This window comes from Burkholderia sp. BDU5 (genome assembly GCF_001522845.1).
GTDB lineage: Bacteria > Pseudomonadota > Gammaproteobacteria > Burkholderiales > Burkholderiaceae > Burkholderia > Burkholderia mayonis.
The window spans coordinates 1-55,839 of the sequence record NZ_LOWC01000045.1; the positions used below are offsets into that span (position 1 = coordinate 1).

Below are 55,839 nucleotides of genomic sequence, written 5' to 3' on the forward strand. Positions count from 1 at the left end.
GACAAGCTTTCAGGCAACTATTTCGCCTTCGCCTCGCTTGCCTGTGCCTTTGGGCCGCTGGTGAGAATGTGAACAGACCCTAGTCTTTCCCGCCTCGAGCGAGTTGCTGCCGTGTCCAGGCCGCCTCGGCACGACCCTGCATAACCGCGCGCAAGGCGGCCGGGGGCGGCCCGGCCGTCATCCATTGGTCCATGGCATCCGGTTTGTCACGCGGCCAGATCTTCGGCACATGGGTGGCTTCGTCGATCTGCTGTACTTCCGACGTGTACTCGATTACGAAGCCCGAAGGAGACACAAAGTACGCAAACGTGTTGTCGCCTGGCCCGTGACGGCCCGGCCCCCACGCAGGTGTCTGGCCCTGCGCTCTCATGCGTCCAATACCGCGCATGAAGCTGTCGAGGCTCGGCATTCCGAAGGCGACGTGATTGAGGCTTGGATACGGCCCCTTGTTGAAGGCAATCGAATGATGGTCAGACGTGCAACGCAGGAACACCATCATTTCGCCCGAATAGTCGCTCGTGCGAAAACCCAGCACGTCGCAATAGAAGCGCTCCATCCTGGCAAGATCGGGCGAATTGAGCACGACATGACTGATCTTGCTCGGCTGGGCCACACGGTCTTCCGTCTCCGGATGACACGCAACATCGGAAGAGAATCGCAGACGGCGCCCCTCAGGATCGATCGCATCGAATCCATAGCCGCCGCCGGGTGTCGCAAGTCGTGCGGGAGGCGTGCCAACCACAACGCCATCGGCCTGCAATTGCTCGTAGAAGCGGTCGACGGCCATCGCGTCCACCAGCGCGAAATGGAGATAGTCGATGCCGTGGTAAGCAGCATCGCGCAGCGCATATATCCACTGCTCGCCCAGTGTTCCGCGAAAATAGACAGTTTCCGGTTGCGCCGCCGGTACTTTGGCAAGCCCCCACTGATCACGAAAAAACGGTGCGGAAATCGTTGCGCTGGGCGCACAAACGGCAATACCACGCAGACTCTGGACAGCAACACGTTCGATCATTTCGACGCTCCGTTCGACACACACGACACGACAGCTTCCGGCCGCTCGCGTTGCGTCACGCAAAAGAAATCGCCCAGCAACACGCTCCGGGTTGCAGGGAACTCTGCGCAGCGCATACTTCCCACTCTCGGTGCACTCGTCCGGTATTCAACGACAACGGAACGGTCCCGCTCATGCCTGCCTCACGCTGCACGGAAGTCGACACTTTCCAGTGCTCCGCTGCCGATGGTCATCATGAACTGCGCGTTCTCACAACCGTCGTTACGGAAATAATGCGGCCGTCCGGCCGGATTGAAGATCAGATCATGCACACCCAATCTCTGCTCGACGACTTGGCTCCCCAGCTCCCAGCCCACCGTCACCACACCGTCGATGACGAGATAAGCATCCTCGACATTCCGCTCATCAAATTGAATGCCTTCCCCGGGAGCAAGATGGACGAGATCCATGCGATAGGTGCCGGCCGGCGCGCCGCCCTCGCCCACATGTACTTTCTTTGAAAAGCCTGGCATGCGAATCACCGGCTGCTGGCTATGGCGCACCAGATGCCTGGATAGTTCACGGTGACGCGGATCGTCGCTCTCCGGATCAAAATCGTAGGTCTTTCCGAGTGCGGCGCCGAAGCGGGCAGCAAGTTCGGGATCGCCATCGCGCGGATGTATCGCAAATGCCGTCGGCAACGGCTTGCCGCTGCCGACGCTGATCGAAGCGAGCACCGGCTCGAAACCTTCGTTCTTGAAGCCGTGAACACGGTTACGCAGATTTAGACACAGGTCCTTTCGGCCAAGCCGCGCCTCTATCGCCTCGTCGCCCCAGAGCCATACGGCCGTGAGCACACCGCCCAAAACGAGAAACGACTCTTCGACTTCGTGCGAATGGCTTGACGCATATTTGCCGACCGGTTGGCTCACGAGGCTCACCGTGAAATGCTTTGCTTTGAGCGTATCTGGGTCGTCGGACTTCGGCGACCCGCCCGCGCCAACATAGCGCATCTGCGCACGAGCCAGCTGCGGATACCCCTCATTGAATGTACACGCGCCCCAGTCGAACGTCTTGTGATGGTGCTTCCCAATGAAGGACCGCATCTCTGCTTGCGCGTTCTGGAATTCCATGTTCGTCTCGTCCCGTTCGCTGTGGTGTCGTGAGGGATGGGGTGGCCTGTCTGAGCAACCCTGGGCAGTTCGCTGCCCACACCGCGCTGTGTTGCGAAAAATTCTATGGACGGTCATTTTTGAAAACAATGGAAAATCACTTAACCTACGGTCAAGTCATCTTCGATACGCCGAACGTCACCTCGATCATGCAACTCGCCTCAATTAGTGCCAGACACATGGAAATTTTTGCAGCCATGATGACGAGCAACGGCATGGCAGAGGCAGCCGCGCGCCTTGCCATATCGATGGCGGCGGTGAGCAAGGCAATAGCGGTCATCGAGCGAGAAGCGGGTGTAAAACTTTTCGCGAAGGTGGGGGGGCGACTGCAGCCGACGGCGGAAGCTGAACGTGTGTTCCCTGCGATTCAACGCGCGCTGAACCAGTTAGAATACGCTCGCAACGAGCTTCGCCGCCCTTCCATTCAGAGTCCGCAGCGTATCGTGATCGCTTCGGGGGGAGCGGCCCTGGCGCATCTGGTCCCTGAAGCGTTGCAACGCACGCTCCGCGAATTCCCCGATATTCAGGCAGAGGTCAATTCCAACCGCACTGCCACCATCCTCAGCATGGTGGCGAATCACGAGATCGACGTGGGCGTGACGACGCCACCCGTACGCGACGTCGACGCGCGAATCCTGCAGCTGTGCGAGACCCGGGACATCTCAAAGGTCGCACTTGTGGCAGTGGTGCACAAAGATCATGAGTTGGCCACCCGCCGATTGATACGCCCTGCCGATCTCAATGGCGTACCTCTCGTCACGCTCAGTGCTCAGTCCCCCACCACGCAACTCGTTGAAGCAACGTTCCATCAGGCTCACGTACCAATGCGGATCGCTGTGGCGGCCGGAAACAGCTTGACGGCCTGCTGCCTTGCCGAGCAGGGCCTCGGCGTCGCGCTGATTAACCCGGAAACGCTTTCGGAGCAGATCTTTCCCTCCCTGCGTACCGTGCCGTTTCGTCCGCGGATCACGCTTCGAACGTGCGTTTACTTGCCAAAATTTCAGGCAGAAACTCCACTGCTGACACGATTCGTTGCGCACCTCTTGCAAGTAGCTGCACGAAATAGATGACGCACCTCCGCTATTAGGGCGTGTTCACACTATCCAAGTCCATCGACAATAAGCGCGAAGCTGATGAAAGCGAGGAACTGAGCTTCCCCTGAAATTTCGCCTTCGCCTCGCTTGCCCGCGCCTTTGGGCCGCTGGTGAGAATGTGAACAGACCCTAGCAGATGGTCGGCCACTCGAGAAGGGATCGCTTGTTGCCGCTCGGGAGATCATCGTCAGGGCTGGCGATAGGCGTCAGATGCCGACTTTTGGGACCACAAACATGAGCATCACGGATGAGCACATTTATGTGGACTATAGTGCGCATAAATTCCAACATCAAAGGAACGAGCATACGGCAACCGACACCATCCCGCGCCGGGCTACCAACATCAGCCTGCCCGAGGACGTCTACAAGGACGCGAAGGAACTCGGGATCAACTTTTCGCAGACGTGCGAGCGGGCAATCCGGCAGGCAGTACAGGTGGAGAAGGATCGTCAGTGGGCGATCAAATATACGGACTTTATCCAGGCTTACAACGACATGGTCGAGCGCGACGGCCTGCCGCTTGCTCAGTACCGGACGTTCTGATGGCCCGTTTCGACGTATTCTCCAACCCCGGTGGACACCCTGGTGCGCCATATGTCGTCGAGGTCCAAGGAAATCATCTGTCCGGACTGGCAACTCGCGTGGTCATCCCGCTACGCCGGTTGGACCGGATCGCCACGGTGCCGCTTCCGCCTGATCTGATCCCCGTGGTCATCATTGAGGGTATTGAGTGCATGCTCGATACCCCAACGCTCGCCGCAATTCCACGCAGCGCGCTGACCCAGCCGGTTAGCTCGCCCGTACATCGACAGGATGAAATCATTTCGGCGCTCGACCGATTGTTTGGCGAACGGTGAGGTGTCAGAATTCGCGTCAATCTACGTCTTGCTGAAGACATCGCGTCACGACGATATTTCTGACGGTATACGCAAGCACCTCTGAATCGTACGCTTTGCGGGACAAGCATCTCCGGCTGAACTCAACATGATGCGCGCTATGTCGAGCGGATGATGAAGGCGCCGAAGTAAGCGTGAACCGGCGCGGCGCGCGGCGTTCCGCCGGGCGCGCCCGGGGCGCGATGCGTGCGCGCGATCGGACGATCGACGCACCCATCGCGCCCTTTTCGCATCTGCGCCGCCCGCCGGATATCGCGCGCCGACGCCCGCCGAACGTCCGCTGCGCGGTGCTCCGGCCGCATCGTCGCGCGCGCCGCCATCGGCCGTTCGGCCGACGCGGCCGGCTGTCGCGCCGCGTTCGGCTAAAACCCGACGCGCGTGGCGTAAAATATGCGCTTTCCCTTCCCCGATCCTTTTATGACGCTCGCCTCCACGCCCGACATCATTGCCGAGCTCAAAGCCGGCCGGATGGTGATCCTGGTCGACGAAGAAGACCGCGAAAACGAGGGCGACCTCGTGCTCGCCGCCGAGTTCGTCACGCCGGAAGCGATCAACTTCATGGCTCGCTACGGCCGCGGGCTGATTTGCCTCACGCTCACGCAGGAGCGCTGCAAGCAGCTCCACCTGCCACTGATGACGTATCGCAACGGCACCCAGTACGGCACCGCGTTCACGGTCAGCATCGAGGCGGCCGAAGGCGTGACGACGGGCATCTCGGCCGCGGACCGCGCGCGCACGATCGCGACCGCGGTCGCGCACGACGCGCGCGCCGAGCACATCGTGCAGCCGGGCCACGTGTTCCCGATCATGGCGCAGCCGGGCGGCGTGCTCGTGCGCGCGGGCCACACCGAGGCGGGCTGCGACCTGACGGCGCTCGCGGGTCTCACGCCCGCCGCCGTGATCTGCGAGATCATCAAGGACGACGGCACGATGGCGCGCCTGCCGGACCTGATCGAATTCGGCAAGGAGCACGGCCTGAAGATCGGCACGATCGCCGACCTGATCCACTATCGCAGCCGCACCGAATCGATCGTCGAGCGCGTCGCCGAGCGCACGATGCAGACGGCGCACGGCCCGTTCAAAGCCGTGCTGTACCGCGATCATCCGACGGGCTCGCCGCACATCGCGCTCGTGCGCGGCACGCCCGCGCCGCACGAAGAAACGCCTGTGCGCGTGCACGAGCCGCTGTCGGTGCTCGACCTGCTCGAGACCGGCATTTCGACCCACTCGTGGACGCTCGACGCCGCGATGAAGGAAATCGCCGCGCGCGAGCTCGGCGTGATCGTGCTCCTGAACTGCGGCGACACGAACGAGCATCTCGTCGACGTGTTCCTCGCGTTCGACGAAAAAGAGAAGGCGGCCGCGCTCAAGCGCCGGCCGGTCGATTTCAAGACGTTCGGCATCGGCGCGCAGATCCTGCGCGACGTCGGCGTCGGCAAGATGCAGGTGCTGTCGAATCCGCGCAAGCTCGGCAGCATGTCCGGCTACGGCCTCGAAGTCACCGGCTTCGCGCCGATGCCGGGCGGCGCGACGTCGACGCCCGACGCCGCATAACGGTCTCGTGTCGTAGTGTCGTAATGTTGTCAGCCTGTGCTGCAGCCCCTATCACCGCTCATCCACACCACGGAAAGAACATGGAAATCGGACAATATCAACCGAACCTCGAAGGCGATGGCCTGCGTATCGGCATCGTTCAATCGCGCTTCAACGAGCCCGTCTGCAACGGCCTCGCGGACGCGTGCGTCGAAGAGCTGGAGCGCCTGGGCGTCGCTGGCGAAGACGTGCTGCTCGTGACCGTCCCGGGCGCGCTCGAAATCCCGCTCGCGCTGCAAAAGCTCGCGGAAAGCAATCAGTTCGACGCGCTGATCGCGCTCGGCGCGGTGATCCGCGGCGAGACCTATCACTTCGAGCTCGTGTCGAACGAGAGCGGCGCGGGCATCACACGCATCGCGCTCGACTTCAACACGCCGATCGCGAACGCCGTACTCACGACCGAAACCGACGAGCAGGCGATCGCCCGGATGACCGAGAAGGGTCGTGATGCCGCACGCGTCGCCGTCGAGATGGCGAACCTCACGATGACGCTCGATCAATTGAGCGACGACGAAGAGGACGAAGACGAAGACGAGGACGACGCAGACGAAGAGGAGCGCGCATGAAGAAGAGCGCCCGCCGACAATCGCGTGAGCTGGCGACGCAGGGCCTGTATCAATGGCTGCTGTCGAACGCGGCGCCGGGCGAGATCGACGCGCAATTGCGCGGCGCGCTGGGTTACGACAAGGCCGACAAGACGCTGCTCGACACGGTCCTGCACGGCGTGATCCGCGAGCACGCGGCGCTTGCCGAAGCGATCTCGCCGAGTCTCGACCGTCCGATCGACCAGTTGTCGCCCGTCGAGCGCGCGGTGCTGCTGATCGCGACGTACGAGCTCACGCATCAGATCGACACGCCGTATCGCGTGATCATCAACGAAGCCGTCGAGCTCGCGAAGACGTTCGGCGGCTCGGACGGCTACAAGTACGTGAACGGCGTGCTCGACAAGCTTTCCGTCAAGCTGCGCCCGGCCGAAACGCAGGCGCGACGCGACGCGTAACCCCTTCGCGGGCGCGCGGCGCGCGCCCGCTTTCCGCTTTCTCCAACGTTTTGATTCGACGATGAACACCGCTGCCGATTCGCTCCTGAGGCTCGCGTCGCGCGTCGACGCGATCGAGCCGTTCTACGTGATGGAGATCGTCAAGGAAGCCGCCGTGCTCGAGCGCGCCGGCCGCGACATCATCCACATGAGCATCGGCGAGCCGGACTTCACCGCGCCGGAACCCGTCATCGAGGCGGCGGCCGCGGCGCTGCGGCGCGGCGTCACGCAATACACGAGCGCGCTCGGCATCGCGCCGCTGCGCGAGGCGATCGCCGCGCACTATGCGCGCGCGTACGGTCTCCCGATCGCGCCGGAGCGGATCATCGTGACGGCGGGGGCGTCGGCCGCGCTGTTGCTCGCGTGTCTCGCGCTCGTCGGCCGTGACGACGAAGTGCTGATGCCCGATCCTTCGTATCCGTGCAACCGCCACTTCGTCGCGACAGCCGAAGGTCGCGCGGTGCTCGTGCCGAGCGGCCCCGAAGCCCGCTTCCAACTGACCGCGAACGACGTGAAAGCGCGCTGGAGCGAGCGCACGCGCAGCGTGTTGCTCGCGTCGCCGTCGAACCCGACGGGCACGTCGCTCGAGCCCGCCGAGCTCGGCCGGATCATCGATGCCGTGCGTGCGCGCGGCGGCTTCACGATCGTCGACGAAATCTACCAGGGCCTGAGCTACGACGGCGCGCCCGTCTCGGCGCTGTCGTTCGGCGACGACGTCGTCACCGTCAACAGCTTCTCGAAGTACTTCAACATGACGGGCTGGCGGCTCGGCTGGCTCGTCGTGCCGCCGGCGCTCGTCGGCACGTTCGAGAAGCTCGCGCAAAACTTGTTCATCTGCCCGTCGGCGCTCGCGCAGCACGCGGCGCTCGCATGCTTCGAACCGGACACGCTCGCGATCTACGAGGCGCGCCGCGCGGAATTCAAGCGCCGCCGCGATTTCATCGTGCCGGCGATCGAATCGCTCGGTTTCGAGGTGCCGGTAATGCCGGACGGCGCGTTCTATGTATACGCGCAATGCGGCGGCGTCGCGCATCCTGCGGCAGGTGACAGCGCCGCGCTCGTGAACGCGATGCTGCACGATGCGGGCGTCGTGCTCGTGCCGGGGATGGATTTCGGCGTTCATGCGCCGCACGACTATATCCGGCTGTCCTACGCGACCGCGTACTCGCGGCTCGAAGAAGCGGTCGAGCGTCTCGGCAAGCTGTTCGGGCGGTAGGGCGGCAGGAGGCTCGGCACGGGCGCGGCCCTGCATGCACGTACCGACACCTGTCGTTGCTGCCGATCACGACGGTCGCGCGTGGCAAGTTTCGCGCGCGTCGCCATCCTGCTCCTCGCCTCTTTCGCCTTCCACTTTCTGTTTCGCGCTTTTCGCCACGCCGCTCGCCTTGAACCTGAGCTTGGCGATTTGCGCTTCGGACTTCAGCCTAGGTCTTGGGCCGGGCCTGTCGCAACCGCAACGATTTGCAACAAATCGGCGGGGCCATCACACGCGATCGCCCCGCCTGCAGTTAGTTGCGCCCGAGACACGTCGCCGCTCCGGCCCGCCAAAACGAAAAAGGCCGAGTCCCGTCTAACACCGGACTCGGCCCTTTCGATGATTCCCTGTCTTCCACAATCTTCGCGCGATCGGCGCGGCGCGCCGCTCCGGCGCATGCAATCGCCACCCGTCAGGTGCCGAGCTCCGAAGCCGCGGTATCGTGCTTCGCCGCCGTGTCGACGCTCGCATCGTCCTGCTGCGGCGCCTTCGGCGCGGCGGCAGCCTTGATCGTCAGCGGGCGCGTGCCGTCGAGCGTCGCATGCACGCGCTTTTGCGTCGCGCCCGACGTCGACACCGTCGTGACCGTCACTGCACCCTGCGCGGGCTGCTGCGACGCATAGATCGACACCTTGCGACCGCGCGCGACATCGCGCAGCCGGTCGCGCTCGCCGATCACCTTCGTGCCGTAACCGCCGTCGTCGGGCGTCGTCGCGCCGACGTACAGACGCAGCCCGCCCGAGAGCGAGCCGCCGCGCGCGATGCAGTCCTTCAGCACGAGCGCGCCCACCTGGATGTTGACGAGCGGCTGCAGCGCCGCATCGGTGCCGCCAAAATATTCGAACTTGTCCGAATGAACCTTCGACATCACCTGCATCAGGCCCTGCGCGCCGACGCCGCTTTCGGCGTAGGGATTGAAGCCGGATTCGATCGCCATCACGGCGAGGATCAGCAGCGGATCGAGCCCGACGTCGCGGCCCGTCTGGAACGCCGTCTTCACGAGCTGGCCGACGGGCTCCTGCGCAACGCGGTAGCGGCGCGCGAGGTAAGTGGCGACGAGCGCCTGTTCGCGGTTCGACGCGAGCACGCGGTCGTCGCGCGCGTCGGCGGCGACCCGCTGCGTCGGGATGAGTTTTGCGAGCGACACGGGCGACGGGCCGTTGCGCACAGCGTCGAGCGCCGCGCCGACGTCGGCGGGCGTGGCCGTTGCCGCAGGCGCCGCATCCGCATTGATCGATTCGCCTTCGTCGGCGTTCGCCGGGCCGAAGGTCGGCAACGGATGGCCGCTGAGGAGCCGCGCTGGACCGGCCTGAACCGCAGCCGACACGAACGGCATCATTTTTGCTGCGAGCGTGCCGCGCACGTTGGGCAGCAGCCACAGCACGAGCGCGATCGCAACCGCACAGCAACCGACCACGCTCAATAGATGGTGACTGACACGCGTCCCGCGACGCAGCGCTGCGCGAAATATCTGCGCATGCCGCTCACTGGGACGCCACGATAACCAAGCGTTCATTCAGATCCTCCACGGGCATGATTCGTGCGGCTCGCTCGGTTCTCGAGGCGAGACATGGCGCGCTGCCGCGGAATCAAGACACCGAGCGTCTTGGTCAGACCGCATCGGTATCGGAGAAACGGTATAAGTACCGTTCGGAGCCACGTCGAAACAGGGCCTGCACTTGCGGCAGGCGGACGCGCGAGGCTCCTACGCAAAAAACCAGCGTCGACTGGGCGCTGGCTAGGACAACAAACAGACCGTCAGAAGGCCGTGCAGGTATCGGCGGACGGCGACGCGTTGCGTCTATAGGACCGGGGATTGATGGTTCAACACTGGGACCTGCAACCAATGTGAGCGGATTCTAGCAGGGTTTTATAGATCGTCAACACTATAGAAATACGTTTTCATAACAAAAAGTAATGATTTGTTACGGGTCGGAATCGGAAGCCGCGCGCCGTCTGGCGTTCGGATCCGCCGCCATTTTTTTACGTTTCCGTCGCCTGGCCGTCCGGCCGGGTAAAATCGGCGCTCGTTTCCGGGCGGACGCCGTGCCCGCCCCCACCGCCGCCGCCTGTCGCGCGCGGCCTGGATATCCTTCATGAAATACAAAGACTTACGCGATTTCATCAGCAGCCTCGAACAGCTCGGCGAGTTGCGGCGCATCATGCAGCCCGTGTCGCCCGTCCTCGAAATGACCGAACTCTGCGACCGCGTGCTGCGCGCGGGCGGGCCCGCGCTCCTGTTCGACGCGCCGACCGGCTACCGGTTTCCGGTGCTCGGCAACCTGTTCGGCACGCCGCGGCGCGTCGCGCTCGGAATGGGCGTCGATGCCGACGACGACGCGGCGCTCGCGTCGCTGCGCGACATCGGCCGGCTGCTGTCCGCGCTCAAGGAGCCCGATCCGCCGAAGAGCCTGAAGGACGCAGGCAAGCTGCTGTCGCTCGCGAAGGCCGTGTGGGACATGGGCCCGAAGACGGTGCCCGCGCCGCCGTGCCAGGAAATCGTCTGGGAAGGCGCCGATGTCGATCTGCACAAGCTGCCGATCCAGACCTGCTGGCCGGGCGACGCGGGTCCGCTCATTACCTGGGGCCTGACGGTCACGCGCGGGCCAAACAAGACCCGCCAGAATCTCGGCATCTATCGGCAGCAACTGATCGGACGCAACAAACTGATCATGCGCTGGCTCGCGCATCGCGGCGGCGCGCTCGATTTCCGCGAATTCGCGCTGAAGAACCCGGGCCAGCCGTATCCGGTCGCCGTCGTGCTCGGCGCCGATCCGGCAACGACGCTCGGCGCCGTCACGCCCGTGCCCGACACGCTGTCCGAATACCAGTTCGCCGGCCTCTTGCGCGGCGCGCGCACCGAGCTCGCGAAATGCCTGACGCCCGGCGTCGACACGCTGCAGGTGCCCGCGCGCGCGGAGATCGTCCTCGAAGGCTTCATTCATCCGCAGCAAGGCACGCCGGCGCCCGCCCCCGAAGGCGCACCGCCGCGGCCGGCTGCGGGCGCCACGGCCGGCTACGAGCACGCGCTCGAAGGCCCGTACGGCGATCACACGGGCTATTACAACGAGCAGGAATGGTTTCCGGTCTTCACCGTCGAGCGGATCACGATGCGCCGCGACGCGATCTACCACTCGACCTACACCGGCAAGCCGCCCGACGAGCCGGCCGTGCTCGGCGTCGCACTGAACGAGGTGTTCGTGCCGCTCCTGCAAAAGCAGTTCCCCGAGATCACCGACTTCTATCTGCCGCCTGAGGGCTGCAGCTACCGGATGGCCATCGTCCAGATGAAGAAGAGCTACGCGGGCCACGCGAAACGCGTGATGTTCGGCGTCTGGAGCTTCCTGCGGCAGTTCATGTATACGAAGTTCATCGTCGTCGTCGACGAGGACGTGAACGTGCGCGACTGGAAGGAAGTGATCTGGGCGATCACGACGCGCGTCGATCCGGCGCGCGACACCGTGCTCGTCGAGAACACGCCGATCGACTATCTCGACTTCGCGTCGCCCGTCGCGGGCCTCGGCTCGAAGATGGGACTCGACGCGACCAACAAGTGGCCAGGCGAAACCCAGCGCGAATGGGGCCGGCCGATCGAGATGGACGCCGCCGTGAAGGCGCGTGTCGATCGTCTATGGACCGACATCGGCTTGTCGTGAGCTTCCGCTTCTCCAATCTTCGATAACGACGACGCACCATGAGCTTCGCCCCTACGTCGATGCTGTCCGACGGCTTTTTCCTGTCGCTTTCGCTTTGTCTCGACATCGGCCTCGTGAATGTCGCGATGCTGTCGCTCACACTGTCGCACGGATTCCGGCCGGGCTTCTGGCTCGGCGTCGGCTCGTGCGTCGGCGATCTCGTCTATGCGGCGCTCGCGCTCGCCGGGATGGCCGTGCTGCTGCAGTTCGAAGCGGTGCGCTGGGTCGTATGGCTCGGCGGCGGCGCGGTGCTGCTGTTCCTCACGTGGAAGATGGCGCGCGAGGCGCTCTTTCCCGAACCGGCGCGCGACGCCGTGGACGACGACACGTGCGCCGCTTTCGTGCAGCCGAGCACGTGGCGCAATTTCGCGCGCGGAATGCTGCTCGCGATGTCGTCGCCGTCGGCGATCCTGTGGTTCGCGGCGGTCGGCGGCGCGCTGATCGCGAAGGCCGGCGCGACGACGCCCGCGACGGCATCCGTGTTCTTGTCGGGATTCTTCCTCGGCGGGCTCGCGTGGACGCTCTTTCTCTGCACACTCGCGAGCCAGGGCCGCAAGCACGCGGGCGCGAGACTGATGCGCGCGTGTCACGTCGTGTCGGCGCTGCTCTTTGCGTATTTCTCGTACAGCGTGATCGTCGGCGGCTATCGCGACCTGATTCTGAACGTGGCGGCTTGACGCTGGCTCGGCTCAGACGACGCGGCCGGAGTCAGGAGCTCGAGCCGCTCGTGCAACCGCATGCGCAGCCCGACTCATCCGGCCGGCCGGTCGCCTCGATGAACCGACCGCCCCGCCGCTCGCGCGTCCGGCCTGCCGACGCGACACGCCGCAAGCCGCCCGCCCTCACTCATCCGCGCAGGAACTCGCCGTAGCGCGCGAGATCGACGTTGCCGCCGCTCAGGATCACGCCGATGCGCTTGCCCGCGACGGGCAGCACGCCATCGAGCACCGCCGCTGCGCCGAGGCAGCCGGTCGGCTCGACGACTATCTTCATCCGCTCCGCGAAAAAGCGCATCGTCTCAATCAACTGCGTGTCGCTAACCGTGACGATCCGCTTGACGAGCTTCTGGATGATCGGAAAGTTGTACTCGCCGACGTGCGTCGACGCCGCGCCGTCCGCGATCGTCCGCGGCACCGGGATATGCACGACCTCGCCGCGCGCAAGCGACTGCTGCGCGTCGTTGCCCGCTTCCGGCTCGACGCCGATCACGGCGCAGCCGGCCGCGAGCGCCGCCGCCGACAGCGCGCTGCCCGAAATCAGCCCGCCGCCGCCGAGCGGCACGACGAGCATGTCGAGTTCGCCGACTTCGTCGATCATTTCCTTCGCGGCCGTCCCCTGCCCGGCGATCACGTGCGGATGGTCGTACGGCGGCACGAGCGTCATCCCGCGCTCGTGCGCGAGCCGCGCGCCGATTTCCTCACGGCTTTCCGTGTAGCGATCGTAGGTGATGACTTCGCCGCCGTAGCCTTTCGTCGCGGCGACCTTTGCGGCGGGCGCGTCGTGCGGCATCACGATCGTCGCATGAATGCCCGCGAGGCGCGCGGCGAGCGCGATCGCCTGCGCATGGTTGCCGGACGAATACGTGAGCACGCCCGCGCGACGCTGCTCGGCGTCGAAGTGCGAGATCGCGTTGTACGCGCCGCGAAACTTGAACGCGCCCATCCGCTGGAAGTTCTCGCATTTGAAGAAGATCGTCGCGCCGGTGCGCGCGTCGGCAGTGCTGGACGTGAGGACGGGCGTGCGATGCGCGACGCCGGCGAGCCGGGCGGCCGCGTCGGTCACGTCGTCGAAGGTCGGGATGGCGAGGCCGGAAGCGGATTGAACAGGCATGGCGGCGAGCAGGAAAACGCGTTGGACAAGGGAACGACCATTGTCCCAGCTTCGCTCGATTCGCGCAGCAGCCCCGAAAAGAAAAACGGCGCGGCACGAACCATTGCCGTGCTGCGCCGCAGCATCAGGCGCGCCGCCGGCCAGGCGGCGCGTCGACGTCAGCAATCAATAACGCCAGTGCGGACGGCCGTAGTAGCCGTGATGGCGCCAGTACGGGCGTCCGTAGCCGTAGTAGCCGCCGACGACGACCGGCGGCGCGTAGTACGCGGGCGCCGGCGCGTAGACGACGGGCGGCGGAGGCGGTGCGTAATAAACGGGCGGCGGCGCGGCATAAACGGGATACGCCGGCGCGATCGGCACCCCGATGCCGACACCGATCGACACGTGCGCCCGGGCAGCGCTCGCAGCGCCCAGGCCCAGTGCGGCAACGGCGATCAACGGAATGAGCTTTTTCACTTTGGTTCTCCTGGCAGCGGGCGTCAGCGCCCGCCGCATCGACAGCGACGGCTTGTTTGCCGTATGAGACGAATGTAGCGAAATCCGGCATCGCGAGCCACGCCCATTTGTTGCAAATTGCAATAGCGCAAAGCCCCGTGGCAAGGCGGCGCGCAGGACCGGACACGGACGCGCGAACGCGGTCCGGCTGCAATTCGGCGGATTGCGAAGAATCGCGGGAGACGCCGTGCGCCGCACCACGCCGCCCGTTCGGAGACCGGTAATGAACGATTACAAATTAGAGACAGCATGTGGCCCGCGCGACACGGACGCATCTCGCCGCGCATTCCGTCCCCCAAAATCCGGCGGTCTTCCGGGGCTGGATCGAACGCTGCTGCCGCCGAATACGCGATACTGACGGTTTGCCGCAGATCCAGGATCGCATCCATGGCCTTGTCCGCCACGCCCCGCATCGGCTTCATCGGCGCGGGCCGCCTTGCCGGCTGCGTCGCCCGCCGCTTCGCGCGCGCCGGCTATGCCGTCACCGCGATCGCGAGCCGCTCGCCCGCATCGGCCGCCGCACTTGCCGCGCAGATCGACGCCGACCGAGCCGCGCGCGACGCCGCTGACCCCGCACGCTCCGACCGCGACAGCGGCAGCGCGGCGCACGGCGCGCGCTGCCCAGCGGTCGATTCGCCGCAGGCGGTCGTCGACGCCGCCGACCTGATCTTCGTCACCGTGCCCGACGACGCACTCGGCCGGATCGCCGCCGAGTTGCGCTTTGCGCCGGCGCGCGCGGGCGAGCAGGCGCTCGTGCATTGCAGCGGCGCATCGAGCGTCGATCTGCTCGCCCCCGCGCGTGCGCAAGGCGCGGCGACGGGCGGCTTCCATCCGCTCTACCTGTTCGGCGGCGGCGACGCCGATCTCGCGCGGATCGACGGCTGCTCGGTGACGATCGAGGCCGACGGCGCGCTGAAGGATCTGCTCGTCGCGCTCGCCGCCGCGCTCGGCTGCCATCCGCTGTCGATCCCGGCGGGCGGCCGGATGCTCTATCACGCGGCCGCCAACTACGCGGCGAGCTTCGCGCTTGGCAACCTCGCCGAATGCGTCGAGCTGTGGCACTCGCTCGGCTTCGCCGAGGACGACGCGCTGCGCGCGCTTCTGCCGATGCTCGCCGGCACGATCGAGACCGCGCGCGACAAGGGGCTCGCGAACGCACTCGCGGGGCCCGTGTCGCGCGGCGACGTCGGCATCGTCGAGCGACAGCTCGCGCTCCTCGAGTCGCTCGGCGGCGACCACGCGGCGCTCTACGCGCTCCATACCCGCCGCGCGGTCGCGCTCGCGCGCAAGCGCGCGTCGCCGCCCCCGTCTCTCGACGCGCTCGAGCACGCGGTCGACGCGTCGCTCGCCCGTTCGCTCGGCCTCGCACGCCCCGCCCGCGACGAGCCGTGATAAGGTGACGCCCGATGCGCGCCGCCTGCGGGCGGCGACGGCACGCTACCGACTGGACTGGATAAAGAAAAGGATTCAAACGATGTTCGGCGAGATCGCCCGTTTTCTGCTCAATACCGTTTTCACACTGTTCGGCGCAGCGCTGATCCTGCGCGTCTGGCTGCAGGCCGTGCGCGTGCCGCCCTACAATCCCGTCACGCAGGCCGTGCTGCAGGCGACCAACTGGCTCGTGCTGCCGCTGCGGCATATCGTCCCGGGCGTGCGCGGCGTCGATTGGGCGAGCGTCGTCGCGGCACTCGTCACGTCGCTCGTCTATGTCGCGCTGATGGTGACGATGGCAGGCGTCGACGCGCTGTCGATCATCCCGACGATTCTCATCGTCGCGCTGCTGACCGTCGTGAAATGGGCGCTCAACCTCGTGCTGTGGCTGACGATCCTGATGGCGCTGCTGTCGTGGCTGAACCCGCGCTCGCCCGCGATGGCGATCCTGTATCAGCTCACGGCGCCGTTCCTGAACCCGCTGCGCCGGCTGATCCCGCACCTGGGCGGCATCGACCTGTCGCCGATCCTGCTGTTCGTGATCGTCCAGGTGCTGATCATGATCGTGACGCGCGCGGCGGTGTCGCTCACGCTGTTCGGGATCTGACGCGCTATTCGTTCGGCGGCGCGGCGGCGGCCGGCGCGCCGTCGCCGAGATTGTCGATCACGCCGAAGTGCGCGGGGATCGTCGCGTAGCACGCGCGCACTTTCTCGCGCGACACGCGCGCGATGAGCCGCCGCGCCTCGTCTTCCGTGACGATGAATTCGACCTCGATCGCAAGCGAGCCCTGCAACTCGAAGAAGCGATCCTCGTGCAGCACCCGATGCTGGCCGAACCCCGCCATCGCGCGAAATGCGGAACCGCCCGAGACGCCCATCCGGTTCGCTTCCTCGAGCAGCCATTCCCAGAGCGGCTTCCAGTGCAGCCGGTGATTCTCGTGTACGTAAAAACGCAGGAAGACCCCGTCCATAGCCGCCTCCGCCCAGGCCGGATCAGACCGGCGCGAGCCACGCCCGCGCGGTCCACATGCCGAGCCCCGTCAATGTGAACGAACCCATCAAGTGTAGGGCAGCCACGGCGAGCGCCCAGCCGAACTCGCCCTGAGTCGCGTGCGTCATCACTTCGACCGAATAGGTGGAGAACGTCGTGAGCCCGCCCATGAAGCCCGTGATCACGAAGAGTCGCCATTCAGGCGGCAGCCCCGCCCTCGTGGTAAACGCGACGACCGCGATCCCGATCAGATAGCCGCCGATGAGGTTCGACGCGAGGGTGCCGAGCGGCACTTCGGGGAAGAGCGCATTGAGGCCGAGGCTCAGGAACCAGCGCAGCAGCGCGCCGAGCCCGGCGCCGACGAAGATCGCGACGATCGAATAGAACAAGGCCGCACCTCACGATTGACGAAGAGAAGATCCGTGCGACGTCCTCGCCGCGCGGCAGGCGCGGGACCCGCCCCGGACGTGCGGCGGCGCAACGTGCCGGCGCGGCGCAACGGGACGCCGGACGCGCCCGAACCGGCTGCGCACGCTCAACTTTATGCGGATTTCCGGCTGCCCGGCAATCGGCCGGCCCTACCCGTCAAACCATCCCATCGTTTCCCGATGGACAATAATTCCCATTTTCCGGCGATCGAAATGGGCTCGGTGAATTCTCTCGCCGCGCCAATCTCTTATTCATAAATTTTCCGCTAGTCCGTAGAATTCAAACAGACTACTCCATCTTATTGAATTTGATCGTGGCGAATACAGCGCCAAGCACACGCTTTTCATTGATCTTCAATTTAACTATGCCCTAGATAAGATTAAGAAGAGTCTCGGCGGCGCATTTCTGGAAGATGTTTAAACTGGTAAATTTCCCTTGCACACCGCGGCATCATCGCCGTCATCAACCGAATTCCCAAAGATATCGCTTTTGAGGCTATGACATCATACGTTACAGATGCGCAATCCGGCTGCAAGTCGATTGAATTATTATTAATTACCGACCTTCATTCGACGAGCCTGCTTCGAGACATAGGTGAATTTGCTATTGAGCTACGTGATTCGGTGCGTGGTGGAGAGGCAAACGGGGAACCCAGCACTGATTCCAACTCATCGTCCACCGACGAAGGAAGGCAGTCCAATAAAACTGGCTTTGACAAGCTCGAGGAATACTTCAAAGAATTCACCGGAGGACGGAAATCATCCAAACCCAAGCGCGCCTACGCCAAATCAAATCATGGCAAGATCGTTGAAGCTCTGCGCAAAGAATTTATCGGCGAAGACAAAATTTACAAATCCCGTGAGATCGACTTGGTAGCTGAGAAAAAGAAGCACGCATTGCTTTTTGAGGTAAAGACCCGCACTGACACTCACAGTATCTATACTGCCATTGGCCAGCTTTCGGTTCACGTTTCTCCGACGAGGCAATTTACAGGAAAGCAAGTAACTCAGATTATCGTTGTGTCTGAGCATCCGATGGAACATATTACTGATGTCACCGCGGATGAGCTTAATTTTCGCTTGGTGACTTACTCGATAGATAAGCAAGGCATGGTCCGTTTTCAGGACTTGCATCTTCTTTGAAGGCGCGAGGTGTGAGTACACCCGCCTTGAACACGAAAATCCTGACACCCCCAGTGAACCCGAGCTGCATCGCAGCTCGGACAGCAAGCCAGCGCTCGCGGTCGATCCCGCCCTCCTACTCGTTCACCATCAGCGATGCCACCGCCCCCCCATCGAGCGATGCCAGTTTCGATGCCGCCGCCCAGAATCCCCCGCTTGCCTTCCCCACCCAAACCCCAGTAGAATCGCGCATTCCGCGGGCGTCGTATAATGGCCATTACCTCAGCTTCCCAAGCTGATGACGTGGGTTCGATTCCCATCGCCCGCTCCACTTTCCCGACCGTGGATGCCATCCGCAGCCGAAGCACGCGAAGCCGCCTCGTCGAAGGCGGCTTTTTCTTATTTCGTACGCAGTACCGGGCGGCCCGTCGATCGCGACGCCGCCCTGCGCGCCGCGGCACCCGGCCCGCCACTCGCCTTTCATTGCCACGATGACTCACGACGATCCGAACGCTCCCGGCGTGCCGCACGACGACGCCAACGACGCCGCCTCCGCACCGGCGACCGACGCCACTCCGGCAGCCGGCGACGACGAATCGAACCCGCTCCATCTTCGCCGTATCCGCAGCTTCGTGACGCGCGCCGGCCGCGTGTCGACCGGCCAGCGCCGCGCGCTCGACGAATTCGGCCCGCGCTTCGTCGTCCCGTACGAGCGTGCACGGCCGGACTGGGACGCGATCTTCGGTCGCCGCGCGCCGCGCGTGCTCGAGATCGGCTTCGGGATGGGCGCATCGACGGCCGAAATCGCCGCGCTTCGCCCGGGCGACGACTTCATCGGCGTCGAGGTGCACGAGCCAGGCGTCGGCGCGCTGCTGAAGCTGATCGGCGAGCGGCAGTTGACGAACATCCGGATCATCCAGCACGACGCGGTCGAGGTGCTCGAGCACATGATCGCGCCGGACGGTCTCGACGGCGTCCACATCTTCTTCCCGGACCCGTGGCACAAGGCGCGCCACCACAAGCGCCGGCTGATCCAGCCGCCGTTCGTCGCGCAGCTCGCGACGCGGCTCAAGCCGGGCGCGTACCTGCATTGCGCAACCGACTGGCAGAACTATGCGGAACAGATGCTCGAGGTGCTCGGCGCCGATCCGACGCTCGAGAACACCGCGAAAGGCTATGCGCCCCGCCCCGACTATCGTCCGGTGACGAAGTTCGAGCGCCGCGGGTTGCGGCTCGGGCACGGCGTGTGGGATCTCGTATTCAAGAAGCGCGCGGACTGACGCGCGGCACCGACCGGCGAATCCGGTCGAACGAAGGTCTGCAGCGGCGAGCGCACCGCCGCCGCATATCGGCTGGTTCAGTGCGAGAACCGCGGCTGCGGCCTCACGTCCACTCGATCCAGCCGCTATAGCCGACGAGCAGCACGAACAGCCCGAACGCGATCCGATACCACGCGAACACGGTGAAATCGTGCGACGCGACGTAGCGCAGCAGCCAGCGCACGCACGCGAACGCGCTGACGAAGGCGGCGGCGAGGCCGATCGAGAAGAGGCCGATCGAATCGGCGTCGAATGCGCGCCAATCCTTTGCTGTCTCGTACAGCGTCGCGCCGAAGATCACCGGGATCGCGAGAAAGAACGAGAATTCGGTCGCGACGCGCCGATCGAGGCCGAACAGTATCCCGCCGATGATCGTCGAGCCGGACCGTGACATCCCCGGAATCAATGCGAAGCACTGCGCGAGGCCGACCTTCAGTGCGTCGAGCGGCGTCAGCGCATCGATCGACTGCACGCGCGCCGGCGCACCCCGCTCGCGCCGCCGCCCCTCGACCCACAGGATCACCACGCCGCCGACGACAAGCGCAACCGCGACGGGCACCGGCGCGAACAGCACCGATTTGATGGTCTTCTCGAACAGCAGCGCGAGCGAGATCGCCGGAAGCGTCGCGATCACGACGTTCATCACGAAGCGCCGCGCTTCGCGCTGGGCGGGCAGGCCGGTCACGACGTCCACGATCCTGCGGCGGTATTCCCAGCACACGGCGAGAATCGCGCCGAACTGGATCACGACGTCGAACGTCTTCGCCTGTTCGGAATGAAAACGCAGGAAGCTGCCCGCGACGATCAAATGGCCGGTGCTCGACACCGGCAGGAATTCAGTCAGCCCCTCAATGATGCCGAGCGCCAGCGCTTTGCAAATCAGTATCCAATCCATCCGTGGCCCGCTTCCGAAGTGAGTCAACCGAGGCCACGGAACCGCCGCGGCCGCTCCGGCCGCGCGCGGCGCGACGTCACTTTTCGACGATCGCCACGCGTATGCCGTTTGTAAGAATTGTGATTGTACCGGGTTCGTAATTCACGCCGGCAAATTGCAGCTGTTCCGGCTTGAACGTATAGATCGGATAATTGGTCAGCAATTGAGTCGCGAGGAGGCCCGCCGCCGCACCGATCTGCTGCGTATACGTCTGCGCGTCGCCGTCGACGTTCACGCTGTCGACGGCGGGCGCCTTCAGCACGACCGAGCGGCTCGGCGCGTCGTACGCGAGCTGGCCCGACACTGTGAACTTGCCGTTGACCGGCTCGCGCAGGAACGGGCTCTCGAAGCGCGCGTCGAGGCGCACTGCGACCCGGTTCTGGTCGGGCAGCAGTCCGACCGCCGGATTCGCGAGCGCGACGTCGACTACCTGCGCGACCGTCTTCCGATACGGGAACTTGCGAGCGACCGCGCGTTGCACGTCACCTTGCGAGAACGTGTAGTGATCAGGGATGAACGGGAACGTCGACGCGCACGCGGCAAGCGACACGGTGACGCCCGCGGCCGCACACACGGCGATCAGGAAGCGGCGCCGGCCCGGCGCGCTCGTCTGGGTCATGCTGAATCTATATGAACGCGTCCCGTTTGCAACAGTTTTCGTGTGGTCAGACTTGACAGGATGGGCTGCAGCTCTATATTCGGCCTTGTTGCAGCCGATACTGCCCGCTGCGGACCCCTATGAAATACGCTGACTCGCACCTCATTCTCCTGGCGAGCTCGAAGCTCTACACGGCATGCAGGTTTAGCGAGTCCCGGTCCTACCTGGCTTGTCATCACACTCGATTACTGCGCAACCTTTCGACGTTCACCCTGTGTTAAGCGTTGAACTTCTACCTCGCGTGAGCCGTTCAAGCCGGCTTCACGCTTACGTAGTCCTTCCGGTACGGCCTGTCATGGGCGAGCACCGCCCAGATCGTCCGTGCCATCTTGTTCTCCTGCTGGGGCGAGCGGCGCCGCAGGCCGCGTCTCGGCTTCGAGCCGTGCAAGCCAGGCGAGCGCGTCGGCGCGCGTCGCGCCGCACATCTCGTCGCTCGGCCGCAGGCCCGAGCAGCACGCGGGCCGCCCCGGGCGGCCGAAAATCGCGCAGCGCTCGCCGTCGACGAGCTGCGCGCAGCGCACGCCGGCCGGCTTGCCGTTCGGCATGCCGGGAATCGGGCTCGAGATCGACGGCGCGATGCAGCACGCGCCGCAGCCTTCGCGACACGCGTGCGCGGACGTCTTCCGCGAACTCACGACAACTTCGCCAATCATCACATCAAATACCCCAAAAGCCACGACAACCGCCGCAAACGCCGAACGGCAAGCCGGCCGGCGGCGCGCGGAATCCGTATTGTGCCATCGGCCGCTGCGACGTTATTACACAATTCAATGAAACCGCCGATTTATATACTGAACGGCGTCACAGAGCACGATTCGAGCTTCCAGCATGACGCAGCCGATCCCGTCCGAAGCGCTGTTTCGCCCTGACCTGCTTGCCAAGTACACGGCGAACGGCCCTCGTTATACGTCCTACCCCACCGCTCCGCAGTTCAGCGTAGATTTCGATCCCGCCGACTACATCCGCGCGGCCGCCGATCCGGGCGCGTCGGCGAGCGACCTGTCGCTCTATTTTCATATCCCGTTTTGCGCGACCACGTGCTTCTACTGCGGCTGCAACAAGATCGCGACCCGCAACCGCAAGCGCGCGCGCCCCTATCTCGACCAGTTGAAGCACGAGATCGCGCTGCAGGCGGCGCTCTTCGATCCCGAGCGCACCGTCACGCAACTCCACTGGGGCGGCGGCACGCCGACCTTCCTGTCGGACGCCGAAACCACCGAGCTGATGGCGGCGACTCGCGAATACTTCACGCTCGCGTCAGACCGTGCTGGCGAGTTCTCGATCGAGATCGACCCGCGCACTGCGTCGCCCGCGACGCTCGTCCATCTGCGCACGATCGGCTTCAACCGCGTGAGCCTTGGCGTGCAGGATTTCGATCTCGACGTGCAGCGCGCGATCAACCGCGTGCAGCCGCTCAAGATGACGTCCGACCTCGTCCGCGCGGCCCGCGCGACCGGCTACCACTCGATCAGCATCGACCTCATCTACGGACTGCCGCACCAGACCGTGTCGAGCTTCGCGCGCACGCTCGACGCGATCGCCGAGCTCGAGCCCGACCGGCTGTCGGTGTTCGGCTACGCGCATATGCCGCATCTGTTCAAGATGCAGCGCCAGATCGACGACACCGCGCTGCCGCCGCCCGCGACACGGATCGCGCTCCTCGGTCTCGCGATCGAGCGGCTCACCCGCGCGGGCTACGTGTACATCGGAATGGACCACTTTGCGCGGCCGGGCGACGAACTCGTGCGCGCGCAGCGCAACGGCACGCTGCAGCGCAACTTCCAGGGCTACAGCACGCGCGCGGACGCCGACCTGATCGGCATCGGCGCGTCGTCGATCGGCAAGGTCGGCGACGTCTACGCGCAAAACGCAAAGGAGCTGCCGCGCTACGGTGCGGCGCTCGCCGAGCAGCGCCTGCCGATCGTGCGAGGCGTGAAGCTGCGCGCCGACGACCGGCTGCGGCGCGACGTAATCACGCACCTGATGTGCAATCTCGTACTGCCGTTCTCGCATTTCGAGGCGGCGTACGGCATCCGCTTCGCGAACAAGTTCGCGCGCGAGCTCGACACGCTGCGCGGCTTCGAGCGCGACGGCCTGCTGTCGATCGGCCGCGATCGTCTGACGCTTCACCCGGCGGGGCGCCTGTATGTGCGCAACATCGCGATGGTGTTCGACGCATACCTGTCGGACGCGCCCGAAACTCGCTATTCGAAGACCGTCTGACCGCGCGCTCAGCCCGCGTTGTTGATACAGTGACGGTTTCATCGCACTCCGTTTCCACGCACGATGCGCACCACGCAAGCGACCCGCGCGGTCGAACGCCTGAAAACCCGCACCGGCAATGCGCAATATGCGGCGGTCGGCATGCCGGGCGGCCTCTTCTACCTCGTCGACCGTTCGAGCGGCGCGGCCGAAAAGCGCTCCAAGCCGTTGCCGCTCGAGGAGTTCGTCGCGTTCGTCGACGAGCTCGGCCCGAAGAAGCCGCGCAAGGTCAGCAAGTTTGACGCCGCACTCGAGCAGCAGATCAAGAACAGCAAGCGCTAGCCGGTTTCGCGCTGCAGTCGCTCCAAAGGCAAGACCGCGGCCCCGTTTGGTACAATTCGGGAGTTTTTCGTCCCCCGCCCGATTGCCGTCCAGGCAGCATGACACCATGAATATCGAAAAAGCACGTTTCAACATGATCGAACAGCAGATCCGTCCTTGGGATGTACTGGATCTGGACGTCCTGGGCCTGCTGTCGGTCGTCAAGCGTGAGAACTTCGTGCCGGCCGCATACCGCGACCTGGCCTTCGCCGACATCGAGCTGCCGCTGCCGAGCGGCCAGAAGATGCTGTTTCCGCGCGTCGAGGCCCGCATCCTGCAGGAACTCGCGGTGAAGAAGCACGAGAACGTGCTCGAGATCGGCGCAGGCTCCGGCTACATGGCGGCGCTCCTTGCCGCGCGCGGCCAGCGCGTGACGACGGTCGAGATCGATCCGGCGCTCGCGAAGTTCGCCGAAGAGAATCTGAAGAAGAACGGCGTGACGAACGTCGAAGTCGCGCTCGGCGACGGTTCGCGCGGCTGGCCTGCGAAGGCGCCGTACGACGTGATCTGCGTGTCGGGCGGCCTGCCCGTCGTTCCGCAAGAGCTGCTCGAGCAACTGAAGGTGGGCGGCCGCCTCGCCGCGTTCGTCGGCGGCCGGCCGGTGATGAAGGCGCAGATCATCACGCGCATCGACGAGAAGCAATACCGCGTCGCCGACGTGTTCGAAACCTACGTCGACCACCTCGTCAACGCGATCGAGCCGTCGCGCTTCAAGTTCTGAGTCGATACATGCCGATGCAAATCCTGACCGCGTCCGCCCTCGCCGAATGGCTGCGCGACCCGGCGCGCCCGGCGCCCGTCGTGCTCGATGTGCGCGAGCCCTGGGAAATCGCGACCGCGAAGATCGACGGCAGCGTGTCGATCCCCATGCAGCAGATTCCCGCGCGCAGCGAGGAGCTCGACGACGAAGCGGAGATCGTCTGCGTGTGCCACCACGGGATGCGCAGCGCGCAAGTCGCGATGTTCCTCGAATCGCGCGGCTTCACGAAGCTCTACAATCTGCAAGGCGGGATCGACGCGTGGTCGCGCGACGTCGATCCGTCGGTGCCGCGCTACTGACCGCGCATCGCGGCGGCGCGCGCAGCGCGCGCCGCTTCGCGTGATCTTCCCGCTCATTTCGCCCTCTCCGCCTACTCCGTTTCCTTCAGCGCTTCCGCAACGATCGAGAACAACTCGACGATCTGCGCCTCCTCGACGATAAGGGGCGGCGAGAACGCGAGGATGTCGCCCGTATAGCGGATCATCGCGCCTTTCTCGAAGCACTTGACGAAGACCTCGTACGCGCGCGCGCCGGGCTGGCCGTCGCGCGGCCTCAGCTCGACGCCGCCGACGAGGCCGAGATTGCGCACGTCGATCACGTGGCGCGCGTCCTTCAGCTTGTGGATCTCGCGCTCGAAGATCGGCCCGATCCGCGTGGCGCGCGTGAGGAGCCCTTCGCGCTCGTAGAGATCGATCGTCGCGACCGCCGCCGCGGCCGCGAGCGGATGCCCCGAATACGTATAGCCGTGGAACAGCTCGATGCCGGCCGGCGCGCCGTTCACGATCGCGTCGTGGATCGCGCCGCTCGCGGCCACCGCCCCCATCGGCACGGCCGCGTTGTTCGTGCCCTTCGCCATCGTCAGCAGGTCGGGCGTCACGCCGAAGAACTGCGACGCGAACGCCGCGCCGAGCCGCCCCCAGCCGGTGATCACTTCGTCGAAGATCAACAGGATGCCGTGCTTGTCGCACAACTCGCGCAGCCGTTCGAGATAGCCTTGCGGCGGAATCAGCACGCCCGTCGAGCCCGCGACCGGCTCGACGATCACCGCGGCGACCGTCGATGCGTCGTGCAGCGCGACGAGCCGCTCCAATTCGTCGGCCAGATGCGCGCCCCACGCGGGCTGCCCCTTCGAGAACGCCGCTTCCTTCAGGTTGAGCGTATGCGGCAGGTGATCGACGGACGGCAGCAGCGCGCCCGAATACGCCTTGCGGTTCGGCGCGATGCCGCCCACCGAAATGCCGCCGAAGCCGACGCCGTGGTAGCCGCGCTCGCGTCCGATGAAGCGCGTGCGCTGCCCTTCGCCGCGCGCGCGGTGATACGCGAGCGCGATCTTGAGCGCGGTATCGACCGCCTCCGATCCGGAGTTCGTGAAGAAGACGTGCTTCAGATCGCCGGGCGTATGGCGCGCGATGCGCGTCGCCGCCTCGAACGCCTTCGGGTGGCCCATCTGGAACGTCGGCGCGAAATCCATCTCCTCGGCCTGCGCCTTCACCGCCGCGACGATCTCGTCGCGCCCGTGTCCCGCGTTCACGCACCAGAGGCCCGCCGTGCCGTCGAGGATGCGGCGGCCATCGTGCGACGTGTAGTACATCCCCTTCGCCGCAACCAGGAGACGCGGCGCCTCCTTGAATTGCCGGTTCGCGGTGAACGGCATCCAGAACGCGGAAAGGTCGGGGGTCTGCGAAACGTGCTCGGCCATGGAGAACTCCTCGGAGATCGATCGAATGATGTTTGGAATACGTCGCGACGCGCGCTGACGAGCGCGTCGCTCGGCCGCCGCATCGAAGGGAAATCGCATTGAGAGTGTAAGCACGCGACTCGCGATGCACAACCATGCAGCATGCGCGTGCGCGGTGCTGCACCGCGACGGACCACGCGATGCGCGATCGCGCGCGTCGCAGGCACCGCGCCGCATCGTCGAAAGCCCCGCCGATGGGCGCGCGAACCCGAAAGGCGCAGCATCTGGCACATGCCTTGCGTATTCGGGTTCGCCGCGTGTCCGCTCCGGTGCGCGCCCACACTCCAACAGGCAAGGGGAACTCGATGAAACGTCGCAGTCTTTTGAAGTTCGGATCGATGGCAGGCGTCATGGCGCTCGCGGGGCAAAGCCCCCTCTCGCGCGCGGCGGATTCGGGCAAAGGCCCGATCAAGGTCGGCATCCTGCATTCGCTGTCGGGCACGATGGCGATCTCCGAAACTTCGCTCAAGGACACCGCGCTGATGACGATCGCCGACATCAACAAGAGCGGCGGCGTGCTCGGGCGGCAGATCCAGCCCGTCGTCGTCGACCCCGCATCGAACTGGCCGCTCTTCGCCGAGAAGGCGCGCCAGCTGCTCACGCAGGACAAGGTCGCGTGCGTGTTCGGCTGCTGGACGTCGGTGTCGCGCAAATCGGTGCTGCCCGTGTTCGAGGAGCTGAACGGCCTGCTCTACTACCCGGTGCAGTACGAAGGCGAAGAGATGTCGCGCAACGTGTTCTACACGGGCGCCGCGCCAAACCAGCAGGCGATTCCGGCCGTCGAATACATGATGAGCGCGGAAGGCGGCGGCGCGAAGCGCTTCTTCCTGCTCGGCACCGATTACGTCTATCCGCGCACGACGAACAAGATCCTGCGCGCGTTCCTGAAATCGAAGGGCGTGAAGGACTCCGATATTCAGGAAGTCTACACACCGTTCGGACACAGCGATTATCAAACGATCGTCGCGAACATCAAGACCTTTGCGCAGGGCGGCAAGACGGCGGTGATCTCGACGATCAACGGCGATTCGAACGTGCCGTTCTACAAGGAGCTCGGCAACCAGGGGCTCAAGGCGACCGACGTGCCCGTCGTCGCGTTCTCGGTCGGCGAGGAAGAGCTGCGCGGGATCGACACGAAACCGCTCGTCGGGCATCTGGCCGCGTGGAATTACTTCATGTCGGTGAAGGGGCCGGCGAACACGAAGTTCAAGGAGCAGTTCGCCGCGTGGGTGAAGTCGCAGAACCTGCCGGGCGGCGCGAAGCGCGTGACCAACGATCCGATGGAAGCGACCTTCGTCGGCATCCATATGTGGAAGCAGGCAGTCGAGAAGGCGAAGAGCACCGACGTCGACAAGGTGCGCGTCGCGATGATCGGCCAGAGCGTCGCGGCGCCGTCGGGCTTCACGCTGACGATGGACGGCAACCACCACCTGCACAAGCCGGTGATGATCGGCGAGATCCGCGGCGACGGTCAGTTCAACGTCGTCTGGAAGACGAAGACGGCGATCCGCGCGCAACCGTGGAGTCCGTTCATCGCAGGCAACCAGGGCAAGCCCGATGTGGTCGGCTCGATTCCCGAGTTCCTGCGCCGCCGTCGCGCGGCGCTCGCCTGACGCCTCCGCAAGCGCCGCGCAAACGCGCGGCGCCGCCATCGCGCGCGGCCGCGCCGCGCGTTTTCTCTCCATTCGCGAGGACATACCGATGCCCACGCCTTTGAGCCGCGCCGCCCGTGCGTTCGCGGCGCTCGCCGTCTGCGCGGCATTCGCGCTCGGCGCGCCCCGCGCGGCGTTCGCGGTCACGGCCGCCGACGTCGCCGCGCTCGCCGGCGACGATTTCGACGCGAAGACCGCCGCGATCGACCGTCTCGCCGCCGAGCGCGACACCGCCGCCGTCGCGCTCTTGAACGCGCTCGCGAACGGCGACGCGCTCGCGACCGACGCGGGACGCATCCTGATCCAGAGCGGCGACACCGCGCACGACGCGCTGACGAACGCGCCGGCGCAGGCGGGCGACGCGCAGCCCGTGATGCTCAACAACCTGCTGCGCACGAAGATCGCGAACGCGCTGTCCGGGCTCGACCTCGCGTCGTCCGATCTCGCGACGCGGCGCAACGCGATCGACGCGCTGCTGAAGCGCACCGATGCATCACTGAAGCCGATGATCGACGCGGCGCGCGCGAAGGAAACCGACCCGACGCTCAAGCGCCGCCTCGATGCGCTGTGGGCGATCGCCGCGCTGCACGACGCCGATCCGGCGAAGCGCCTCGAAGCGGTGCAGCTCGTCGCCGCGCGCAACGACCTCGACATGATCGAGCAGTTGCGTCCGCTCGTCGCGAAAAACGCCGACGGCAGCTACGCGGAGCCCGATGCGCGCGTGCGCGACGCCGCGCTGCAAGGGCTCGACGCGCTGCACGCGATCCAGCGCCGCGGCGAGATCGTGGGCACGCTGTTCGCGGGGCTGTCGCTCGGCAGCGTGCTGTTGCTCGCCGCGCTCGGCCTCGCGATCACCTACGGTCTCATCGGCGTCATCAACATGGCGCACGGCGAATTCCTGATGATCGGCGCATACGCGACCTACGTCGTGCAGACGCTCGTGCAGCGCTACGCGCCGGGCGCGTTCGACTGGTATCCGCTCGCCGCGATTCCCGCGTCGTTTCTCGCGGCGGCCGCAGTCGGCATCGTGCTCGAGCGCACGGTGCTCAAGCACTTGTACGGCCGTCCGCTCGAGACGCTGCTCGCAACCTTCGGCGTGAGTCTCATCCTGATCCAGGCGACGCGGATGATCTTCGGCGCGCAGAACGTGCAGGTCGTGAATCCTTCGTGGATGAGCGGCGGCGTGACCGTGATGCAGAACCTGATCCTGCCGTACAACCGGCTCGCGATTCTCGCGTTCGCGCTCGCCGTGGTCGGCGTCGCATGGGCGGTGCTGACGAAGACGCGCCTCGGCCTCTTCGTGCGCGCGGTCACGCAGAACCGCCGGATGGCCGCGTGCGTCGGCGTGAAAACGGCGCGCGTCGATTCGTATGCGTTCGCGTTCGGCGCGGGCATTGCAGGGCTCGGCGGCTGCGCGCTGTCGCAGATCGGCAACGTCGGCCCGGATCTCGGCCAGAGCTACATCATCGATTCGTTCATGGCGGTCGTGCTCGGCGGCGTCGGGCAGATCGCGGGCACGGTGCTCGGCGGCTTCGGCCTCGGGCTCGTCAGCAAGGCGATCGAGCCGTTCTGGGGCGCCGTGCTCGCGAAGATCGCGGTGCTCGTGATGATCGTGCTGTTCATCCAGAAACGCCCACAAGGGATGTTCGCCCTGAAGGGCCGCAGCGCGGAGGCGTGACATGACTTCGACGATCCACTCTCTTCCCGTCGCACAGGTCGCCGCCTCGGCTGCGCCGGCAACGCCCGCCGCGTCGCGCTTCGCGCTCGGCATGCCGCCGCGCCCCGCGCTGCTGTCGCGGCGCGCGTGGCTCGCGCTCGTCGCGCTGTGCATCGCGGTCGGTGTCGGCGTGCCGCTCGCCGCGCTCGTCGCCCCCGAATCGAGCGCATTTCATCTGTCATCCTATGCAATGACGCTCGCGGGCAAGCTGATGTGCTACGCGATCGCGGCGCTCGCGCTCGATCTCGTCTGGGGCTACTGCGGCATTCTGAGCCTTGGGCACGGCCTCTTCTTCGCGCTCGGCGGCTATGCGATCGGCATGTACCTGATGCGCGCGATCGGCCGCGACGGCAAGTACGGCAGCGACCTGCCCGACTTCATGGTGTTCCTCGACTGGCACCAGCTGCCGTGGTACTGGAGCGGCACCGGGCATCTCGCGTACGCGCTCGCGCTCGTCGTGCTCGTGCCCGCCGTCGTCGCGTGGGTGTTCGGCTTCTTCACGTTCCGCTCGCGCGTGAAAGGCGTGTATCTGTCGATCATCACGCAGGCGGCGACGTTCGCCGCGATGCTGCTCTTCTATCGCAACGAGACGGGCTTCGGCGGCAACAACGGCTTCACCGACTTCAAGCGCATCGCCGGCTTCGCGATCACGTCGCCCGGCACGCGCACGGTGCTGTTCCTGATGACCTTCGCGACGCTCGTCGCGTCGTTCGTCGCCGCGCGCGCGATCGTCACGAGCAAGCTCGGCCGCGTCGTCACCGCGATCCGCGACGGCGAGACGCGCGTCATGTTTCTCGGCTACAGCCCGCTCGCGTACAAGCTGTTCGTGTGGGTCGTGTCGGCCGTGCTGTGCGGGATCGCGGGCGCGCTGTACGTGCCGCAGGTCGGCATCATCAACCCGAGCGAGATGTCGCCCGGCAACTCGATCGAGATGGCGATCTGGGCCGCGGTGGGCGGCCGCGGCACGCTGATCGGCCCGATCGTCGGCGCATTCGCCGTCAACGGCGCGAAGAGCGTGTTCACCGCGTACTTCGCCGAATACTGGCTGTTCTTCCTCGGCCTCATCTTCGTGCTCGTGCCGCTCGTGCTGCCGCGCGGCATCATGGGCCTCGTCGAAACCGTCATACGCAAGGGAACGCCACGATGAACGAGAACGCGATGATTCCCGATCTCGCGCAGCCGGACGGCGTCGATCTGCGCGCGGTTAGCGGCACGGCTCAGATGTCGCACGTCGTCGCGCCCGGCGCGATCGATACCTCGCACGGCACGATCCTCTATCTCGAGGATGTCGAAGTAAGCTTCGACGGCTTTCGTGCGCTGAAGAAGCTGTCGCTCGCGATCGACGCAGGCGAGCTGCGCTGCGTGATCGGTCCGAACGGCGCCGGCAAGACGACGATGATGGACGTGATCACCGGCAAGACGCGTCCCGACTCGGGCAAGGTGTTCCTCGGGCAGACACTCGACCTTTCGCGGATGAGCGAGCCGGAGATCGCGCGCACGGGCATCGGCCGCAAGTTCCAGAAGCCGACCGTGTTCGAGCAGCATCCGGTATGGGAGAACCTCGAGCTCGCGATGGCGACCGACAAGCGCTGGTTCGCGTCGCTGCGCGCGCGGCTCGATCGCGCGGCGCAAGCGCGGATCGAAGAGACGCTCGCGCTGATCCGGCTCGAAGACAGCGCGTACCGGCTCGCGGGCGAGCTGTCGCACGGGCAGAAGCAGCGGCTCGAGATCGGCATGCTGCTGATGCAGCGCCCCGCGCTCCTGCTGCTCGACGAGCCCGCGGCCGGCATGACCGATCACGAGACGATGGCGCTCGCGGAGCTGTTGAACACGCTGCGCGGCACGTGCTCGATGATGGTCGTCGAGCACGACATGGAGTTCGTCGCGGCGCTCGCGGGCGACACGGGCCGCGTGACCGTGATGGCGGAAGGCGCGGTGCTCGCGCAAGGCACGCTCGATCACGTGAAGCGCGACGAAGCGGTGATCGAGTCTTATCTCGGACGATGATGCGATGCTGACGATCGAATCGCTGAACCAGTACTACGGCGGCAGCCACATCCTGCGCGACGTGACCCTCGCCGCCGACGACGGCAAGCTGACCGTGCTGCTCGGACGCAACGGCGTCGGCAAGACGACGCTGTTGCGCTGCCTGATGGGCGTCGTGCCCGCGAAGAGCGGCGACGTCGCTTGGCGCGGCAAGCCGCTCGGCGCGCTGCCGCCCTACGCGCGCGTCGCCGCGGGCCTCGCGTACGTGCCGCAGGGCCGCGACATCTTTCCGCGACTCACGGTCGAGGAGAACCTGCTCGTCGGGGCGGCGAGCCGCAAGGCGCCGTCGAAAGTGCCCGACCGGATCTACGCGCTCTTCCCGGTGCTGAAGGACATGCGCGCGCGACGCGGCGGCGACTTGTCGGGCGGCCAGCAACAGCAGCTCGCGATCGGCCGCGCGCTGATGAGCGAGCCGCAGCTTCTGATCCTCGACGAGCCGACGGAAGGCATCCAGCCGTCGATCATCCAGGACATCGGCCGCACGCTGCGGCAGCTCGTCGACGAAACGAGAATGACGGTGCTGCTCGTCGAACAGTATTACGATTTCGCGCGCTCGATCGCCGATCGCTACTGGGTGATGAGCCGCGGCGAGATCGTCGCGGGCGGCGCGGGCAGCGAGATGGATGCGGATGGCGTGCGCGAGCGGATCGCGGTCTGAACAAGACGATTCGTATCGGACGACGTACTGAATACCCTAAACGTACTGAACATTCCGCACGCGCCGAACGATTTCCGCGAGCGGCCGGCGCGCGTCGAAGCCGGCCACTCGCGCGCCGTCCCCCGCTCGCAGAAGCGAGCCGGTATCCTGTAGCATTAGCGCGCCCGCTTTTCCGATTCGACCGATGTCCGCCCACGAACCCCACGCTTCGCTCGTCCGCCCCGCCGCCAAGGCGTGGCACGCCCGCCTCGAACTCGGCTTCGAGCGGCAGCGGACGGGACGCACCGCGCTCGTCCATCGCCGGCACGTCGGGCCGCTGCGCGTGCAGCGCGCGCTCTATCCGGAAGGCGACGCGATCTGCCACGCGGTGATCGTCCATCCGCCGGGCGGCGTCGCGGGCGGCGACCGGCTCGAGATCGACGTGAAGCTCGCCGCCGATACGCACGCGGTGCTGACGACGCCTGGCGCGACGAAGTGGTACAAATCGAACGGGCTCGACGCGCGGCAGCGAATCGACATCGGCGTCGGCGCGCACGCGAAGCTCGATTGGCTGCCGCAGAACAATCTGTTCTTCGACGCCGCGCAGGCATCGCTCGAATTCGTGCTGAAGCTCGGCGACGGCGCGAGCGTGCTTGGCTGGGACGCGACGCAGCTCGGCCGCCAGGCGGCGGGCGAAGCGTGGTCGACGGGCAGCGTCGCGTCGTTCTCGAAGATCGTCGGTCCGTCGGGGCGGCCGCTGTGGGTCGAGCGCGCGCGCCTCGATGCGGCCGATACGCTGCGCGCCGCGCCGCAGGGGCTCGGCGGCTTTCCCGTCTACGGCACGCTCTGGGCGCTCGGCGCCGCATGCACCGACGCGCTCACCGAATCGATCGCGCCCGCCCTGCCGTTCGACGATGCGCTGCGCGCAGGCGTCACCTGCGTCGCGCCCGGCGTGATGCTGATTCGCGCCCTTGCACATTCGATGGAGGCGCTGCAGCGGCTCTTCATCTCGCAATGGCTCGCGCTGCGCCCGATCGTCCACGGCGTCGATGCGATGCCGCTGCGCCTTTGGCAGACCTGAACACCGCACGTTCCTGACGCACGCCTTTCAGAAAAACGTGCCATCACGGTGCGCGACGCACCGTCGCGCAGCACGAACGCGCGCGGAAAACGCATGGCACGTGCCTTGCTGGCTCATTCCCGAAGGCTTCACCGCGCGCGCACGTTCGCAGTGCTACGATGACTTCGCGACCGCCGCGACGCGCGCCGCCCGAATATTACGTTTTCCAAAATGTTTCTTTCATGAAACTGACTCCCCGAGAAAAAGACAAACTGTTGATCTTCACGGCGGCGCTCCTCGCCGAACGCCGCCGAGCCCGCGGGCTCAAGCTCAACTATCCAGAAACGGTGGCGTTCATCACGGCCGCGCTGATGGAAGCGGCGCGCGACGGCAAGACGGTCGCCGAAGTGATGCACTACGGCACGACGCTTCTGACACGCGACGACGTGATGGAAGGCGTACCCGAGATGATTCCCGACATCCAGGTCGAAGCGACGTTTCCCGACGGCACGAAGCTCGTCACCGTCCATCACCCGATTCCATGAAGGCGCGTCATGATTCACTGCTTGGTTCATTCCCTCCCGCATTCCGCCGACGGAAGCCGCGCCCTTCGCACGCTTTGCCGGGAGGGCGCATGATCCCCGGCGAACTCCTGACCGACGACGGCGAGCACGCGTTGAACGTCGGCCGCAAGACGATCGAGCTCATCGTCGCGAACACGGGCGATCGCCCGGTGCAGGTCGGCTCGCACTATCACTTCCACGAAGTCAACGATGCGCTGTCGTTCGATCGCGCAGCCGCGCGCGGCTTTCGGCTGAACGTCGCGGCCGGCACCGCGGTGCGCTTCGAGCCGGGCCAGGCGCGCACGGTCGAGCTCGTCGAGCTCGAAGGCGCGCGCGTCGTCTATGGCTTCCAGGGCAAGGTGATGGGACCGCTCTGAGCGCCCGCCCCGACGCGACTCGCTGATACGCCCCCCCGCACGGGCATTCGAAGGATTCGACGATATGACATTACGTTTGAGCCGCCGCGCGTACGCGGAAATGTACGGGCCGACGACGGGCGACCGCATTCGGCTCGCGGATACCGAGCTGCTGATCGAAGTCGAGCGCGACTGCACGGTCTACGGAGAAGAAGTGAAGTTCGGCGGCGGCAAGGTAATCCGCGACGGCATGGGCCAGTCGCAACTGCCCGCGGCCGACGTCGCCGACACCGTGATCACGAACGCGGTGATCCTCGATCACTGGGGGATCGTGAAGGCGGACATCGCGATCAAGCACGGCCGCATCGCGGCGATCGGCAAGGCGGGCAATCCGGACATCCAGCCGGGCGTCACGATCGCGATCGGTGCGGCGACCGAGATCATCGCGGGCGAAGGCTTGATCGTGACGGCGGGCGGCATCGACACGCACATCCATTTCATCAGCCCGCAGCAGATCGACGAGGCGCTCGCGTCCGGCGTGACGACGATGCTCGGCGGCGGCACGGGCCCCGCGACCGGCACCAACGCGACGACCTGCACGCCGGGGCCGTGGCACATGGAGCGGATGCTGCAGGCGGCCGACGGCTGGCCGATCAATCTCGGCTTTCTCGGCAAAGGCAACGCGAGCCGGCCGCAGCCGCTCGTCGAGCAGATCGAGGCCGGCGCGATCGGCCTCAAGCTGCACGAAGACTGGGGCACGACGCCCGCCGCGATCGACAACTGCCTCGCGGTCGCGGACGACACCGACACGCAGGTCGCGATCCACACCGATACGCTGAACGAAGGCGGTTTCGTCGAAGCGACGGTGGCCGCGTTCAAGGGCCGCACGATCCATACGTACCACACCGAAGGCGCGGGCGGCGGCCACGCACCCGACATCCTGAAGGTGTGCGGCGAGCCGAACGTGCTGCCGTCGTCGACGAATCCGACGCGCCCTTACACGATCAACACGCTCGACGAACATCTCGACATGCTGATGGTGTGCCATCACCTCGATCCGTCGATCGCCGAGGATCTTGCGTTCGCCGAATCGCGGATCCGCCGCGAGACGATCGCGGCCGAGGACATCCTGCACGATCTCGGCGCGCTGTCGATGCTGTCGTCCGATTCGCAGGCGATGGGCCGCGTCGGCGAAGTGATCATCCGCACGTGGCAGACCGCGCACAAGATGAAGGTGCAGCGCGGCGCGCTCGCCGAGGACAGCGCGCGCAACGACAACTTCCGTGCGAAGCGTTACGTCGCGAAATACACGATCAACCCGGCGCTCACGCACGGCATCGCACGCGAAGTCGGGTCGATCGAGCCGGGCAAGTGGGCGGACCTCGTGCTGTGGGAACCCGCGTTCTTCGGGATCAAACCCGCGATGATCATCAAGGGCGGCATGATCGCGGTCGCGCAGATGGGCGATCCGAACGCGTCGATTCCGACGCCGCAGCCCGTCCATTACCGTGAGATGTTCGCGACGCGCGGCGGCGCGCTCGCGCGCACGTCGCTCACGTTCGTATCGCAACGCGCGCTCGACGCAGGCATCGGCGAACGCTATGGGCTCGCGAAGCGGCTCGTGCCGGTGCGCGGCTGCCGCACGGTGACGAAGCACGACATGGTTCACAACGCATGGCGTCCCGCAATCAGCGTCGATCCCGAGACCTACGATGTCGTCGCCGACGGCACGCTGCTCACTTGCGAGCCCGCGGCCGTGCTGCCGATGGCGCAACGCTATTTCCTGTTCTGAAGTCCTGAAGAATCATCATGCGCACGATCGATAAACGCATCGCCCCGCACGTAAAGCTCGCCGCGACGCTCGTCGCGCGCGCGCCGACGCTCACGCTCGCCTACGACGCACGCTGCAAGAGCCGGCTCGCCGCGACGCTCGACACGGGCGAGGAAGTCGCGCTCGTGCTGCCGCGCGGCACGGTGCTCGCCGACGGCGACGTGCTCGTCGCAGACGACGGCGCGCTCGTTCGCGTCGCCGCGGCTGCCGAAGCCGTGCTGCTCGTGCGCGCGCCCGACGCGCTCACGCTCACGCGCGCCGCGTATCACCTCGGCAACCGGCATACGCCGGTCGAGATCGGCTCGGACTACCTGAAGCTCGAATACGACCCCGTGCTCGCCGACATGCTGGCACGGCTCGGCGCGGCGATCGAGCGCGCGAACGCGCCGTTCCATCCGGAGGCCGGCGCGTACGGCGGCGGACATCGGCACGGCCACGACGCGACGTTCGCCGAGGATTATGCACTCGCGCAGCAAGTGTTCGACGAGCACCACGGCCACTCGCACTCGCACTCGCACTCGCACTCGCACTCGCACTCGCACGATCACGATCACGATCACGATCACGATCACGATCACGATCATCAGCATGGTCCGTCCTGCTCGCACGGTCATCGCCATGGACACCGCTGAGCTCGTCGCGCTGCTGCACCTCGCGTCGCCGGCGCTGCCGATCGGCGCGTTCAGCTATTCGCAGGGACTCGAAGCCGCGCTCGACGCGCCGCTGATCCGCGACGCCGACGGCGCCCGCGACTGGATCACGAGCGGCCTGACCGACGTGCTCGCACACGGCGAGCTGCCGTTCCTCGCGCATCAGCTCGCGCGCTGGCATGCGCACGACGCGGTCGCGCTCGCCGACGCGAACGAAGAATTCGTCGCGAGCCGCGAATCGTCCGAGCTGCGCCGCGAAACCGAGCAGATGGGCTGGTCGCTCGCGCAGTTGTGCGCGTCGCTCGAATGGGGCGACGCCGCGCGCCGCGCGACGCTCGCATCGATCTCGCCGATCGCGCTGCCGACCGCGTTCGCGTTCGCCGCCGCCGCACACGGCGCGACGCCCGACGCGACGCTCGCCGCGTACGCGTTCGGCTGGGTCGAAAACCAGACGGCCGCCGCGATCAAGGCGGTGCCGCTCGGTCAGCTGGCCGGCCAGAAGATCATCGTCGCGCTGCGCGAGCCGATTCGCGCGGCGGTGCGCCGCGCGCTCGCGACGCCGCCCGACGCGATCAACACGTTCGCACCGCAGCTCGGCATCCTGTCCGCGCGGCACGAGTCGCAGTATTCGCGTCTGTTCCGCTCGTAAGCATCCCCAAGCATTCCTGGACATCGCAATGAACGCACCTCTCACCGCGGCGGCCCGCCGCACGAAGAAGCTCCCGCCGCTGCGCGTCGGCATCGGCGGCCCCGTCGGCTCCGGCAAGACGACGCTCCTCGAAATGCTCTGCAAGGGCATGCGCGACCGTTACGACCTCGTCGCGATCACGAACGACATCTATACGAAGGAAGACCAGCGCCTCCTGACGATCGCGGGCGCGCTGCCCGAGGAACGGATCATGGGCGTCGAGACAGGCGGCTGCCCGCACACGGCGATCCGCGAAGACGCGTCGATCAATCTCGAGGCGGTCGACCGGATGCTCTCGCGCTTCCCGGATGCGGACATCGTCTTCATCGAATCGGGCGGCGACAATCTCGCCGCGACGTTCAGTCCCGAGCTGTCGGACCTGACGATCTACGTGATCGACGTCGCGGGCGGCGAGAAGATTCCGCGCAAGGGCGGCCCGGGGATCACGAAATCGGACCTGCTCGTGATCAACAAGACGGACCTCGCGCCGCTCGTCGGCGCGAACCTCGACGTGATGGCGTCCGACACGAAGAAGATGCGCGGCGAGCGCCCGTACGTGATGTGCAACCTGAAGGCGCTCGACGGCGTCGCCGACGTGATCGCGTTCATCGAGAAGAAAGGATTGCTGACGGTCTGAGCGTTCCGCGTCGCGCGATCGCAAGACCGCGAGACGCCGCTGTCGCGCGATGCGACGCGATGCGATGGCCGCGACAGCGGCAACGCCGCCGTCGCACGGCCCCGCACGGCCCCGCACGGCCCCGCCCGGCGCTCAGTCGATCGCCGCGCCCGCGTCGAGCCCGCCCGCGGCGCCGTCGTCGCTTGCCGCCGACACGACGCGCGGCGGCGGCAGCAGCGCATTCAGCACGTCGACCGTGCGCGCGGTCGCACCGCGATGCCGCGCGGCGAACGCGGCGCCCGCCGCGCCCATCGCGATGCGGCGCGCGTGATCGGCGAACAGCGCGTCGAGTGTGCGCGCGAGATCGAACGGATCCCGCACCTGCGCGCATGCACCCGCCGCGACCGCGTCGGCCGTGGCCTGCGTGAAGTTGAACACGTGCGGCCCGATCAGCACCGGCACGCCGACCGCGCACGCCTCGATCAGGTTCTGCCCGCCGAGCGGCAGCAGGCTGCCGCCGATGAACGCGACGTCGGCGGCCGCGTAGTACGCGCCCAGTTCGCCCATCGAATCGCCGAGCAGCACCGCGACGTCCGCCGGCAGCGCCGAAGCGGCCGGCCGGCCGGCCGCGGCCGCTGCCGCGTCGGCCGCCCATTCGGTGCGGCGCACGTGGCGCAGCCCGCGCCGCTCGACGAGCGCCGCGACTTCCGCAAAGCGCTGCGGATGGCGCGGCACGAGAATCAGCAGTGCGTCCTGCGTCTTCAGCGCGGCGAACGCATCGAGCACGAGCGCCTCTTCACCGTCGCGCGTGCTCGCCGCGACCCACACCGGCCGATCGCCGATCGCCGCGCGCCACGCGCGTGCTCGCGCGGCGAGCTCGGGCGGCGTCGACATGTCGAACTTCAGATTGCCGAGCACCGCGACGTTGCGTGCACCGAGCGACGTCAACCGCTCCGCGTCGGCCGGACTTTGCGCGAGCACCCGCGAAAGACCGCCGAACACTTCGCGCGCGGCCGAGCCGAACTTCGCCGCGCGCCTGAACGAGCGCGCCGACATTCGCGCGTTCGTCAGCACGAGCGGCACGTCGGCGCGACGGCATTCGTCGATGAGCGTCGGCCAGACTTCGGTCTCCATCACGAGTCCGAGCGACGGCCGCCATGCATGCAGGAAGCGCCGCACGGCGTGCGGCAGATCGTACGGCAGATAGCAGCGCGACACACGCTCGCCGAAGATCTGCTCGCCCGTCGCGCGGCCGCTCGGCGTCATGTGCGTGAGCAGGACGTGCACGTCGGGTCGCGCGCGCATCAACGCGTCGATGAGCGGCTGCGCGGCGCGCGTCTCGCCGACCGACACCGCATGCACCCAGACGATCGGCGTCGGCTCGTCGACGCCGCGCGCGCCCGCGCGGCCCGGTCCGAAGCCGAAGCGCTCGCCGATGTGCTCGCGATAGCCGCGCTCCTTGCGCGAGCGCCACAGGAGACGCAGCACCGCGAGCGGCGCGATCAGCCACCACAGCGCACGATAGATCGCTCTCAGCATCGCGCGGCAGCTCCGGCGATGAAAACGTCGCGCGCGCTCAAACGAGGGCCCTGCCCTGCAGGCGTTCGAGAATGCCGAGCGGCGCGCGCGCCGGTTGGACCATCGCGCCGACCGGCAGGAAGAAGGTCTGCTCGAGCATGAACTGGCCGGACATCACCGCGTGCGACGCCTGATCGGAGAAACAGACCCACACGCTGCCCGACGGGAACGGCATCGTCTGCTGCGGGCTGTTCTTCTGATAGTCGAGATCGGCCTTCATGCCGTCGTGCAGGTTCAGCATCAGGTGATCGTATGCACTGCGACGCGTCTTCGTCACGTGCAGCAATCCGAGCAGCCACGCGGAACCCGGCAACTGCGGCTTGATGTGCGGCAGGAAGCGCTTCGCGACGTCCTCGAACGGCTCGCCGACGCGCCACACGCGCGGCACGCCCGCCGGATTCACGTTCGTGAACACGCGCAGGATCCGCTCGCCGTAGTTCGGCCGCGACGGAAACGCGTCGACGTGCAGGCGGCTGTCGTCCTTGCGCCACGACGTCTGGCGCGTCTCGACCTGCATCAGGCGCAGGCTCGTCGGCGCGACGCGCAGCTTGCCGCGATACTCGGGAAAGAGCCCGTCGACGAGCGTGCCCGCCTGCTTCTGGAAGCGCGCGATCAGCGCGCGCACGGCCGATTGGGTGACGGCATCGCCGACCACGCCGGCGAGCGCGCCGCCGTTCGGCGCGAGACTGATGTTCTTACGTTTCGGATCGGCGAGCGCGGGATCGAGGAGCGCTTCCTCGCCGCCTTCGATCGCGAAGCGCAGATGCGGAAAGAACAGCACCTTGCCGTCCTCGAGGCCGCCGAGCAGTTGCTCGCGCGGCACGGACAGTTGTTGCCCGCTCCAGTCGGCGGACGCAATTTCGATGATCTGGGATTCGCTCATGATCGCCTATCGGGATTACAAGAGGCCGAACGACGCGAGTGCGTCCTTCACCTGCGAAAGGGACGGCGGCGCGCCGGCGGTGCCGAGGTTGACGACGTCGGGCGACCAGTAGCCGCCCGTGCGCCAGGCCGTCGCGAAATTGTACAGTTCGACCGTCGGACGCTTCAGCGCCGCCGCGATGTGGACGAGTCCCGTGTCGACGCCGACCGTCGCCGCCGCGCCGTCAATGAGGCCGACGACCGCGGGCAGCGACAGCTTCGGCGGCACGATCGCCGCCGCGCCGAACGCCTTCGCGAGGCGCTCGCTCGTCGCGCGCTCGGCGTCGCTGCCCCATGGCAGCACGAGCGACGCGCCGCGCCGCACGAGCGCTTCGCCGAGGGCGATCCACGCGTCGTCGGGCCATTGCTTGTCGGCGCGCGACGTCGCATGGACGAACACGACATACGGCACCGGCAGGTTCAGATCGAGCGGCGCGAGCGCGCGCGACGCGCCGCGCGTGTCGAGGCCGAAATCGATCGAATCGTCCGGCGTCGGCGCGGGATCGCCGAACGCGGCCGCGACGAGCTGCCGCGAACGCTCGACGACGTGCGTGCGCGGCGCGATCGGCACGCGCTTGTCATAGAAGAAGCGCACCGGCCACTCGTAGCCGGCGCCGTCGGTGCGGTTGCCGAGGCCGACGAGCGGCCCGCGCGCCCAGCTCGCGACCCACGCGGTCTTGATGAGCCCCTGGCAGTCGATCACGAGGTCGTAACGCTCTTCCGCGAGGCGCCGCCGGAACGCGCGGATCTCGCGCCACGTCGCGGACGAGCCGGGATGCTTGCGCCAGCGCCGCAGCGAGAACGGCAGCACGTTGCGCACGCCGTCGACGAGCCGCACGAGGTCGGCGAAGCCTTCCTCGACGAGCCAGTCGATCTGCGCATCGGGATGGCGCCGGCGGATGTCGGCGATCACCGGCATGTTGTGCACGACGTCGCCGAGCGACGACACGCGCACGATCAGAATTTTTTGCACGCTGAAAGAGAGGACCGGCAGCCGCCGGCACAGGCCGAAAGGACGGATTTTATCGCGCCGGGCGGCCGACACAGACAAAAAGCGGCGAACGCACGAATGCTTCGCCGCTTTTTCGACAAGGCTTGCGTCAGCGCAAGGCCGGCCATGCCGCCCGCGCGGCGCGACGCGCCGAAGTCAAGCTCAGAACGGCAGGTTCGCGTCCGGCTTCGCCGCCTTCAGCGCGCGCCGGAAATCGTCCTGGATCCGCGCGAGCGCCGCCTCGGTCGTCGCCTCGAAGCGCAGCACGACGACGGGCGTCGTGTTCGACGAGCGCGCGAGGCCGAAGCCGTCCGGATACTCGACGCGCAGGCCGTCGATCGTCACGACCTCATCGGCGCCGTCGAACTTCGCGTCGGCGCGCAGCTTGTCGATCAGCTTCACGTTCTCGCCTTCCTCGAGCTTCAGCTGCAGCTCGGGCGTCGACACCGCGTTCGGCAGGCCGTTCAGCAGCGCGCTCGGATCCGCGACGCGCGCGAGGATCTCGAGCAGGCGCGCGCCGGTGTAGAGACCGTCGTCGAAGCCGTACCAGCGATCCTTGAAGAACACGTGGCCGCTCATCTCGCCCGCGAGCGGCGCGCCCGTTTCACGCAGCTTCGCCTTCACGAGCGAATGGCCCGTCTTCCACATCAGCGGCTCGCCGCCCTTCTCGCGCACCCAGTGCGCGAGATTGCGCGTGCACTTCACGTCGTAGATGATCTGCGCGCCCGGGTTGCGCGACAGCACTTCCTCGGCGAACAGCATCAGTTGGCGATCCGGATAGATGATCTGGCCGTCCTTCGTGACGACGCCGAGACGATCGCCGTCGCCGTCGAACGCGAAACCGATCTCGGCATCGGTTTCCTTCAGCTTCGCGATCACGTCCTGCAGGTTCTCCGGGTGCGCCGGGTCCGGATGGTGGTTCGGGAAGTTGCCGTCGATGTCGGTGAAGAGCTCGACGAGCTCGCAGCCGAGCGCCTTGAACAGGCGCGCGGCGAGCGGGCCCGCAACGCCGTTGCCCGCGTCGACGACGAGCTTCAGCGGCCGCGCGGGCTCGATGTCGCCGACGATGCGATCGACGTATTGATCGGCGACATCGTATTGCTCATACGAACCGCTGCCGGTTTCGAAACGCGCGTCGACGATGCGCTGGTAGAGGGCCTGGATCTGGTCGCCGTAGATCGCGGCGCCGCGCAGCACCATCTTGAAGCCGTTGTAATCCGGCGGATTGTGGCTGCCCGTGACCACGATGCACGAGTCGACGCGGCGCTCGCCGTTCGCGAGCGCGAGCGGCACGCTCGCCGCGAAATAGCCGACGGGCGTCGGCACCATGCCGACGTCGACGACGTCGACCCCCGACGCGCGCAGCCCTTCTGCGAGCGCGCCGACGAGCTCGGGGCCCGACAGGCGACCGTCGCGCGCGACGACGACCGCATCGCCGCCCTGCGCGCGCACTTCGCTGCCGAACGCGCGGCCGATCGCACGCGCGACGTCGGCGTCGAGCGTCTTGCCGATCACGCCCCGGATATCGTATGCCTTGAAGATGGATTGGGAGATCATCGATTCACTCTCTGTGTCGTCCATAAAAATTTTGGCCGCCTCAACGCGAATGCGTAAAAAATTGTCGCCCGAACCGACCGACGCGGGGCAATGCATGGCACGCCGATGCCTGAAGCGAATCCGATCCAACTTATAATCGCTGGTTTCAGCTACGCCGATCGCGCCCATTTTAATGCCTGATTGCTTCATTGCAGCAAAACCGCTCCCGCGGACGGCCGGCCCGGTCATCTCGCGCACGTTTTCCTGCTGCGCGCCATGCTGAAATCCAGGCTTTCGAATCCCGACGTCGCCAAGGCCGTCGCGAACCTCGCGTGGCTCGGCGTCGAACGCGTCACGCAGATCGGCGTCGCGATCGTCGTGAGCGGCCTCCTCGCCCGCTACTTCGGCCCTGAAGCGTTCGGCAAATGGCAATACGCGAACACGCTCCTCCTCGTCCTCGCGCCGCTCACGTGGGTCTGCGGCGCGGAGATCCTCGTGCCGACGATCGTCCAGCGCGCGGGCGCGCAACTGGGCGCCGTGCTCGGCAGCGCATTCGCGCTGCGCTTCGCCGTGTCGGTCGCGGCGCTCGCGCTCACCTGGGCGGCGATCGCCCTGGGCGCGTTCGATCCGCTCGTCGGCGCGATGCTGGCGGGGCTCGCGGTCACGCTCGCGCTGCGCGAGCCGTTCGTCGGCGTCGTCAACGCGTGGCTGCAGAGCATGACGTACAGCAAGCCGCAATTGCTCGCGAGCATCGCCGCCGCGCTCGCGAAGATGGCGCTCGTGTGGCTCCTCGTACGCGCGGCCGCCGCGCCCGCGCGCTTCGGCTGGCTGTGGGCGCTCGAAGCCGCGGCGATCGCGGCCGCGCTGATCTGGTATTACCGCAGCCGCAACGGCGGTGCGCTCGGCTGGCACGTCGAGCGGCCGCTCGTGCGCGAATTCGCGACGATGGGCACCGTATTCTGGCTCGGCCTCGTCTGCATGTACCTGTTCCTGAAGCTCGACCGGCTGATGCTCGAGCGCTACGTGTCGTTCGCCGAGCTCGGCCGCTACGCGGCCGCGCAGCAGTTGAACGAAAACTGGATCACGCTCGCGCTGATGCTCGCGCAGACGATCGCGCCCGCGTTCGTCTATCGCGTGCAGGACATCGCGCGGTTGCGCCGCAACGTGTGGCGCCTCATCGGCATGACGGCCGCGCTGATGATCGCGGGCGCGCTCGTGCTCGACCTGCTCGCGGGCTTCATCATCCGCCAGGTGTTCGGCCCCGGCTTCGAGACGTCGGTCGACGTGTTCCGCTGGGCGGTGTGGCTGTCGGTGCCGGCCGGCATCGAGGCGATCGGCAATCTCGTCGTGCTCAAGTATCAGGCGAAGTTCGTGCTGCTCGCGAAATGGTCGGTGGCGCTCGCGCTCGCCGCACTCGTCAACCTGATCGCCATTCCCGCGCTCGGCCTCTACGGTGCGCTCGCGGGCCTCGCCGCCGGCTATCTCGCCGCTGCGTCGGTCAATTTCCATTACATCCGCCTGAAGCTGCGCCCATGACGCCCTCTTTCGCCACGCCCGGCGCCGCCCGCTCGCTCGTCGATGTCGCGGTGCTGATTCCCGCGTACAACGCGCACGACGATCTGCTGCGCACGCTGAAGTCGTTTCGCGAAGACGCGCCCGTGCGCGTGCTCGTCGTCGACGACGGCAGCACGCCGCCGATCGCCGCGCCCGAACTGCCGGGCCTCGCGATCGACGTGCTGCGGATGCCGCGAAACGGCGGAATCGAGCGCGCGCTCGCGGCCGGCATCGACGCGCTCGCCGCGCGCGGCTTCCGCTACGCGGCGCGCATCGACGCGGGCGACCTCGCCGCGCCCGGCCGGCTCGCGAAGCAGCGCGCGTATTTCGATGCGCATCCGGACGTCGCGGGCCTCGGCACGTGGACGCAGGTCGTGTCGCGCGACGGCCGCCCGCTCTTCATGCTGACGCCCGCCGCCGATCCGGCGACGCTGCGCCGCACGCGCTTCTTGCGCTCGCCGTTCGTGCATCCGTCGATGATGCTCGACGTCGCGGCGGTCAAGGCGGTCGGCAATTACCGGATCAAATATCGCGCGGCGGAAGACCTCGATCTTTTTTTACGGTTAATGGAACGCTACGATTGCGCGAATTTGCCGGAGCTCGGTTTGTATTACGAATTGAACGAGGGCGGCATCAGCGCGACGAAGCGGCGCCGGCAGATCGCGTCGACGCTCGCGCTGGCGCTGCATTACTTCAATCCGCTCAATCCTTACGATTGGCTCGGCGTCGCGAAAAATCTGCTTCATTTTGTAACGCCCTATTCGACGCTGCAGCGCGCGAAGCGCCTGCTGTTCGCGCCGCGCGGCGCGGCGTGACGCACCGCTTCCCATCATTTTTGCCCGAGCGTCCGATTATTTTTTTCAGCCCGACATGAGTTCCGCTTCCGCCCCGCGCATCGTTCTCGTCTGCAATACTGCGTGGGCGATCTATACGTACCGGCAAGGCCTGATCCGCATGCTGATCGCGCGCGGCGCGCAGGTGACGGTGCTCGCGCCGCGCGACCGCACGGTCGAGCCGCTCGTGCGGATGGGCTGCCGCTACGCGGCGCTGCCCATCGCATCGAAGGGCACGAGCCCGCGCGAAGACCTGCGCACGCTCGCCGCGCTCTATCGGCACTATCGGGCGATCGAGCCCGACCTCGTGTTCCATTACACGATCAAGCCGAACATCTACGGCTCGATCGCCGCGTGGCTCGCGCGCGCGCCGTCGATCGCGGTGACGACGGGCCTCGGCTACGTGTTCATCCAGAAGAGCCGCGCCGCGCAGGTCGCGAAGACGCTGTACCGCTTCGCGTTCCGCTTCCCGCGCGAAGTCTGGTTCCTGAACCGCGACGACCTCGACACGTTCACGCACGAGCAGCTCCTCGCGCATCCGGAGCGCGCGCGCCTGCTGCACGGCGAGGGCGTCGACCTCGAGCAGTTCGCGCTCGCGCCGCTGCCCGAGCGCGACACGTTCACGTTCGTGCTGATCGGCCGCCTGCTGTGGGACAAGGGCGTGCGCGAGTACGTCGAGGCCGCGCGCGTCGTGCGTGCGCAGCATCCGCGCGCGCGCTTCCAGCTGCTCGGCCCGCTCGGCGTCGACAACCCGAGCGCGATCGGCCGCGACGATGTCGACGCGTGGGTGCGCGAAGGCGTCGTCGAATACCTCGGCGAAGCGCACGACGTGCGGCCGCACATCGCCGCCGCCGACTGCGTCGTGCTGCCGTCGTATCGCGAAGGCGTGCCGCGCACGCTGATGGAGGCGTCCGCGATGGGCCGCCCGATCGTCGCGACCGACGTGCCGGGCTGCCGCGACGTCGTCGCCGACGGCGTCACGGGCCTGCTGTGCGCGGCGCGCGACAGCGCGAGCCTCGCCGCGCGGCTCGCGCGGATGCTCGACATGAGCGCGGCCGAGCGCCGCGCGATGGGCGAGCGCGGCAGGCAGAAGGTCGCCGAGGAATTCGACGAAGCGAAGGTCGTCGAACGGTATCATCAGACCATTTCCGCCCTGACGGGCGTCACACTTTGACGGAGCAATCAGCAATGAGCACGAAGGGTACGATCCTCGTCACCGGCGGCGCAGGCTATATCGGTTCGCACACCACCGTCGAGCTGCTCGAGCACGGCTACGACGTCGTGATCGCCGACAACCTCGTCAACAGCAAGCGCGAGGCAATCGCGCGGATCGAGAAGATCACCGGCAAGACGCCGGCGTTCCATGAAGTCGACGTCTGCGACGCGCGCGCGCTCGCGCCGATCTTCGACGCCCATCCGATCACGGCCGCGATCCATTTCGCGGCGCTGAAGGCGGTCGGCGAATCGGTCGCGAAGCCCGTCGAGTATTACCGCAACAACCTCGACAGCCTGCTGTCGCTGCTGCGCGTGATGCGCGACCGAAACGTGAAGCGGATCGTGTTCAGCTCGTCGGCGACCGTGTATGGCGTGCCCGAGCGCTCGCCGATCGACGAGACGTTCCCGCTGTCGGCGACCAACCCGTATGGCCAGACGAAGCTCATGGCCGAGCAGATCCTGCGCGACGTCGAGCTCGCCGATCCGGCCTGGCGCATCGCGACGCTGCGCTACTTCAACCCGGTCGGCGCGCACGAGAGCGGCCTCATCGGCGAGGATCCGGCCGGCATCCCGAACAACCTGATGCCGTATGTCGCGCAGGTCGCGGTCGGCAAGCTCGAGAAGCTGCGCGTGTTCGGCAGCGACTACCCGACGCCCGACGGCACCGGCGTGCGCGACTACATTCACGTCGTCGACCTCGCGCGCGGCCACATCGCGGCCCTCGACGCGCTCGAGCAGCGCGACGCGAGCCTCACCGTCAACCTCGGCACGGGCCGCGGCTACAGCGTCCTCGAAGTCGTGCGCGCGTTCGAGAAGGCGTCCGGGCGGCCGGTGCCGTACGAGCTCGTCGCGCGGCGCCCGGGCGACGTCGCCGAGTGCTACGCAAACCCCGCCGCCGCAGCCGAGATCATCGGCTGGAAAGCCGAATACGACCTTGATCGGATGTGCGCGGACCACTGGCGCTGGCAGGAAAACAACCCGCGCGGTTTTGTATAATCCGCTGTCCAATTTCCGGGCAATCCCATGCTCAGCTTCGCCGTCGGCTTCATCGTCTCGCTTCTCGTCACGCTGCTCATCGTCCGCTATGCGCACCTGCACGAGAAATTCTCGATCGACAACGATCTTGCCGGCGTGCAGAAATTCCATGCGCGGCCGGTGCCCCGTGTGGGCGGCGTCGGCATCCTGATCGGGCTCGTGGCCGCGACGGCGCTGCTGTCGCGCAGATATCCCGCCATCGCGGGCGGCATCCTCGGACTCGCCGCATGCGGGCTGCCTGCATTCGCATCCGGCCTGATCGAAGACCTGACGAAGAAGGTCACGCCCGCCGTGCGGCTCGCCTGCACGATGGCGGCGGCGGCGCTCGCGTTCGTGCTGATGGGCATCGCGATCACGCGCATCAGCGTGCCGCCCCTCGATTTCCTGCTCGGCTACGCGGCGATCTCGGCCGCGGTCACGGTGCTCGCCGTCGCCGCGCTCGCGAACGCGGTCAACATCATCGACGGCTTCAACGGCCTCGCGTCGATGGTCGCGTTCATGATGTTTGCGTCGCTCGCGTACGTCGCGTTCCAGGTCGGCGATCCCGTCGTGATGTCCGGCTCGATCGTGATGATGGGCGCGATCATGGGCTTCTTCATCTGGAACTTCCCGGCGGGCCTCATCTTCCTCGGCGACGGCGGCGCGTACTTCATCGGCTTCATGCTCGCCGAACTCGCGATTTCGCTCGTGATGCGGCATCGCGAAGTGTCCGCGTGGTATCCGGTGCTGCTCTTCATGTATCCGATCTTCGAGACCTGCTTCTCGATCTACCGGAAGAAGTTCGTGCGCGGGATGTCGCCGGGGATCCCGGACGGCGTGCACCTGCACATGCTCGTCTACAAGCGCCTGATGCGCTGGGCGGTCGGCACGAAGACCGCGCACGACCTGACGCGGCGCAATTCGCTGACGTCGCCTTATCTGTGGCTGCTGTGCTTAGTCGCGGTGATTCCGGCGACACTGTTCTGGCGGCATACGGTGCACCTGTTCACGTTCGTCGTGCTGTTCGCGCTCACCTATGTGTGGCTGTATGTGAGCATCGTGCGGTTTCGGGCGCCGAGGTGGATGGTGGTGCGGAAGGCGCGGCGGCATAATCACTGAGCCACAGGATTCGCGTGCAACAAAGAGACGCAGCATTGACCTGCGCCCCTAAAGTTGGACACCGATCCGACCTTTGGGGTGCTTTACTGAACCGCTTGGGTCGGACATAGCAGTCGGGGCAGCTTGGACGTGGAACGGGTCAACATTCGAGCCACCGCCGCTGTCGTTCGCGAATCAAATCCGTTCGTAGACGACGAAGTAAATGCGGACCGCGTCGGGAGCGTACTTGTAGTAAATCTTGTCGAGATAGCTGAGGTTCGGGTCGATATAGAACTGCCGCACCGCTTTGTATCGCGACGAGAGCGGCAAAGTGTCGAAGAGATCAGCGTCTACGTTCGTCCGCGGCACCAGCGCTCCGGCATGGCCTTCCTTCATCGTAAGCAGCACGAATTTCGGTTGATCCAAAAGCGCATTTTCGGCGCTCACGTGCCCGTCCGCTGTGAACACCGAATGGTATGGTGACGTCAGCCCCAGATAGTCGTACACGCGCGCGCGTATCCCGAATGGGACAATTCCTGCCTCAGACAGGACAACGGTGTCGGCGACTGTCGTTCTGCTCACGAGATAGCGCGCGACATCGAAGTGCGTAGACCGTCGCGCAACCAAGTTGTCCACGCGCACGCGCATTGGCGGCAGCGACGCATACTGGAACGCCACGACAACTGCGACGCCAAGCACCGCCATCCAGCCTCGGACATTGCTGTCAGTTAATAGGTCACCGCTCAGGCAACCCGACGCAAGCAGTGCGATTATCGGAAGGACCGGCACAACGAAGCGGTAGCCGTACATGAAGTCCCCCCCGGACACAGCGAGGAATACGAGCTGGGCGCCCATGAATGCGGCACCCAGTAGCACAGTGTCATTCTTTCGGTGGATCCAGATCGACACGACGACGGCCGGAAGCACGAGATACCCGCTTTCGGCATTGAAGCGCCATAGATACTGGCCCCCGCGGAGAACGGTTTGCGCCGTGGTGTGGACTTTCGCGAGTGCCGTGTTGGGCACCAGCGCGCCGAAGTACTCAATCCGGAACAGCTCGTAAGCACCGCCGAATATCGCGAGCAGCGCGAGCACGGCGAGGGACTGCTTGTACCCGCGTCGCCACGCCAGGTAGCTGCATGCGACTAGTCCGAAGATCGCTCCTTCCGGGCGCGTCAGTGCGACGAGGGAGGCCACGATGCCGATCGTAACCGGGTTTGCCGACGATAAAAGAAGAATGTAGAGGCCAGTGACGAGAGCCGTATAAAACATCGTTTCCAGGCCGTCAGTAGCCCACAGGGCGAAGAACGTCGAGCACGCCAGAAGCGCCATTGCAGACAGCGCGGCAATCCGGCCAAATACCCGGTCGGCGTATTGCCCGACAATAAGGATGGCTACCGCGCCAGCGATGACGCTGTAGACCTTCATCATCAACGGCATCGACAGTCCGATCTTGCCAGTAAGCGCGAGCAATGCCATCCAGACCGGATTGGAGTACCCCTCTACACGCTCGCCGATGTTGAAAATCGGACCGTGTCCGAGGGCAAGGTTGAGCGAGTAGCGCAGAGTGATATACGCGTCATCAATGCTCTCGGGAAAGAATGCGAAGGCGAGCGCGAGGAACGCCAATAGGGGTAGACCAAACGGAAGGATTTTTCGCGCAAGCATTGGCTTTGACGTAGCGGTCGGATTTCGAGCGCTGAATTATATCTGCCGCCTTCGCGCAGCCTTTTTTAGCTCGCCATGCGGCGAGCCGTCGTTCACCGATTCGACGACGCCCTGATCGGCATACTCTGCAGGAGCGGCGCCACCACTGTCTGATACTCGGGCACCCAGCGCCGCAGGTCGCGCCGCACCTCGTCGTCGCTGAGCACGCGATGCTGCATCAGCCACGGCAGCAGCTCGTCGAGCAGGTTGTCCGGCACCTCGCGGGCCCGCGCGATCCGGAGTTTCGGATGCGGCGTGCGGGTCGTCGTCTCGTCGTCGGCGAGCAGTTCCTCGTAGAGCTTCTCGCCCGGCCGCAGCCCGGTGAATTCGATGCGGATCTGCCCTTCCGAGAAGCCGTACAGGCGTATCAGGTCGCGCGCGAGATCGACGATCTTGACCGGCTCGCCCATGTCGAGAATGAAGATCTCGCCGCCGCGCCCCATGCTCGATGCCTGCAGCACGAGCTGCGACGCTTCCGGGATCGTCATGAAGAAGCGCGTGATCTCCGGGTGCGTGACCGTCACCGGACCGCCCTTCGCGATCTGCTGCTGGAACTTCGGAATCACGCTGCCCGCGCTGCCGAGCACGTTGCCGAAACGCACCGTCTCGAATTGCGTGTGCTCGCTCGTCTGCTGCAGCGCTTGGCACGCCATCTCCGCGAGACGCTTGCTCGCGCCCATCACGTTGGTCGGGTTGACGGCCTTGTCGGTCGAGATCAGCACGAAATGGCGGACGTCATGGCGGATCGCCGCCCGCGCGACACGGTAGGTGCCGAGCACGTTGTTGCGCAGCGCCTGCCACGCGTTGAGCTCCTCCATCAGCGGCACGTGCTTGTAGGCCGCCGCATGGAACACGATGTGTGGCACGTGGCGCGACATCACCTGGTCGAGCAGCAGCGAATCCTTCGCATCGCCGATGATCGGCACGACCGGCTGGTCGGGGAAGCGCTCGCGCAGTTCCTCGGTCAGGCGGTACATCGCGTATTCGGAAAGGTCGAAGGCGACCAGTTGCGCCGGCGCAAAGCGCAGGATCTGCCGGCACAGCTCCGAACCGATCGAGCCGCCCGCGCCCGTCACCATCACGACGCGGCCGCGCAGCAAGGCTTCGACGTGCGGAGTGTCGATGGTTACGGCGTCGCGGCCGAGCAGGTCTTCGAGGTCGATGCTCCGCACCTGAGACAGGAAGCCTTGCCCCGGCATCAGTGCGGTCAGCGACGGCAGCACCATCGCTTTCACGCCGGCGCGCACGCAAAGCGTGGCGACGCGACGCTGCGTTTCCACCGATGCGGACGGAATCGCGATGATCGCGTATTCGACCTTCAGCATCTCGGTCCAGTGCTTGAGGTCATTGAACGAGCCCAGCACCTTGTAACCGTAGATCTCGCGGCCCTGCTTCGTGACATCGTCGTCGAGCAGGCCGACGAGGCGCCACTCGCCCGAGCGGGACAGTTCACGCGCGAGACTGGCGCCGGCCGTACCGGCACCAAGCACCAGCATCGGCTTGCCCTGTCCTACAAGACCGCCGTACAGGTAGAACTCCTTCGTCGCGCGGTACAGCGCGCGTGCGCCGCCCATAATCAGGAACAACATTAACGGGGAGACCAGCAGTACGGATCGCGGAATGATCGGCGACGGCTGGAACATGACCGCGCCGATCATCACGATCACGCCGCCGCAGGCGAGCGCCTTCGAGATTCGCATCAGGTCGGGCAAGCTCGCGAACACCCACAGGCCGCGATACAGGCCGAATACGTGGAACATCAGCGCGTAGACGGGGAGCACCCAGGCGAGCGCGGCAAGCGCGCCGTTCAGAAAATCAGGCGGAATGCTGCCGTTGAACCGGACGAGATAGGCGAACAACCATGCGGCGACTACCGCCAGCAGGTCGAACAAAAAAGCACTGAATGACAGCCATGATGCTTTGGATCGCAACATCGGCGGGAGACCTCACGAATTGTTATCAATGGCCGTCTGCAGCCGGCGCCAGCGCATGTCGATCACGACGCCGATGCACGTCAGCACGCCATGCCACGCAAAAAACGTCAACCATTGCTGCAGCGCGGGACGGCCCAGTGCCCACATCGCAACAATTATGCCTGCGAGCATGATGAGGTACCAATAAATGGCGGTGCGCCCGTGACTCATGCCGGAACGCACCATCCGTTGATAATAGTGCTCGCGGTGCGCTTGCCAGAACTTTTCTCCGCGTAACAAACGTCTCAGGAGTGTTACAGATGCGTCCGCAATAAAGGGCGAGAACACCATCGCCGGGAACCAGATCGGCCAGATCGCATCGCGCCAGCCCCAGTAGCCGAGCGCACCCGCCATGAATCCGAGTGGAATTGAGCCTGCGTCGCCGAGAAACAGTTTCGCCGGGTGGAAGTTCAGCAGCAGAAAGCCGAGCGCGGCACCCGCGATCGCAGCGCCGCTGGCGACGAGATCCGGGGACGGATGAGCGCCCGCAAGCCCGGCGACCGCATAAGCGCCGAATCCGAACAGCGCCATGCCGCCAGCGAGCCCGTCCGCACCGTCCATGAAATTGTAGAGATTGGTCAACCAGACCATCACGAAACCCATACCGGCGAGGAGCCACCACGGAGCCGCAGCCGGATAGGCCACGATCAGCGCAACGACTGCCGCAAGGTGCGCAGCGAACCGGACACGAGCGGGCAGCCCACGCCGGTCGTCGAGTTGCGACAAGGCCGCCAGCGCCGCGGCAGCGATGGCAGTCAGCCACATCCGAGGTGCGAGCCACAATATCGCGACGACGCAGACCGGCACGATGCCCCAGCCGCCAACTCGCGGCGTCGGACGCGTGTGCAGCGAACGATCGTTCGGAATATCGGTTGCGAGACGCCAGGCCAATCCGGTGGCAAGCAGCGTCCGCAGGATCGCCGTCGAGCCGACGGCGGCGGCCAGGGCCATCGCGGCGGCGGCGAGCCACGTGGTTATCGTGAAATGCATATTGCCTATTTTTGGGTATCGCGCGAACGATACCACGCGGCCGTCGCAACAAGGCCTTGTTGCGTCGTATAGGGAGGACGCCAGTCGAGAACGCGCTTGATGTGCCCAGTATCGAGCTGCAGGCTGCCGGTCAGACGGTCGATTGCCGCGCTGCGGCCGGACAGATTGCCGATCGCGCGCAGCACGCCTGGGGGAACCGGAAACAGGCGTGCCGGTTTGCCGAGCGCAGTGCCGATCATACGGAGCAATTCCGTCACGGACGGTGCGTCGTCGTCTGCGACGTGGAAGCAGCCGCGTGCGGCGCGCGGATCGGTCGCGCAGTGCAGTAGCGCATCCGCGAGGTTGTCGGTGTAGACGAGACTGCGGCGGGCAGAAATAGCGCCGAGCGGCAATGGCACCCCACGCCAGACGGCATCCATCATTCGCAGGAAGTTTGCGCGAACGTCTGGGCCGTAAACAAGCGGGGGGCGGACGATGACGACGTCGAGGCCGGATGACTCAGCGAACTGCCGCAGGACCTGCTCCGCTTCGCGTTTCGAGCGGCCGTATGCGTCTTCGGGCCGGGCGGGATCGTCTTCGCCAAGCGGGCTGCTACCATCGGTTTCCGCAAGAGCCTTGATGCTGCTGACGAACACGAAGCGCCGCACACCGTTACGTCGAGCAGCTTCCGCCACCCGCAACGTGCCCTCGACGTTGGTTGCCCGATAGACGGCGTCGAGGTCAGCTGCGGTGTCGTTCAGCATGTGTGCGCGTGCGGCCAGGTGGACGACGCAGTCGGTCTCGGGCCAAACCTCGCCGTCCAGCCCGGCAAAGTCCTGGCCATCATAAAACCATTCCCGAACACCCTCGGCACAGCCGCCCGCGCGCCTGACGAGCCCCGTCACGACATGACCGCCTGCCGTCAATGCCCGGCTCACAGCTCGGCCGACGAAGCCATTCGCCCCAGTCACGACGACTCGACTCATAACCATTTCCAGCCGAACCGGTTGTAGAACTTGAAGGCCGATGCAACGAACATACGGATGTGTACGAAGCCTTTGCGGGCAGCGCCACCTCCGTGATGGAGAACACGCACTGTAGGAACGTACGCAACGCGTGTCAATTCGCGCGTACGCAGGCTCAGGTCGTAGTCCTCGAAATAAAGGAAATAGCGAGGGTCGAAGCCCTTCAAGCGTTTGAGCGGCTCGGTTCGGAACAGCATGAAGCATCCGCTGACAATCGGAGGATCCCAGACAATGTCCGTCTCATTAATGCGGTCGCGCATTTCGTAATGGGCGAGCCGGCGGGCGAAAAGCTTTCGAAGAGCGTTGGGCAGGAACCCTCGCACGAACAAGTCAAGCAACGCGGGATAACGGCGGCAGAGGTATTGCAGCTTCCCTTCGTCGTCGCCGATACGGGGGGACAACAAGCCGACATCAGGGTGACCATCGAGGAAATCCAGCGCCCGAGCAAGCGCCCCAGGCTCGAGGTCAATATCTGGATTCAGAACGAGGTGGTAACGGCTCCGACCCCGTTCGATGGCCAGATTGTGGCCGCGCGCATAACCGACGTTACCGTGTCCGGAAATGAGATTGCACTCGATTCCGCCGTTGCCAAGTGCGGCCAGATCCGCCGACAAGCTGGACGACCAACCGCCGTTATCAACGACCGACAAGCTAACGGCCAACTCCGGGCGCACCTCGCGAAGACGATTGCTGGCAACGCCAAGACTCACGAATGTCCGCGCAAGCAGCGCTTCGTTCGGAAAGTATGTCACAACGGAAACCGAGAGCCCGTCATCGCTGGACGGGGGGGAACAATTAGAACTGCTGGAGCGGAGTTCGATGGAATGAGGCGCCACGTGTGGATAGAAATTACAATAGGGGCGGGAACCAGCGACAAGTGTGCGCATACCGGCGCACATGCGCAACTGGTATTGCCATTTGTAGCAAATATGCTGCCGCAGCGAAGCCGAACGCTTTCGTTCGAAACACCCTTTCCCCTTGTCCGCGGGATAGGGTGGAATGGTCGGCGCAACCACACGAGCCCCCCCCACACACACTCGGTCTCGCTGGCTACTCCGCACATCTGCGAAGCCAACCGTCATACGCGCCTGACATTGATAGCGACGCTGATCGCAGTTGCTTCCGGCCCGGTGTCGCCGATCGCTCGCGCGACCGCCACCCGCGGCATTGCACTGAGCACGAAAGATGGCCGGTGCACCACATATGGACTTGCCATCGTCTAATCTCCAGGCCCCGAGGCGTTCGGCAAAACACGTCACGACATTGGTGCTCGGACCTGCCAAACGTGACTAGGCACTCGTCTATAATCCGTATCTCAAATTTTACGAGGTCGGCATGAGCGCGGTCGCAACCACGTCGGAATCAAGACAGATCACAGGGACTATCATCGTCAGTGTAGCCAGCATCGTTGCGCTGCTCGCCTTCCTCTACTGCGGATACATAGCTGTCCGCTATAGCGGGCAGCACATGCTCATCCGCAACTTTTCCTTCCGTCAGACGCAAACGGCCTTGACAGCGTACTGGGCGTGCCGCGACGGATTCAAGCTGGCGTACGAAACACCGGTCGGGGGAGCCCCGTGGG

General features: G+C 65.9%; 54 protein-coding genes, 1 tRNA gene and 2 pseudogenes (1 of these 57 only partly in view). 36 read left to right on the top strand and 21 right to left on the bottom strand.

Annotated elements, in window-relative coordinates; translation table 11 throughout:
• Positions 1-79 precede the first annotated feature (79 nt).
• Positions 80-1,015 (bottom strand): VOC family protein, encoded by a 936-nt coding sequence (locus WS69_RS08310; RefSeq protein ID WP_059470312.1) that lies wholly within the window; start codon positions 1,013-1,015, stop codon positions 80-82.
• Between the two features lie 182 nt (positions 1,016-1,197).
• Entirely contained in the window at positions 1,198-2,127 is a 930-nt protein-coding gene (locus WS69_RS08315; protein WP_059470313.1) for a cupin domain-containing protein, read from the bottom strand.
• A 128-nt stretch (positions 2,128-2,255) separates the two neighbouring features.
• Between WS69_RS08315 and WS69_RS08320 the strand changes: the two genes are divergently transcribed.
• The 7 genes from WS69_RS08320 to WS69_RS08355 all read left to right on the top strand — a co-directional run bounded on the left by WS69_RS08320 (position 2,256) and on the right by WS69_RS08355 (position 8,004).
• Positions 2,256-3,236 carry a LysR family transcriptional regulator gene (locus WS69_RS08320; RefSeq protein WP_059470314.1) on the top strand — a complete coding sequence of 327 codons (981 nt, stop codon included), beginning with the start codon at positions 2,256-2,258 and terminating at the stop codon, positions 3,234-3,236.
• 258 nt (positions 3,237-3,494) lie between these two features.
• Positions 3,495-3,803 (top strand): type II toxin-antitoxin system CcdA family antitoxin, encoded by a 309-nt coding sequence (locus tag WS69_RS08325; RefSeq protein ID WP_226382764.1) that lies wholly within the window; start codon positions 3,495-3,497, stop codon positions 3,801-3,803.
• Positions 3,803-4,117: a CcdB family protein gene (locus WS69_RS08330; RefSeq protein WP_059470315.1), complete on the top strand. Its 315-nt coding sequence runs from the start codon at positions 3,803-3,805 to the stop codon at positions 4,115-4,117. The genes WS69_RS08325 and WS69_RS08330 overlap by 1 nt, the downstream gene beginning before the upstream one ends.
• A gap of 456 nt (positions 4,118-4,573) precedes the next feature.
• A complete protein-coding gene (gene ribBA, locus WS69_RS08340) occupies positions 4,574-5,710 on the top strand; it encodes a bifunctional 3,4-dihydroxy-2-butanone-4-phosphate synthase/GTP cyclohydrolase II (RefSeq protein WP_059470317.1) in 1,137 nt (378 codons plus the stop codon).
• 80 nt (positions 5,711-5,790) lie between these two features.
• Positions 5,791-6,315: a 6,7-dimethyl-8-ribityllumazine synthase gene (gene ribH, locus WS69_RS08345; protein WP_059470318.1), complete on the top strand. Its 525-nt coding sequence runs from the start codon at positions 5,791-5,793 to the stop codon at positions 6,313-6,315.
• On the top strand, positions 6,312-6,749 hold the full coding sequence (nusB, locus tag WS69_RS08350; RefSeq protein WP_059470319.1) for a transcription antitermination factor NusB: 438 nt from the start codon (positions 6,312-6,314) through the stop codon (positions 6,747-6,749). Before ribH ends, nusB begins: the two co-directional genes overlap by 4 nt.
• 61 nt (positions 6,750-6,810) lie before the next feature.
• Positions 6,811-8,004, top strand: a complete 1,194-nt coding sequence (locus WS69_RS08355; RefSeq protein WP_059470320.1) for a pyridoxal phosphate-dependent aminotransferase — start codon at positions 6,811-6,813, stop codon at positions 8,002-8,004.
• 451 nt (positions 8,005-8,455) lie between these two features.
• Here WS69_RS08355 and WS69_RS08360 read toward each other — a convergent pair whose 3' ends face one another.
• The gene (locus WS69_RS08360) at positions 8,456-9,559 is read right to left on the bottom strand and encodes a lytic transglycosylase domain-containing protein (RefSeq protein WP_059470321.1); all 1,104 of its coding nucleotides are present in this window, start codon (positions 9,557-9,559) and stop codon (positions 8,456-8,458) included.
• A 580-nt stretch (positions 9,560-10,139) separates the two neighbouring features.
• Here WS69_RS08360 and WS69_RS08365 point away from each other — a divergent pair.
• Together WS69_RS08365 and WS69_RS08370 are read left to right on the top strand one after the other, a co-directional pair.
• The gene (locus WS69_RS08365) at positions 10,140-11,699 is read left to right on the top strand and encodes a UbiD family decarboxylase (RefSeq protein WP_059470322.1); all 1,560 of its coding nucleotides are present in this window, start codon (positions 10,140-10,142) and stop codon (positions 11,697-11,699) included.
• Between the two features lie 38 nt (positions 11,700-11,737).
• Positions 11,738-12,415, top strand: coding sequence for a LysE family translocator (locus WS69_RS08370; protein WP_059470323.1), 678 nt, complete (start codon positions 11,738-11,740; stop codon positions 12,413-12,415).
• A 169-nt stretch (positions 12,416-12,584) separates the two neighbouring features.
• Here the strand turns inward: WS69_RS08370 and WS69_RS08375 are convergent, their stop codons facing one another.
• Entirely contained in the window at positions 12,585-13,568 is a 984-nt protein-coding gene (locus WS69_RS08375; RefSeq protein ID WP_059470324.1) for a threo-3-hydroxy-L-aspartate ammonia-lyase, read from the bottom strand.
• Between the two features lie 165 nt (positions 13,569-13,733).
• A complete protein-coding gene (locus WS69_RS08380; RefSeq protein ID WP_059470447.1) occupies positions 13,734-14,024 on the bottom strand; it encodes a hypothetical protein in 291 nt (96 codons plus the stop codon).
• A gap of 426 nt (positions 14,025-14,450) precedes the next feature.
• Between WS69_RS08380 and WS69_RS08385 the strand changes: the two genes are divergently transcribed.
• Both WS69_RS08385 and WS69_RS08390 read left to right on the top strand, forming a co-directional pair.
• Positions 14,451-15,455 (top strand): Rossmann-like and DUF2520 domain-containing protein, encoded by a 1,005-nt coding sequence (locus tag WS69_RS08385; RefSeq protein ID WP_059470325.1) that lies wholly within the window; start codon positions 14,451-14,453, stop codon positions 15,453-15,455.
• An 82-nt stretch (positions 15,456-15,537) separates the two neighbouring features.
• Positions 15,538-16,101: a YggT family protein gene (locus tag WS69_RS08390; RefSeq protein WP_059470326.1), complete on the top strand. Its 564-nt coding sequence runs from the start codon at positions 15,538-15,540 to the stop codon at positions 16,099-16,101.
• A gap of 4 nt (positions 16,102-16,105) precedes the next feature.
• Here the strand turns inward: WS69_RS08390 and WS69_RS08395 are convergent, their stop codons facing one another.
• Entirely contained in the window at positions 16,106-16,465 is a 360-nt protein-coding gene (locus WS69_RS08395; protein WP_059470327.1) for a DUF190 domain-containing protein, read from the bottom strand.
• 22 nt (positions 16,466-16,487) lie between these two features.
• A complete protein-coding gene (gene crcB, locus WS69_RS08400) occupies positions 16,488-16,874 on the bottom strand; it encodes a fluoride efflux transporter CrcB (RefSeq protein WP_059470328.1) in 387 nt (128 codons plus the stop codon).
• A 537-nt stretch (positions 16,875-17,411) separates the two neighbouring features.
• Here crcB and WS69_RS33120 point away from each other — a divergent pair.
• From WS69_RS33120 to trmB, 3 genes are all read left to right on the top strand, one after another.
• Positions 17,412-18,056 (top strand): hypothetical protein, encoded by a 645-nt coding sequence (locus WS69_RS33120; RefSeq protein ID WP_156438029.1) that lies wholly within the window; start codon positions 17,412-17,414, stop codon positions 18,054-18,056.
• A 235-nt stretch (positions 18,057-18,291) separates the two neighbouring features.
• Positions 18,292-18,366: transfer RNA gene (locus tag WS69_RS08410), tRNA-Gly, on the top strand.
• A 160-nt stretch (positions 18,367-18,526) separates the two neighbouring features.
• Positions 18,527-19,315 (top strand): tRNA (guanosine(46)-N7)-methyltransferase TrmB, encoded by a 789-nt coding sequence (gene trmB, locus WS69_RS08415; protein ID WP_059470330.1) that lies wholly within the window; start codon positions 18,527-18,529, stop codon positions 19,313-19,315.
• Positions 19,316-19,418: 103 nt separating this feature from the next.
• Here the strand turns inward: trmB and WS69_RS08420 are convergent, their stop codons facing one another.
• From WS69_RS08420 to WS69_RS35635, 4 genes and pseudogenes are all read right to left on the bottom strand, one after another.
• Positions 19,419-20,249: an undecaprenyl-diphosphate phosphatase gene (locus tag WS69_RS08420; protein ID WP_059470331.1), complete on the bottom strand. Its 831-nt coding sequence runs from the start codon at positions 20,247-20,249 to the stop codon at positions 19,419-19,421.
• Between the two features lie 76 nt (positions 20,250-20,325).
• Positions 20,326-20,907, bottom strand: coding sequence for a DUF1439 domain-containing protein (locus WS69_RS08425; protein WP_059470332.1), 582 nt, complete (start codon positions 20,905-20,907; stop codon positions 20,326-20,328).
• A 371-nt stretch (positions 20,908-21,278) separates the two neighbouring features.
• A pseudogene (locus WS69_RS08430) lies at positions 21,279-21,599 on the bottom strand (YkgJ family cysteine cluster protein); the annotation flags it as partial.
• Positions 21,600-21,658: 59 nt separating this feature from the next.
• Positions 21,659-21,730: pseudogene (locus WS69_RS35635) on the bottom strand (coproporphyrinogen III oxidase); the annotation flags it as partial.
• A 44-nt stretch (positions 21,731-21,774) separates the two neighbouring features.
• Between WS69_RS35635 and hemN the strand changes: the two are divergent.
• The 4 genes from hemN (at position 21,775) to WS69_RS08450 (ending at position 24,588) form a co-directional block, all read left to right on the top strand.
• Positions 21,775-23,169, top strand: coding sequence for an oxygen-independent coproporphyrinogen III oxidase (gene hemN, locus WS69_RS08435; RefSeq protein WP_059470334.1), 1,395 nt, complete (start codon positions 21,775-21,777; stop codon positions 23,167-23,169).
• Positions 23,170-23,232: 63 nt separating this feature from the next.
• The gene (locus WS69_RS08440) at positions 23,233-23,490 is read left to right on the top strand and encodes a hypothetical protein (protein WP_059470335.1); all 258 of its coding nucleotides are present in this window, start codon (positions 23,233-23,235) and stop codon (positions 23,488-23,490) included.
• Between the two features lie 106 nt (positions 23,491-23,596).
• Complete coding sequence (locus WS69_RS08445) at positions 23,597-24,250, top strand: protein-L-isoaspartate O-methyltransferase family protein (protein WP_059470336.1); 654 nt, start codon at positions 23,597-23,599, stop codon at positions 24,248-24,250.
• A gap of 14 nt (positions 24,251-24,264) precedes the next feature.
• Entirely contained in the window at positions 24,265-24,588 is a 324-nt protein-coding gene (locus tag WS69_RS08450; RefSeq protein ID WP_059470448.1) for a rhodanese-like domain-containing protein, read from the top strand.
• Between the two features lie 71 nt (positions 24,589-24,659).
• On the opposite strand, the gene WS69_RS08455 is transcribed toward WS69_RS08450, so the two are convergent.
• Positions 24,660-25,988, bottom strand: a complete 1,329-nt coding sequence (locus WS69_RS08455; protein WP_059470337.1) for an aspartate aminotransferase family protein — start codon at positions 25,986-25,988, stop codon at positions 24,660-24,662.
• A 344-nt stretch (positions 25,989-26,332) separates the two neighbouring features.
• On the opposite strand from WS69_RS08455, the gene urtA reads away from it, so the two are divergent.
• The 12 genes from urtA (at position 26,333) to ureG (ending at position 37,864) form a co-directional block, all read left to right on the top strand.
• Positions 26,333-27,640, top strand: a complete 1,308-nt coding sequence (gene urtA, locus WS69_RS08460) for an urea ABC transporter substrate-binding protein (protein WP_059470338.1) — start codon at positions 26,333-26,335, stop codon at positions 27,638-27,640.
• A gap of 88 nt (positions 27,641-27,728) precedes the next feature.
• On the top strand, positions 27,729-29,357 hold the full coding sequence (urtB, locus tag WS69_RS08465) for an urea ABC transporter permease subunit UrtB (RefSeq protein ID WP_059470339.1): 1,629 nt from the start codon (positions 27,729-27,731) through the stop codon (positions 29,355-29,357).
• A gap of 1 nt (position 29,358) precedes the next feature.
• A complete protein-coding gene (urtC, locus tag WS69_RS08470; protein WP_059470340.1) occupies positions 29,359-30,543 on the top strand; it encodes an urea ABC transporter permease subunit UrtC in 1,185 nt (394 codons plus the stop codon).
• A complete protein-coding gene (urtD, locus tag WS69_RS08475; RefSeq protein WP_059470341.1) occupies positions 30,540-31,403 on the top strand; it encodes an urea ABC transporter ATP-binding protein UrtD in 864 nt (287 codons plus the stop codon). The genes urtC and urtD overlap by 4 nt, the downstream gene beginning before the upstream one ends.
• Positions 31,404-31,407: 4 nt before the next feature.
• A complete protein-coding gene (urtE, locus tag WS69_RS08480; RefSeq protein ID WP_059470342.1) occupies positions 31,408-32,100 on the top strand; it encodes an urea ABC transporter ATP-binding subunit UrtE in 693 nt (230 codons plus the stop codon).
• Between the two features lie 184 nt (positions 32,101-32,284).
• Positions 32,285-33,160: an urease accessory protein UreD gene (locus tag WS69_RS08485; RefSeq protein WP_059470343.1), complete on the top strand. Its 876-nt coding sequence runs from the start codon at positions 32,285-32,287 to the stop codon at positions 33,158-33,160.
• A 221-nt stretch (positions 33,161-33,381) separates the two neighbouring features.
• Positions 33,382-33,684: an urease subunit gamma gene (gene ureA, locus WS69_RS08490; RefSeq protein WP_059470344.1), complete on the top strand. Its 303-nt coding sequence runs from the start codon at positions 33,382-33,384 to the stop codon at positions 33,682-33,684.
• Positions 33,685-33,773: 89 nt separating this feature from the next.
• Positions 33,774-34,079, top strand: a complete 306-nt coding sequence (locus WS69_RS08495) for an urease subunit beta (RefSeq protein ID WP_059470345.1) — start codon at positions 33,774-33,776, stop codon at positions 34,077-34,079.
• 64 nt (positions 34,080-34,143) lie between these two features.
• Positions 34,144-35,850 carry an urease subunit alpha gene (ureC, locus tag WS69_RS08500; RefSeq protein WP_059470346.1) on the top strand — a complete coding sequence of 569 codons (1,707 nt, stop codon included), beginning with the start codon at positions 34,144-34,146 and terminating at the stop codon, positions 35,848-35,850.
• Between the two features lie 17 nt (positions 35,851-35,867).
• A complete protein-coding gene (ureE, locus tag WS69_RS08505; RefSeq protein WP_059470347.1) occupies positions 35,868-36,521 on the top strand; it encodes an urease accessory protein UreE in 654 nt (217 codons plus the stop codon).
• The gene (locus WS69_RS08510; protein ID WP_059470348.1) at positions 36,508-37,188 is read left to right on the top strand and encodes an urease accessory protein UreF; all 681 of its coding nucleotides are present in this window, start codon (positions 36,508-36,510) and stop codon (positions 37,186-37,188) included. Before ureE ends, WS69_RS08510 begins: the two co-directional genes overlap by 14 nt.
• A 28-nt stretch (positions 37,189-37,216) precedes the next feature.
• A complete protein-coding gene (gene ureG / locus WS69_RS08515) occupies positions 37,217-37,864 on the top strand; it encodes an urease accessory protein UreG (protein ID WP_010105841.1) in 648 nt (215 codons plus the stop codon).
• Positions 37,865-37,996: 132 nt separating this feature from the next.
• Here ureG and waaA read toward each other — a convergent pair whose 3' ends face one another.
• The 4 genes from waaA to WS69_RS08535 form a co-directional block, all read right to left on the bottom strand.
• Positions 37,997-39,382 (bottom strand): lipid IV(A) 3-deoxy-D-manno-octulosonic acid transferase, encoded by a 1,386-nt coding sequence (gene waaA / locus WS69_RS08520; RefSeq protein ID WP_059470349.1) that lies wholly within the window; start codon positions 39,380-39,382, stop codon positions 37,997-37,999.
• A 37-nt stretch (positions 39,383-39,419) separates the two neighbouring features.
• Positions 39,420-40,304 carry a Kdo hydroxylase family protein gene (locus tag WS69_RS08525; protein WP_059470350.1) on the bottom strand — a complete coding sequence of 295 codons (885 nt, stop codon included), beginning with the start codon at positions 40,302-40,304 and terminating at the stop codon, positions 39,420-39,422.
• A 15-nt stretch (positions 40,305-40,319) separates the two neighbouring features.
• Complete coding sequence (gene waaC, locus WS69_RS08530) at positions 40,320-41,387, bottom strand: lipopolysaccharide heptosyltransferase I (protein ID WP_059470351.1); 1,068 nt, start codon at positions 41,385-41,387, stop codon at positions 40,320-40,322.
• Between the two features lie 108 nt (positions 41,388-41,495).
• A complete protein-coding gene (locus tag WS69_RS08535) occupies positions 41,496-42,914 on the bottom strand; it encodes a phosphomannomutase/phosphoglucomutase (protein WP_082716049.1) in 1,419 nt (472 codons plus the stop codon).
• A 156-nt stretch (positions 42,915-43,070) separates the two neighbouring features.
• Between WS69_RS08535 and WS69_RS08540 the strand changes: the two genes are divergently transcribed.
• Genes WS69_RS08540 through WS69_RS08560 form a run of 5 tightly spaced genes read left to right on the top strand, consistent with a single transcriptional unit; the run spans position 43,071 to position 48,604 of the window.
• Positions 43,071-44,405 carry an oligosaccharide flippase family protein gene (locus WS69_RS08540; protein ID WP_197419229.1) on the top strand — a complete coding sequence of 445 codons (1,335 nt, stop codon included), beginning with the start codon at positions 43,071-43,073 and terminating at the stop codon, positions 44,403-44,405.
• Positions 44,402-45,238, top strand: a complete 837-nt coding sequence (locus WS69_RS08545) for a glycosyltransferase (RefSeq protein WP_059470352.1) — start codon at positions 44,402-44,404, stop codon at positions 45,236-45,238. The genes WS69_RS08540 and WS69_RS08545 overlap by 4 nt, the downstream gene beginning before the upstream one ends.
• A gap of 55 nt (positions 45,239-45,293) precedes the next feature.
• Entirely contained in the window at positions 45,294-46,430 is a 1,137-nt protein-coding gene (locus WS69_RS08550) for a glycosyltransferase family 4 protein (protein ID WP_059470353.1), read from the top strand.
• Between the two features lie 14 nt (positions 46,431-46,444).
• Positions 46,445-47,467, top strand: a complete 1,023-nt coding sequence (gene galE / locus WS69_RS08555; RefSeq protein WP_059470354.1) for a UDP-glucose 4-epimerase GalE — start codon at positions 46,445-46,447, stop codon at positions 47,465-47,467.
• A 27-nt stretch (positions 47,468-47,494) separates the two neighbouring features.
• Complete coding sequence (locus tag WS69_RS08560) at positions 47,495-48,604, top strand: MraY family glycosyltransferase (protein WP_059470355.1); 1,110 nt, start codon at positions 47,495-47,497, stop codon at positions 48,602-48,604.
• 174 nt (positions 48,605-48,778) lie between these two features.
• Here WS69_RS08560 and WS69_RS08565 read toward each other — a convergent pair whose 3' ends face one another.
• From WS69_RS08565 to WS69_RS08585, 5 genes are all read right to left on the bottom strand, one after another.
• Positions 48,779-50,251, bottom strand: coding sequence for a hypothetical protein (locus tag WS69_RS08565; protein ID WP_059470356.1), 1,473 nt, complete (start codon positions 50,249-50,251; stop codon positions 48,779-48,781).
• 92 nt (positions 50,252-50,343) lie between these two features.
• On the bottom strand, positions 50,344-52,224 hold the full coding sequence (locus WS69_RS08570; protein WP_059470357.1) for a polysaccharide biosynthesis protein: 1,881 nt from the start codon (positions 52,222-52,224) through the stop codon (positions 50,344-50,346).
• Between the two features lie 12 nt (positions 52,225-52,236).
• Positions 52,237-53,253 (bottom strand): MraY family glycosyltransferase, encoded by a 1,017-nt coding sequence (locus WS69_RS08575; RefSeq protein WP_197419230.1) that lies wholly within the window; start codon positions 53,251-53,253, stop codon positions 52,237-52,239.
• A gap of 5 nt (positions 53,254-53,258) precedes the next feature.
• The gene (locus tag WS69_RS08580; RefSeq protein ID WP_059470359.1) at positions 53,259-54,218 is read right to left on the bottom strand and encodes a UDP-glucose 4-epimerase family protein; all 960 of its coding nucleotides are present in this window, start codon (positions 54,216-54,218) and stop codon (positions 53,259-53,261) included.
• Positions 54,215-55,009: a glycosyltransferase family 2 protein gene (locus WS69_RS08585; protein ID WP_331457971.1), complete on the bottom strand. Its 795-nt coding sequence runs from the start codon at positions 55,007-55,009 to the stop codon at positions 54,215-54,217. Before WS69_RS08585 ends, WS69_RS08580 begins: the two co-directional genes overlap by 4 nt.
• Positions 55,010-55,592: 583 nt before the next feature.
• Between WS69_RS08585 and WS69_RS08590 the strand changes: the two genes are divergently transcribed.
• Positions 55,593-55,839 carry the start of a hypothetical protein gene (locus WS69_RS08590; RefSeq protein ID WP_059470360.1) on the top strand. 1,307 nt of this gene lie beyond the right edge of the window, so the window shows 247 of its 1,554 coding nt (coding positions 1-247); it begins with the start codon at positions 55,593-55,595; its stop codon lies off the right edge, out of view.

What these genes read in the sequence shown, in the direction of transcription:
- WS69_RS08310 (WP_059470312.1), bottom strand. Translation starts at nt 1,015, where the DNA reads ATGATCGAACGTGTTGCTGTCCAGAGTCTGCGTGGTATTGCCGTTTGT.
- WS69_RS08315 (WP_059470313.1), bottom strand. Translation starts at nt 2,127, where the DNA reads ATGGAATTCCAGAACGCGCAAGCAGAGATGCGGTCCTTCATTGGGAAG.
- WS69_RS08320 (WP_059470314.1), top strand. Translation starts at nt 2,256, where the DNA reads ATGGAAAATCACTTAACCTACGGTCAAGTCATCTTCGATACGCCGAAC.
- WS69_RS08325 (WP_226382764.1), top strand. Translation starts at nt 3,495, where the DNA reads ATGAGCATCACGGATGAGCACATTTATGTGGACTATAGTGCGCATAAA.
- WS69_RS08330 (WP_059470315.1), top strand. Translation starts at nt 3,803, where the DNA reads ATGGCCCGTTTCGACGTATTCTCCAACCCCGGTGGACACCCTGGTGCG.
- ribBA (WP_059470317.1), top strand. Translation starts at nt 4,574, where the DNA reads ATGACGCTCGCCTCCACGCCCGACATCATTGCCGAGCTCAAAGCCGGC.
- ribH (WP_059470318.1), top strand. Translation starts at nt 5,791, where the DNA reads ATGGAAATCGGACAATATCAACCGAACCTCGAAGGCGATGGCCTGCGT.
- nusB (WP_059470319.1), top strand. Translation starts at nt 6,312, where the DNA reads ATGAAGAAGAGCGCCCGCCGACAATCGCGTGAGCTGGCGACGCAGGGC.
- WS69_RS08355 (WP_059470320.1), top strand. Translation starts at nt 6,811, where the DNA reads ATGAACACCGCTGCCGATTCGCTCCTGAGGCTCGCGTCGCGCGTCGAC.
- WS69_RS08360 (WP_059470321.1), bottom strand. Translation starts at nt 9,559, where the DNA reads ATGAACGCTTGGTTATCGTGGCGTCCCAGTGAGCGGCATGCGCAGATA.
- WS69_RS08365 (WP_059470322.1), top strand. Translation starts at nt 10,140, where the DNA reads ATGAAATACAAAGACTTACGCGATTTCATCAGCAGCCTCGAACAGCTC.
- WS69_RS08370 (WP_059470323.1), top strand. Translation starts at nt 11,738, where the DNA reads ATGAGCTTCGCCCCTACGTCGATGCTGTCCGACGGCTTTTTCCTGTCG.
- WS69_RS08375 (WP_059470324.1), bottom strand. Translation starts at nt 13,568, where the DNA reads ATGCCTGTTCAATCCGCTTCCGGCCTCGCCATCCCGACCTTCGACGAC.
- WS69_RS08385 (WP_059470325.1), top strand. Translation starts at nt 14,451, where the DNA reads ATGGCCTTGTCCGCCACGCCCCGCATCGGCTTCATCGGCGCGGGCCGC.
- WS69_RS08390 (WP_059470326.1), top strand. Translation starts at nt 15,538, where the DNA reads ATGTTCGGCGAGATCGCCCGTTTTCTGCTCAATACCGTTTTCACACTG.
- WS69_RS08395 (WP_059470327.1), bottom strand. Translation starts at nt 16,465, where the DNA reads ATGGACGGGGTCTTCCTGCGTTTTTACGTACACGAGAATCACCGGCTG.
- WS69_RS33120 (WP_156438029.1), top strand. Translation starts at nt 17,412, where the DNA reads ATGACATCATACGTTACAGATGCGCAATCCGGCTGCAAGTCGATTGAA.
- trmB (WP_059470330.1), top strand. Translation starts at nt 18,527, where the DNA reads ATGACTCACGACGATCCGAACGCTCCCGGCGTGCCGCACGACGACGCC.
- WS69_RS08420 (WP_059470331.1), bottom strand. Translation starts at nt 20,249, where the DNA reads ATGGATTGGATACTGATTTGCAAAGCGCTGGCGCTCGGCATCATTGAG.
- WS69_RS08425 (WP_059470332.1), bottom strand. Translation starts at nt 20,907, where the DNA reads ATGACCCAGACGAGCGCGCCGGGCCGGCGCCGCTTCCTGATCGCCGTG.
- hemN (WP_059470334.1), top strand. Translation starts at nt 21,775, where the DNA reads ATGACGCAGCCGATCCCGTCCGAAGCGCTGTTTCGCCCTGACCTGCTT.
- WS69_RS08440 (WP_059470335.1), top strand. Translation starts at nt 23,233, where the DNA reads ATGCGCACCACGCAAGCGACCCGCGCGGTCGAACGCCTGAAAACCCGC.
- WS69_RS08445 (WP_059470336.1), top strand. Translation starts at nt 23,597, where the DNA reads ATGAATATCGAAAAAGCACGTTTCAACATGATCGAACAGCAGATCCGT.
- WS69_RS08450 (WP_059470448.1), top strand. Translation starts at nt 24,265, where the DNA reads ATGCAAATCCTGACCGCGTCCGCCCTCGCCGAATGGCTGCGCGACCCG.
- WS69_RS08455 (WP_059470337.1), bottom strand. Translation starts at nt 25,988, where the DNA reads ATGGCCGAGCACGTTTCGCAGACCCCCGACCTTTCCGCGTTCTGGATG.
- urtA (WP_059470338.1), top strand. Translation starts at nt 26,333, where the DNA reads ATGAAACGTCGCAGTCTTTTGAAGTTCGGATCGATGGCAGGCGTCATG.
- urtB (WP_059470339.1), top strand. Translation starts at nt 27,729, where the DNA reads ATGCCCACGCCTTTGAGCCGCGCCGCCCGTGCGTTCGCGGCGCTCGCC.
- urtC (WP_059470340.1), top strand. Translation starts at nt 29,359, where the DNA reads ATGACTTCGACGATCCACTCTCTTCCCGTCGCACAGGTCGCCGCCTCG.
- urtD (WP_059470341.1), top strand. Translation starts at nt 30,540, where the DNA reads ATGAACGAGAACGCGATGATTCCCGATCTCGCGCAGCCGGACGGCGTC.
- urtE (WP_059470342.1), top strand. Translation starts at nt 31,408, where the DNA reads ATGCTGACGATCGAATCGCTGAACCAGTACTACGGCGGCAGCCACATC.
- WS69_RS08485 (WP_059470343.1), top strand. Translation starts at nt 32,285, where the DNA reads ATGTCCGCCCACGAACCCCACGCTTCGCTCGTCCGCCCCGCCGCCAAG.
- ureA (WP_059470344.1), top strand. Translation starts at nt 33,382, where the DNA reads ATGAAACTGACTCCCCGAGAAAAAGACAAACTGTTGATCTTCACGGCG.
- WS69_RS08495 (WP_059470345.1), top strand. Translation starts at nt 33,774, where the DNA reads ATGATCCCCGGCGAACTCCTGACCGACGACGGCGAGCACGCGTTGAAC.
- ureC (WP_059470346.1), top strand. Translation starts at nt 34,144, where the DNA reads ATGACATTACGTTTGAGCCGCCGCGCGTACGCGGAAATGTACGGGCCG.
- ureE (WP_059470347.1), top strand. Translation starts at nt 35,868, where the DNA reads ATGCGCACGATCGATAAACGCATCGCCCCGCACGTAAAGCTCGCCGCG.
- WS69_RS08510 (WP_059470348.1), top strand. Translation starts at nt 36,508, where the DNA reads ATGGACACCGCTGAGCTCGTCGCGCTGCTGCACCTCGCGTCGCCGGCG.
- ureG (WP_010105841.1), top strand. Translation starts at nt 37,217, where the DNA reads ATGAACGCACCTCTCACCGCGGCGGCCCGCCGCACGAAGAAGCTCCCG.
- waaA (WP_059470349.1), bottom strand. Translation starts at nt 39,382, where the DNA reads ATGCTGAGAGCGATCTATCGTGCGCTGTGGTGGCTGATCGCGCCGCTC.
- WS69_RS08525 (WP_059470350.1), bottom strand. Translation starts at nt 40,304, where the DNA reads ATGAGCGAATCCCAGATCATCGAAATTGCGTCCGCCGACTGGAGCGGG.
- WS69_RS08535 (WP_082716049.1), bottom strand. Translation starts at nt 42,914, where the DNA reads ATGGACGACACAGAGAGTGAATCGATGATCTCCCAATCCATCTTCAAG.
- WS69_RS08545 (WP_059470352.1), top strand. Translation starts at nt 44,402, where the DNA reads ATGACGCCCTCTTTCGCCACGCCCGGCGCCGCCCGCTCGCTCGTCGAT.
- WS69_RS08550 (WP_059470353.1), top strand. Translation starts at nt 45,294, where the DNA reads ATGAGTTCCGCTTCCGCCCCGCGCATCGTTCTCGTCTGCAATACTGCG.
- galE (WP_059470354.1), top strand. Translation starts at nt 46,445, where the DNA reads ATGAGCACGAAGGGTACGATCCTCGTCACCGGCGGCGCAGGCTATATC.
- WS69_RS08560 (WP_059470355.1), top strand. Translation starts at nt 47,495, where the DNA reads ATGCTCAGCTTCGCCGTCGGCTTCATCGTCTCGCTTCTCGTCACGCTG.
- WS69_RS08565 (WP_059470356.1), bottom strand. Translation starts at nt 50,251, where the DNA reads ATGCTTGCGCGAAAAATCCTTCCGTTTGGTCTACCCCTATTGGCGTTC.
- WS69_RS08570 (WP_059470357.1), bottom strand. Translation starts at nt 52,224, where the DNA reads ATGTTGCGATCCAAAGCATCATGGCTGTCATTCAGTGCTTTTTTGTTC.
- WS69_RS08575 (WP_197419230.1), bottom strand. Translation starts at nt 53,253, where the DNA reads ATGCATTTCACGATAACCACGTGGCTCGCCGCCGCCGCGATGGCCCTG.
- WS69_RS08580 (WP_059470359.1), bottom strand. Translation starts at nt 54,218, where the DNA reads ATGAGTCGAGTCGTCGTGACTGGGGCGAATGGCTTCGTCGGCCGAGCT.